Annotated in this window: 66 protein-coding genes (2 of these 66 running past the window's edge); 45 read left to right on the top strand and 21 right to left on the bottom strand. The window is 43.3% G+C overall.

The window, feature by feature from the left end:
• From speA to ACGHEH_RS13520, 5 genes are all read left to right on the top strand, one after another.
• Positions 1–1,400, top strand: partial view of a biosynthetic arginine decarboxylase gene (speA, locus tag ACGHEH_RS13540; RefSeq protein ID WP_390446206.1) — the 3' portion only. The gene continues 481 nt to the left of window position 1, outside the view; the window shows 1,400 of its 1,881 coding nt (coding positions 482–1,881); its start codon lies off the left edge, out of view; its stop codon occupies positions 1,398–1,400.
• Between the two features lie 112 nt (positions 1,401–1,512).
• A complete protein-coding gene (locus tag ACGHEH_RS13535) occupies positions 1,513–2,379 on the top strand; it encodes an acyltransferase (RefSeq protein ID WP_390446204.1) in 867 nt (288 codons plus the stop codon).
• A gap of 30 nt (positions 2,380–2,409) precedes the next feature.
• Entirely contained in the window at positions 2,410–3,309 is a 900-nt protein-coding gene (locus ACGHEH_RS13530) for an acyltransferase (protein WP_390446511.1), read from the top strand.
• Entirely contained in the window at positions 3,306–4,481 is a 1,176-nt protein-coding gene (locus ACGHEH_RS13525; RefSeq protein ID WP_390446202.1) for a mechanosensitive ion channel family protein, read from the top strand. The genes ACGHEH_RS13530 and ACGHEH_RS13525 overlap by 4 nt, the downstream gene beginning before the upstream one ends.
• Before the next feature lie 207 nt (positions 4,482–4,688).
• Complete coding sequence (locus tag ACGHEH_RS13520) at positions 4,689–5,468, top strand: substrate-binding periplasmic protein (protein WP_390446200.1); 780 nt, start codon at positions 4,689–4,691, stop codon at positions 5,466–5,468.
• Positions 5,469–5,471: 3 nt separating this feature from the next.
• Here ACGHEH_RS13520 and ACGHEH_RS13515 read toward each other — a convergent pair whose 3' ends face one another.
• The 6 genes from ACGHEH_RS13515 to ACGHEH_RS13490 form a co-directional block, all read right to left on the bottom strand.
• On the bottom strand, positions 5,472–5,837 hold the full coding sequence (locus tag ACGHEH_RS13515) for a nuclear transport factor 2 family protein (protein WP_390446198.1): 366 nt from the start codon (positions 5,835–5,837) through the stop codon (positions 5,472–5,474).
• Positions 5,838–5,869: 32 nt separating this feature from the next.
• On the bottom strand, positions 5,870–6,034 hold the full coding sequence (locus ACGHEH_RS13510; protein WP_390446196.1) for a hypothetical protein: 165 nt from the start codon (positions 6,032–6,034) through the stop codon (positions 5,870–5,872).
• A gap of 33 nt (positions 6,035–6,067) precedes the next feature.
• Complete coding sequence (locus ACGHEH_RS13505) at positions 6,068–6,388, bottom strand: helix-turn-helix domain-containing protein (RefSeq protein WP_390446194.1); 321 nt, start codon at positions 6,386–6,388, stop codon at positions 6,068–6,070.
• A 9-nt stretch (positions 6,389–6,397) separates the two neighbouring features.
• Complete coding sequence (locus tag ACGHEH_RS13500; protein ID WP_349284839.1) at positions 6,398–6,811, bottom strand: hypothetical protein; 414 nt, start codon at positions 6,809–6,811, stop codon at positions 6,398–6,400.
• A gap of 227 nt (positions 6,812–7,038) precedes the next feature.
• A complete protein-coding gene (locus ACGHEH_RS13495; protein ID WP_390446192.1) occupies positions 7,039–7,383 on the bottom strand; it encodes a rhodanese-like domain-containing protein in 345 nt (114 codons plus the stop codon).
• Between the two features lie 4 nt (positions 7,384–7,387).
• Complete coding sequence (locus ACGHEH_RS13490) at positions 7,388–7,537, bottom strand: YgaP-like transmembrane domain (protein WP_390446510.1); 150 nt, start codon at positions 7,535–7,537, stop codon at positions 7,388–7,390.
• A gap of 332 nt (positions 7,538–7,869) precedes the next feature.
• Between ACGHEH_RS13490 and ACGHEH_RS13485 the strand changes: the two genes are divergently transcribed.
• The 3 genes from ACGHEH_RS13485 to ACGHEH_RS13475 are packed head-to-tail and all read left to right on the top strand — an operon-like array spanning position 7,870 to position 12,504.
• Positions 7,870–8,172, top strand: coding sequence for an ArsR/SmtB family transcription factor (locus tag ACGHEH_RS13485; RefSeq protein WP_390446190.1), 303 nt, complete (start codon positions 7,870–7,872; stop codon positions 8,170–8,172).
• Positions 8,172–11,462 carry an efflux RND transporter permease subunit gene (locus ACGHEH_RS13480; RefSeq protein WP_390446188.1) on the top strand — a complete coding sequence of 1,097 codons (3,291 nt, stop codon included), beginning with the start codon at positions 8,172–8,174 and terminating at the stop codon, positions 11,460–11,462. Before ACGHEH_RS13485 ends, ACGHEH_RS13480 begins: the two co-directional genes overlap by 1 nt.
• Complete coding sequence (locus tag ACGHEH_RS13475; RefSeq protein WP_390446186.1) at positions 11,446–12,504, top strand: efflux RND transporter periplasmic adaptor subunit; 1,059 nt, start codon at positions 11,446–11,448, stop codon at positions 12,502–12,504. Before ACGHEH_RS13480 ends, ACGHEH_RS13475 begins: the two co-directional genes overlap by 17 nt.
• A gap of 68 nt (positions 12,505–12,572) precedes the next feature.
• Here the strand turns inward: ACGHEH_RS13475 and ACGHEH_RS13470 are convergent, their stop codons facing one another.
• Complete coding sequence (locus tag ACGHEH_RS13470) at positions 12,573–13,250, bottom strand: nitroreductase family protein (RefSeq protein WP_390446184.1); 678 nt, start codon at positions 13,248–13,250, stop codon at positions 12,573–12,575.
• 143 nt (positions 13,251–13,393) lie between these two features.
• On the opposite strand from ACGHEH_RS13470, the gene ACGHEH_RS13465 reads away from it, so the two are divergent.
• The 3 genes from ACGHEH_RS13465 to ACGHEH_RS13455 all read left to right on the top strand — a co-directional run bounded on the left by ACGHEH_RS13465 (position 13,394) and on the right by ACGHEH_RS13455 (position 18,942).
• On the top strand, positions 13,394–14,275 hold the full coding sequence (locus tag ACGHEH_RS13465) for an ABC transporter ATP-binding protein (RefSeq protein WP_390446182.1): 882 nt from the start codon (positions 13,394–13,396) through the stop codon (positions 14,273–14,275).
• A gap of 11 nt (positions 14,276–14,286) precedes the next feature.
• A complete protein-coding gene (locus ACGHEH_RS13460) occupies positions 14,287–17,856 on the top strand; it encodes an ABC transporter permease/M1 family aminopeptidase (RefSeq protein WP_390446180.1) in 3,570 nt (1,189 codons plus the stop codon).
• A gap of 426 nt (positions 17,857–18,282) precedes the next feature.
• Entirely contained in the window at positions 18,283–18,942 is a 660-nt protein-coding gene (locus tag ACGHEH_RS13455) for a fumarylacetoacetate hydrolase family protein (RefSeq protein WP_390446178.1), read from the top strand.
• A 95-nt stretch (positions 18,943–19,037) separates the two neighbouring features.
• Here the strand turns inward: ACGHEH_RS13455 and ACGHEH_RS13450 are convergent, their stop codons facing one another.
• The 6 genes from ACGHEH_RS13450 to ACGHEH_RS13425 all read right to left on the bottom strand — a co-directional run bounded on the left by ACGHEH_RS13450 (position 19,038) and on the right by ACGHEH_RS13425 (position 23,194).
• Positions 19,038–19,736 carry a hypothetical protein gene (locus tag ACGHEH_RS13450; RefSeq protein ID WP_390446176.1) on the bottom strand — a complete coding sequence of 233 codons (699 nt, stop codon included), beginning with the start codon at positions 19,734–19,736 and terminating at the stop codon, positions 19,038–19,040.
• 379 nt (positions 19,737–20,115) lie between these two features.
• Positions 20,116–20,781 (bottom strand): TorF family putative porin, encoded by a 666-nt coding sequence (locus tag ACGHEH_RS13445; RefSeq protein WP_390446174.1) that lies wholly within the window; start codon positions 20,779–20,781, stop codon positions 20,116–20,118.
• A gap of 242 nt (positions 20,782–21,023) precedes the next feature.
• Positions 21,024–22,190: a hypothetical protein gene (locus ACGHEH_RS13440; RefSeq protein ID WP_390446172.1), complete on the bottom strand. Its 1,167-nt coding sequence runs from the start codon at positions 22,188–22,190 to the stop codon at positions 21,024–21,026.
• Positions 22,191–22,413: 223 nt separating this feature from the next.
• Positions 22,414–22,545 (bottom strand): hypothetical protein, encoded by a 132-nt coding sequence (locus ACGHEH_RS13435; protein ID WP_390446170.1) that lies wholly within the window; start codon positions 22,543–22,545, stop codon positions 22,414–22,416.
• Positions 22,546–22,565: 20 nt separating this feature from the next.
• Positions 22,566–22,766 (bottom strand): helix-turn-helix transcriptional regulator, encoded by a 201-nt coding sequence (locus ACGHEH_RS13430; protein WP_390446168.1) that lies wholly within the window; start codon positions 22,764–22,766, stop codon positions 22,566–22,568.
• A gap of 5 nt (positions 22,767–22,771) precedes the next feature.
• Positions 22,772–23,194 carry a hypothetical protein gene (locus tag ACGHEH_RS13425; protein WP_390446166.1) on the bottom strand — a complete coding sequence of 141 codons (423 nt, stop codon included), beginning with the start codon at positions 23,192–23,194 and terminating at the stop codon, positions 22,772–22,774.
• Positions 23,195–23,371: 177 nt separating this feature from the next.
• Here ACGHEH_RS13425 and ACGHEH_RS13420 point away from each other — a divergent pair, with 177 nt between their 5' ends.
• From ACGHEH_RS13420 to rplQ, 18 genes are all read left to right on the top strand, one after another.
• A complete protein-coding gene (locus tag ACGHEH_RS13420) occupies positions 23,372–25,330 on the top strand; it encodes an AsmA family protein (protein WP_390446164.1) in 1,959 nt (652 codons plus the stop codon).
• Between the two features lie 528 nt (positions 25,331–25,858).
• Positions 25,859–26,227, top strand: coding sequence for a 50S ribosomal protein L14 (gene rplN / locus ACGHEH_RS13415; protein WP_058031680.1), 369 nt, complete (start codon positions 25,859–25,861; stop codon positions 26,225–26,227).
• Positions 26,228–26,237: 10 nt separating this feature from the next.
• On the top strand, positions 26,238–26,552 hold the full coding sequence (gene rplX / locus ACGHEH_RS13410) for a 50S ribosomal protein L24 (RefSeq protein WP_058031301.1): 315 nt from the start codon (positions 26,238–26,240) through the stop codon (positions 26,550–26,552).
• Between the two features lie 16 nt (positions 26,553–26,568).
• Positions 26,569–27,108 carry a 50S ribosomal protein L5 gene (gene rplE, locus ACGHEH_RS13405; protein WP_058031300.1) on the top strand — a complete coding sequence of 180 codons (540 nt, stop codon included), beginning with the start codon at positions 26,569–26,571 and terminating at the stop codon, positions 27,106–27,108.
• Between the two features lie 10 nt (positions 27,109–27,118).
• The gene (rpsN, locus tag ACGHEH_RS13400) at positions 27,119–27,424 is read left to right on the top strand and encodes a 30S ribosomal protein S14 (RefSeq protein ID WP_058031299.1); all 306 of its coding nucleotides are present in this window, start codon (positions 27,119–27,121) and stop codon (positions 27,422–27,424) included.
• A gap of 20 nt (positions 27,425–27,444) precedes the next feature.
• Positions 27,445–27,837, top strand: a complete 393-nt coding sequence (gene rpsH / locus ACGHEH_RS13395) for a 30S ribosomal protein S8 (protein ID WP_058031298.1) — start codon at positions 27,445–27,447, stop codon at positions 27,835–27,837.
• 13 nt (positions 27,838–27,850) lie between these two features.
• The gene (gene rplF, locus ACGHEH_RS13390) at positions 27,851–28,381 is read left to right on the top strand and encodes a 50S ribosomal protein L6 (protein ID WP_130256638.1); all 531 of its coding nucleotides are present in this window, start codon (positions 27,851–27,853) and stop codon (positions 28,379–28,381) included.
• 9 nt (positions 28,382–28,390) lie between these two features.
• Complete coding sequence (gene rplR / locus ACGHEH_RS13385; protein WP_058031296.1) at positions 28,391–28,741, top strand: 50S ribosomal protein L18; 351 nt, start codon at positions 28,391–28,393, stop codon at positions 28,739–28,741.
• 9 nt (positions 28,742–28,750) lie between these two features.
• Positions 28,751–29,257: a 30S ribosomal protein S5 gene (gene rpsE, locus ACGHEH_RS13380; protein ID WP_058031295.1), complete on the top strand. Its 507-nt coding sequence runs from the start codon at positions 28,751–28,753 to the stop codon at positions 29,255–29,257.
• 6 nt (positions 29,258–29,263) lie between these two features.
• Positions 29,264–29,443: a 50S ribosomal protein L30 gene (rpmD, locus tag ACGHEH_RS13375; protein ID WP_058031294.1), complete on the top strand. Its 180-nt coding sequence runs from the start codon at positions 29,264–29,266 to the stop codon at positions 29,441–29,443.
• 4 nt (positions 29,444–29,447) lie between these two features.
• Positions 29,448–29,882 (top strand): 50S ribosomal protein L15, encoded by a 435-nt coding sequence (gene rplO / locus ACGHEH_RS13370; protein ID WP_058031293.1) that lies wholly within the window; start codon positions 29,448–29,450, stop codon positions 29,880–29,882.
• A gap of 11 nt (positions 29,883–29,893) precedes the next feature.
• Entirely contained in the window at positions 29,894–31,222 is a 1,329-nt protein-coding gene (gene secY, locus ACGHEH_RS13365; RefSeq protein WP_390446159.1) for a preprotein translocase subunit SecY, read from the top strand.
• A 22-nt stretch (positions 31,223–31,244) separates the two neighbouring features.
• A complete protein-coding gene (gene rpmJ / locus ACGHEH_RS13360) occupies positions 31,245–31,358 on the top strand; it encodes a 50S ribosomal protein L36 (protein ID WP_002959476.1) in 114 nt (37 codons plus the stop codon).
• 127 nt (positions 31,359–31,485) lie between these two features.
• Positions 31,486–31,842 (top strand): 30S ribosomal protein S13, encoded by a 357-nt coding sequence (gene rpsM, locus ACGHEH_RS13355; protein WP_058031679.1) that lies wholly within the window; start codon positions 31,486–31,488, stop codon positions 31,840–31,842.
• Positions 31,843–31,855: 13 nt separating this feature from the next.
• A complete protein-coding gene (gene rpsK / locus ACGHEH_RS13350; protein WP_010562279.1) occupies positions 31,856–32,242 on the top strand; it encodes a 30S ribosomal protein S11 in 387 nt (128 codons plus the stop codon).
• A 21-nt stretch (positions 32,243–32,263) separates the two neighbouring features.
• Complete coding sequence (rpsD, locus tag ACGHEH_RS13345) at positions 32,264–32,884, top strand: 30S ribosomal protein S4 (RefSeq protein WP_058031291.1); 621 nt, start codon at positions 32,264–32,266, stop codon at positions 32,882–32,884.
• 24 nt (positions 32,885–32,908) lie between these two features.
• Positions 32,909–33,895 carry a DNA-directed RNA polymerase subunit alpha gene (locus ACGHEH_RS13340; RefSeq protein ID WP_058031290.1) on the top strand — a complete coding sequence of 329 codons (987 nt, stop codon included), beginning with the start codon at positions 32,909–32,911 and terminating at the stop codon, positions 33,893–33,895.
• A 38-nt stretch (positions 33,896–33,933) separates the two neighbouring features.
• A complete protein-coding gene (rplQ, locus tag ACGHEH_RS13335) occupies positions 33,934–34,332 on the top strand; it encodes a 50S ribosomal protein L17 (RefSeq protein ID WP_058031289.1) in 399 nt (132 codons plus the stop codon).
• Between the two features lie 337 nt (positions 34,333–34,669).
• Here the strand turns inward: rplQ and plsB are convergent, their stop codons facing one another.
• A complete protein-coding gene (gene plsB / locus ACGHEH_RS13330) occupies positions 34,670–37,096 on the bottom strand; it encodes a glycerol-3-phosphate 1-O-acyltransferase PlsB (protein ID WP_390446150.1) in 2,427 nt (808 codons plus the stop codon).
• A gap of 383 nt (positions 37,097–37,479) precedes the next feature.
• On the opposite strand from plsB, the gene rpsJ reads away from it, so the two are divergent.
• The 12 genes from rpsJ (at position 37,480) to ACGHEH_RS13270 (ending at position 44,847) form a co-directional block, all read left to right on the top strand.
• Positions 37,480–37,791, top strand: coding sequence for a 30S ribosomal protein S10 (gene rpsJ / locus ACGHEH_RS13325; RefSeq protein WP_005495349.1), 312 nt, complete (start codon positions 37,480–37,482; stop codon positions 37,789–37,791).
• A gap of 27 nt (positions 37,792–37,818) precedes the next feature.
• The gene (gene rplC / locus ACGHEH_RS13320) at positions 37,819–38,454 is read left to right on the top strand and encodes a 50S ribosomal protein L3 (protein ID WP_138630389.1); all 636 of its coding nucleotides are present in this window, start codon (positions 37,819–37,821) and stop codon (positions 38,452–38,454) included.
• A gap of 17 nt (positions 38,455–38,471) precedes the next feature.
• Positions 38,472–39,074, top strand: a complete 603-nt coding sequence (rplD, locus tag ACGHEH_RS13315; RefSeq protein ID WP_058031286.1) for a 50S ribosomal protein L4 — start codon at positions 38,472–38,474, stop codon at positions 39,072–39,074.
• Positions 39,071–39,373, top strand: coding sequence for a 50S ribosomal protein L23 (rplW, locus tag ACGHEH_RS13310; protein WP_058031285.1), 303 nt, complete (start codon positions 39,071–39,073; stop codon positions 39,371–39,373). The genes rplD and rplW overlap by 4 nt, the downstream gene beginning before the upstream one ends.
• Positions 39,374–39,390: 17 nt before the next feature.
• Complete coding sequence (gene rplB, locus ACGHEH_RS13305) at positions 39,391–40,215, top strand: 50S ribosomal protein L2 (protein ID WP_058031284.1); 825 nt, start codon at positions 39,391–39,393, stop codon at positions 40,213–40,215.
• A 16-nt stretch (positions 40,216–40,231) separates the two neighbouring features.
• Positions 40,232–40,510 carry a 30S ribosomal protein S19 gene (rpsS, locus tag ACGHEH_RS13300; protein ID WP_010367084.1) on the top strand — a complete coding sequence of 93 codons (279 nt, stop codon included), beginning with the start codon at positions 40,232–40,234 and terminating at the stop codon, positions 40,508–40,510.
• A gap of 12 nt (positions 40,511–40,522) precedes the next feature.
• Complete coding sequence (gene rplV, locus ACGHEH_RS13295; protein WP_058031283.1) at positions 40,523–40,855, top strand: 50S ribosomal protein L22; 333 nt, start codon at positions 40,523–40,525, stop codon at positions 40,853–40,855.
• 12 nt (positions 40,856–40,867) lie between these two features.
• Complete coding sequence (gene rpsC / locus ACGHEH_RS13290) at positions 40,868–41,569, top strand: 30S ribosomal protein S3 (RefSeq protein WP_058031282.1); 702 nt, start codon at positions 40,868–40,870, stop codon at positions 41,567–41,569.
• A gap of 13 nt (positions 41,570–41,582) precedes the next feature.
• Positions 41,583–41,996, top strand: coding sequence for a 50S ribosomal protein L16 (rplP, locus tag ACGHEH_RS13285; RefSeq protein WP_058031281.1), 414 nt, complete (start codon positions 41,583–41,585; stop codon positions 41,994–41,996).
• The gene (gene rpmC, locus ACGHEH_RS13280; RefSeq protein WP_058031280.1) at positions 41,996–42,187 is read left to right on the top strand and encodes a 50S ribosomal protein L29; all 192 of its coding nucleotides are present in this window, start codon (positions 41,996–41,998) and stop codon (positions 42,185–42,187) included. Before rplP ends, rpmC begins: the two co-directional genes overlap by 1 nt.
• A complete protein-coding gene (rpsQ, locus tag ACGHEH_RS13275; protein ID WP_058031279.1) occupies positions 42,187–42,444 on the top strand; it encodes a 30S ribosomal protein S17 in 258 nt (85 codons plus the stop codon). Before rpmC ends, rpsQ begins: the two co-directional genes overlap by 1 nt.
• A gap of 378 nt (positions 42,445–42,822) precedes the next feature.
• Complete coding sequence (locus ACGHEH_RS13270; RefSeq protein ID WP_390446144.1) at positions 42,823–44,847, top strand: prolyl oligopeptidase family serine peptidase; 2,025 nt, start codon at positions 42,823–42,825, stop codon at positions 44,845–44,847.
• 736 nt (positions 44,848–45,583) lie between these two features.
• Here ACGHEH_RS13270 and ACGHEH_RS13265 read toward each other — a convergent pair.
• Positions 45,584–46,234 (bottom strand): DUF2959 domain-containing protein, encoded by a 651-nt coding sequence (locus ACGHEH_RS13265; protein WP_390446142.1) that lies wholly within the window; start codon positions 46,232–46,234, stop codon positions 45,584–45,586.
• A gap of 87 nt (positions 46,235–46,321) precedes the next feature.
• Between ACGHEH_RS13265 and ACGHEH_RS13260 the strand changes: the two genes are divergently transcribed.
• The 3 genes from ACGHEH_RS13260 (at position 46,322) to dtd (ending at position 48,734) form a co-directional block, all read left to right on the top strand.
• Positions 46,322–47,221: a virulence factor BrkB family protein gene (locus ACGHEH_RS13260; RefSeq protein ID WP_390446508.1), complete on the top strand. Its 900-nt coding sequence runs from the start codon at positions 46,322–46,324 to the stop codon at positions 47,219–47,221.
• A gap of 25 nt (positions 47,222–47,246) precedes the next feature.
• Positions 47,247–48,185 carry an alpha/beta fold hydrolase gene (locus ACGHEH_RS13255; protein WP_390446140.1) on the top strand — a complete coding sequence of 313 codons (939 nt, stop codon included), beginning with the start codon at positions 47,247–47,249 and terminating at the stop codon, positions 48,183–48,185.
• A gap of 111 nt (positions 48,186–48,296) precedes the next feature.
• Complete coding sequence (gene dtd / locus ACGHEH_RS13250) at positions 48,297–48,734, top strand: D-aminoacyl-tRNA deacylase (RefSeq protein ID WP_390446138.1); 438 nt, start codon at positions 48,297–48,299, stop codon at positions 48,732–48,734.
• Here the strand turns inward: dtd and ACGHEH_RS13245 are convergent.
• A complete protein-coding gene (locus ACGHEH_RS13245) occupies positions 48,731–49,420 on the bottom strand; it encodes a spermidine synthase (RefSeq protein ID WP_390446136.1) in 690 nt (229 codons plus the stop codon). The two genes, dtd and ACGHEH_RS13245, sit on opposite strands and share 4 nt — an antisense overlap.
• Positions 49,421–49,616: 196 nt before the next feature.
• Here ACGHEH_RS13245 and ACGHEH_RS13240 point away from each other — a divergent pair, with 196 nt between their 5' ends.
• Positions 49,617–50,510 carry a bifunctional GNAT family N-acetyltransferase/hotdog fold thioesterase gene (locus tag ACGHEH_RS13240; RefSeq protein ID WP_138477788.1) on the top strand — a complete coding sequence of 298 codons (894 nt, stop codon included), beginning with the start codon at positions 49,617–49,619 and terminating at the stop codon, positions 50,508–50,510.
• 272 nt (positions 50,511–50,782) lie between these two features.
• Here the strand turns inward: ACGHEH_RS13240 and ACGHEH_RS13235 are convergent, their stop codons facing one another.
• From ACGHEH_RS13235 to dapA, 5 genes are all read right to left on the bottom strand, one after another.
• Positions 50,783–51,796, bottom strand: a complete 1,014-nt coding sequence (locus ACGHEH_RS13235; RefSeq protein ID WP_390446134.1) for a phospholipase A — start codon at positions 51,794–51,796, stop codon at positions 50,783–50,785.
• Positions 51,797–51,944: 148 nt separating this feature from the next.
• Complete coding sequence (locus ACGHEH_RS13230; RefSeq protein WP_390446132.1) at positions 51,945–53,057, bottom strand: succinylglutamate desuccinylase/aspartoacylase family protein; 1,113 nt, start codon at positions 53,055–53,057, stop codon at positions 51,945–51,947.
• An 8-nt stretch (positions 53,058–53,065) separates the two neighbouring features.
• On the bottom strand, positions 53,066–54,271 hold the full coding sequence (locus ACGHEH_RS13225; RefSeq protein ID WP_390446130.1) for a PLP-dependent decarboxylase: 1,206 nt from the start codon (positions 54,269–54,271) through the stop codon (positions 53,066–53,068).
• Positions 54,271–55,011, bottom strand: a complete 741-nt coding sequence (locus tag ACGHEH_RS13220) for a 2,3,4,5-tetrahydropyridine-2,6-dicarboxylate N-succinyltransferase (protein ID WP_138477796.1) — start codon at positions 55,009–55,011, stop codon at positions 54,271–54,273. Before ACGHEH_RS13220 ends, ACGHEH_RS13225 begins: the two co-directional genes overlap by 1 nt.
• Positions 55,012–55,022: 11 nt before the next feature.
• Positions 55,023–55,266: the 3' portion of a 4-hydroxy-tetrahydrodipicolinate synthase gene (gene dapA / locus ACGHEH_RS13215; protein WP_390446128.1), read on the bottom strand. The gene runs 641 nt beyond the window's last position; the window shows 244 of its 885 coding nt (coding positions 642–885); its start codon lies beyond the right edge, outside the window; the stop codon is at positions 55,023–55,025.

Below are 55,266 nucleotides of genomic sequence, written 5' to 3'. Positions count from 1 at the left end.
CGTTGGGTCATCACGTTAATATCGTAGTCGAAAAGCTCTCAGAGTTAATCACTTTACTGAAAGAAATTGATGACTTAGGCATTGAACCTGCGATTGGTATTCGCATTCGCCTCAACTCAGTTGGTAAAGGCAAGTGGCAAAATACCGGTGGTGAAAAAGGTAAGTTCGGTCTTACTGCAGGTCAAGTACTTGAAGCAGTTGAGATGCTCAAAGCTGCGGGCAAATTACACTTAATGCAGTTAGTGCATTTTCATATCGGCTCGCAAATCGCCAATATCCGCGACATTCAACGTGCGTTGATTGAATGTGCTCGTCATTTTGCAGAGCTTTCTAAAATAGGCGTACCACTTTGCACCGTTGATGTAGGCGGAGGTTTAGGTGTTGACTATGAGGGGTCGGGTTCGCGCAGTGCTTGCTCGATGAACTACACAGTTGAAGAGTATGCGAAAAACGTGGTGTCGGCGTTTGCGGATGTATGTGAGCTGCATGGTTTAACGCAGCCTGCAATTATTACGGAATCAGGCCGCGCACTGACGGCGCATCACGCTGTATTGATCACTGATGTAATTGATGTTGAAACAGCCCCTAATCAAGTCGAAGTGAGTCAACCTGAACCCGATGCGCACGCAATTCTGCAAGAGCTATATGGTGTCTATCAGCAAGTATCGCCGCGTATGGCACTTGAAAGCTACCATGATGCAATGCATTTATTCAGCGAAGCCCATGGTCAGTATGTACACGGCTTAGTAAGCATGTTGCAGTGGGCGCAAATTGAGCAGCTCTACTTTACGATTCTGCATAAAGTGCGTAGCGCGCTAGATAGTAAATCGCGCGCACACCGCGAAGTGCTAGACGACTTAAATGAAAAGCTGGCAGATAAATTATTTGTTAACTTCTCTTTATTCCAGTCGCTGCCAGATGTGTGGGGTATTCAACAGCTATTCCCTGTGATGCCAATTGAAAACTTACATACACCATTGGCTCAACGCGCGATCATTCAAGATATTACCTGTGATTCTGATGGTCAGATCAGAGAATATGTTGAAGGGACCGGCATCGAAGCGAGTTTACCAATTCCGCAATACAATACCGGCGACCAATATCATATTGCGATGTTTATGGTCGGCGCATATCAAGAAATCTTAGGTGACTTGCATAACTTATTTGGTGATACCGACTCTGTGCATGTTGAAATGACTGAAAACGGTTACCAGTTAACCAATGCGATTAAAGGTGATAGCGTCACTGATGTATTGAAGTTTGTGCATTATGAGCCGAGCTCGCTTGCAGATAACTTCCAGCAATTAGTGTCTGCGTTAACTATTCCTGAGTCGCAAAAACAGCAATATTTAGCTGAGTTGCAAGCGGGTCTAGAAGGTTATACCTACTTCGAGGATTAGTGCGAGTTTTAGCCTCCACTTTTGTGTTTGCTCAAAAAACGGTATTATCCACACGCTATATGGCGATATAAGGTGTATCGCCGTACTTATGTTGTGGTAAAGGAAGTCATTCATGTCGTTTTTTCGCAGTATCTTTAGTCTTATTTTTTATTGTTTAAACACATTATTTTGGTTTGTTCCTATCTTCATATTCGGATTGATAAAACTCATTCCTTTCAAACCACTACAAACTTTATTTGGTGTATTAGCTAAAAGCTGTGCCAGTAATTGGGTGGCGACCAACAGCTTAATTCAAAATATTTTTTCACCATATAAGATTGAATTAATCGGGTTAGATGCTTTAAAGCGCAAGGATTGGTACTTAGTTATTGCGAATCACCAAAGTTGGGTAGATATTTTAGTATTGCAACGTGTGCTGCATAACCGAATTCCTTTTTTGAACTTCTTTTTAAAAAAGGAACTCCTCTATGTGCCTTTCTTAGGTTTAGCTTGGTGGGCGCTGGATTTTCCGTTTATGAAGCGTAGCAGTAAAAGTCAGTTAAAGAAAAACCCTAAGCTTAAAGGCAAAGACATCGAAACTACCCGTAAAGCCTGTGAAAAGTTTAAAACTATGCCAGTGAGCATAGTGAACTTTGTTGAAGGTACGCGCTTTACATCTGATAAACACATTCGTCAGAAAAGCCCGTTTAAGCACTTACTTAAGCCGAAGGCAGGCGGTATCGCGTTTGTTATGCAAGCAATGGGTGAGCAAATCAATCAAATCGTGAATGTGACTATTCATTATCCAGATGGCATTCCGACCTTTATGGATTTTGCTTCAGGTAAAATGAAGCGTGTACAAGTCCATGTTAAAACACAAGGCGTCGATGACAAACTGATTGGTGATTACAGCGGTGATAATCAGTTTAGAGTGCAGTTTCAAGCGGAACTTAATACGCTTTGGGAGCAAAAAGACGCTCAACTTGAAAAACTGAAATAGGCTTTGGAGATGCATGTGCTAACAGGTTTAATGCAATTAATCAGAGGGGCAGTTGCGACAGCTGTTTTAGTGCTTAATACGGCATTGTGGGGCACGTTGATCTTTTTACTGGGGCTGGTGAAGTTACTGGTGCCCTTTGCGCTGGTATCTCATGCGCTTCATGGCTTTTATAAATGCTGGTGTCGTGGAAACTATTTTGCTCTTAAGCTCAGTGGTGTTCAGTTTTCAACAGATATTGCGCCACAGGTTAATGCACAGGGCTGGTATTTATTAGTTGCAAATCACATTAGTTGGTTAGATATCATTGTTCTTACAGCAATAGATGCCTTGCCTGCGCCTAAGTTCTTTCTAAAAGATGAATTAAAATACGTACCGCTGATTGGTTCTGGCGCATGGGCGTTAGGTATGCCATTTATGAAGCGAGCGAGTAAAGCGCAAATAGCTAAAAACCCCAAGCTAAAGGGTATGGATGTAGCGCGCACACAAAAAAGCTGTAAGAACTTTAAACATCACCCAACGACGGTGATTAACTTTGCTGAAGGTACCCGCTTTACTGAACACAAACAGCAAAAACAAAATTCTCCTTTTAAACATCTGCTTAAACCTAAAGCTGGAGGAACGGCTTTTGCGCTGCAAGTACTTGTCGAACAACTTGATGGTTTAATTAATGCTACACTCATTTACCATGGCGGCAATAAAAAGATTTTTCAAAGTTTTATGCTTGGTAAGTTAGCAGGTATAGATGTTAAATTAGACTATGTTCCTTTGGCACAAGTACCGCAAGGGGACTATCAATTAGATAAAACCTATAGAGTAACGTTTCAACAATATCTAAATACTCAATGGTACAGTAAAGATAGTTTAATTGATTCACTTGCAACTCAACAAAGCAGTAGTAGCGCGATAGCAAAGGAAGTGTCGCAACTATGACAGAAATACACTTAACTCAATTAATCGAGCCTTGGTTACAGCAATCAATAACGGCTACTTGGCTGACAAGTTCCGTTGCTAACGTGATCGGTATAACAGGTATTTGCTTATTGTATTTGGTGATCCGTCGTTTAGTGTTACCTAGCTTGCAAAATGCCATAACACGCTTTTCACCGAGTCGCATAACTCCGCTGAGTTCACAGCTAAACAAACTATCAGGCCGTTTGTCAGCCTTGCTCTGCTGTGTATTATTTTTGGGTTTTTATCAAAGAGTATTTGTTGCACCTGACTGGCTATTCTCTGTTGCTAAAGTAGCAGGGCAAATCTTGTTAGTGATATTCTCAGGTTTGATGCTGAGTGCTTTTGCAAATTTAGGTCATGGTATTTATTTACAGCTAAAATTTGCTAAAGATGTGCCTATTCAAGGTCTTGTACAAGTCGCAAAGCTGATCACATTTATCGTTTGCGCAATACTAGTTATTAGCATTTTGATAAACAAGTCTCCGACTTATATCCTCTCTGGTTTTGGTGCCATTGCTGCAGTTACTTTATTGGTATTCAAAGACACTATTTTAGGATTGGTAGCGAGTATTCAGATAGCGGCAAATCGACTTGTTAGTATTGGAGATTGGATCCAAGTTGATGCCTTTGGTGCGGATGGTGAAGTGCTTGATTTGGGCTTGAATACGGTACGAGTGCGAAATTGGGATAACACCATTACGACTATTCCTACTTATTTACTTATCACGGATTCATTTAAAAACTGGCGCGCTATGCAGCAGTCGGCAGGAAGACGTATTAAACGGCCGATCTATGTCGATATGAATAGCCTACAGACTTGGCCTGTAGATAAGGCGATACAGGTAGCCGAGAGCATAGGGTTTGAGCTCGAAATAGATCAACCCTTGAGTAATGTTTCAGTTTATCGCCTATTCGCTGAGCATTATTTAAGAAATCACCCTAAAATTAATCAAGATTGTGTATTGATGGTAAGATCATTGGCACCGAGTGAAAAAGGGTTGGGGTTAGAAGTCTATTGCTTTAGTCGTAATACTCAGTGGGTTCCTTATGAACAGTTGCAGGCTGAGGTGATTGAGTATCTAATTGCTTCGCTTGAAGAGTTTGATCTCAAGCCTTTCCAAGCCGTAACTGGGCACTTGAAACTTAACTAGTTTGAAACGCCAATAATACTTTAGATGAGTAACTTTAATTCATTTGCGTTATATCTAGTAAAAAAATTGTCATAATTTACTCATTAATTGACAACTGGCTATGATAATATAGTCAGGTTCTGACGATAACGTCAGTTTGTTTTTGTGGCACTTGATACGGAGTTAGAAATCACGCAAAGCAATAAGGAAGTGAATAGAGGTAATTTGATGAAATATACTGCTATCACATTTTTTCTTTTGTTGTTTGCTCGATTTTCTTGGGCCGACCACACTATTCATATTGCCGTAGATCATGCTCCCCCCTATAGCTATATCGACCAACAAGGTGAAAGCCAAGGCTTGATCATCGATATCGTCTCAGAGTTACTGAAAGAATTTCATCAAAATTACAAAATTAAACCTGTACCTTGCCCGTTTTCTCGCTGTGTACGTATGCTCGCCCAAGGGCAGGTTGATGTTATGGGTGGCCTGATAAAAACCAACCGCCGTGAACAAACCATGGCATTTGTGCAACCGCCCTACATGGTCTTGTCGTCTTCTTTTGTTTTTTATGCCAATAAAAACAGCGATATCGAAGTAAACAACTTCGATGAGTTACATGGCAAACGTATCGCGGTAATGCGCGGAGGCGCCTATTACAAAGAGTTTGATGAAGACAAAACACTCAATCGAGTGCAAGTGAACTCTGAGCATGTGGCGTTTGATTTGCTACTGAAAGGGCGGGTTGATTTAGTGTTGTCGGTTGAAGAAACCGCAGAAGTGGCGATGAGAACATTGAACCAGCCATTTGAGCAATTAAAGAAAGTGAATTATCGCCATACCAACAACATCTATGGTCATATGGCGTTTAGCCAGCGCTTTGCAAAAACCAAGCTGGCGATAAAGCTGCAAAGAAAAATGATAAAGCTGGCTAAATCAGGACAACTCAATAAATTGGTTGCCCCATATCAGTTACCGGCTATTCCATCAGCTTTAATCACAGAGTAACAATCAGCGTCCCATAAACGTCACGCGCTTAATAAGGCCGTCAATCACCTCATAAGCGGCTATCACGGTTACGCTGTTATCTATTATATTTGCATCTTCACTGGCTGATTCAGCCAGCTCGTGATCCACCAAAATATTGCCCTCTACCATGCGTTTTAGTGAGCTAGCATTAAGATATTTCAAAGAGGCGAACTTCTGACTATATCGTTCAATCAGCTTATCTTTACCCTGATATTGTAAGCCACCAGGGAAGGCATGAATTTCAACATCATCATGATATGTCGCAGCAAAGGCGTCGATATCACGGTTGTTATAGGCGTCGAGTTGTTTATCAACGATGGCAATGGTAGTCAGTTCAATGTCTGTCATGAGATCCTCAGAATTAAGGTGTCAGGTTTAGGCTAAATGTCTTTTCTCGTTTTTAGTTTACCAGTTACGGCAAACAATAAAGCGGCACACAAAATAATGATGTCAGCATAAAAAGGTGGTGTTTGTGTCGACAGAGTTGTGCCAATGACGATAAGAAACAAGCTACTTTTATAATATTTATTCATTGATTTTTTCATTGTCTTTTCCTTGAAATATAAAACTTATGCTATTTATCCGATTAATAAATACAGAATACCTGCACCAACAAGTCCACCAAATAGTGCTGCAGCACCTAACATCATTAAATGTAGTTTCATATTCACCGTAGTTTGGTTGCCATTGGTTTCTTCAATATCATCGAGATTGATCAGGTATGACTGCTTTACTTCAAAAACGGCACACAAGCTCATCATGGTTTCGCGGCTGGCAACCCCTTCTTTTTCAACACGTTGAATGGTGCGAAGGCTCAAACCACACGCATCTGCCAGTGATTGCTGAGTCCAATTCTTGTCATCTCTTAGTTGCTTTATGGTTTTTGGGTTTAATCGCATGGCAGTCTCCTACAGTGTGCTGCCGTACCAGCGGCCTAAATAATAAGCTGCTGTCATAACCGTAGCGCCAAAAATAACCCCGTATATAAAGAATTTAAATAGTGCTTTCCAAGAAAATGGGTCGAGAGTTTTTCGACCAATAATCTTTTTATTTTTAATGACAACACACTCTGTTTTACAGGTTATTAGGTTCACTACATCGAATGTGACTTGCCACGGGTTACTTTCAAATTCGAATTCATGTACCGTTTTAAAACCAATATTTCTTTTTTCGGAAACTAACTCATCATTGATGTAAACATATTCTTTGCCGTTATAAAAATTGGCTTTACAGGCGATTTGGTTATCCCCATCTTGAAAATACAATTCAAAAGGAAGTTTCTTAGGTAGTGCTTTTTCTTCGTTGTTGATGCTAGGAGTCATGGTGCATATTCCCTTAGTTGTTTTGATTAAGTTGGGATAAGCATATTCGGTACGTCAGTATAAAGCGCCGACAGCAATATGTCAGTGCCTTTTTTGTCATAAGACAGTGGGTGTCATATATTGTAACTTGTTAATTTATATGGCAATAAAAATATTTTTAAGGAGTGATATGACAGTATGGTGGCAGAGTGAAAGAGCGCTTTGCACAGGGAGCAAAGCGCAAAAAGTTAGAAAATATTGCAAATATCGTCAGCTTTACAGGTGATCACCGTCACATTTTGATAGCCAATACGAGTCAGTTGTTCTGCGGCAAATACTGCACGGCCGCCTGCAGCGCAATGCACATAAATGGGTTTTGCGGCATCTTTCACGATTTCAGGTAATTTAAATTCTAGTAAACCGCGTGGCACATTGATGGCACCATTTGCTGCTTTTTGCGCATGCTCTTGAGGCTCGCGTACATCAACAAGTACACCTTCATTGTCTTGAATTTCTTGCTTTGCTTGTTCTGCGCTAATGCAGCGCTGATTAGGACGAACTGTTTTTAATACATCTTGAACAGGAGTCAACATTGAACTATTCCTTAATACCGCATCGTTTTAAAAAAGTGATCATCGGACACCAAAGCGTGAAAGATGACTGAATTAAATTTATAGCAATAAATACCGTAAACCACACAAAGTTTTCGTGTACGAAATAGGTTAACAGTAAAGAAATTAACACCATAGTGCCGGTAATTAAGGCAGTATTGGATGCATAGTCATAGCTCACCTCTAAATTAAGAATAAAAGACATCAAAATACCAACCCTCAATAATACTTAATCATTTTGAGGGATTAAAACTGACGCTAGCTACGTTGAAAATTTCTTATTTAGAACAACTAAATAGCAAAATATTCGCCTTGCTATCGACAAGTTTTTCTCGCCTAAAAATAGCTCACTAAATTAAGAGGATTGGTATAATTAGTTTATTAGTAAAATCTAAATTAGAAAATTCTAATATTAGACTTTTCTAATGTATGATTTATACTTGTTGAAAATCGACCGTGGGGACATGTATGCAAATTGAAGATATGGCGCATAACGCAGAACAAGCTGAGCAGTTATTAAAAATGATGGCGAATAAAAATCGCCTGATGATCTTATGTAGCTTGTTGCAAGGTGAAATGAGTGTGACGCAGTTAAATGAGTCAATATCTTTAGCGCAGTCGGCACTTTCTCAGCATCTTGCAGCGTTAAGAAAGGCCGAATGTGTTGCTACACGTCGAGATGCGCAAACGATTTACTACCGTCTTACCGATCCTAAGGTTGAGGCGATTTTGCAGCAGCTTTATCAACTCTTTTGCCAACCGGGTGAATAATGATGGGATTAGACAAAGCTATTTCGGCCAGTTTGCAAGGTCGTATTCCCATTGTGATCTTGTTCTTATCGCTGGTAATGGGGGCTATGGCTCTGCAGTTTACGCCGCGTGAAGAAGAGCCACAAATTGTGGTGCCAATGCTCGACATTCATGTGCAAGCGCCAAACATAGGCGCACCTGAAGTGGTGCGTTTAGTCACTGAGCCACTCGAAAAGTTATTGCGACAAATCCCTGGTGTTGAGCACGTTTACTCTACGACACAAACAGGGCAAGCGGTTGTGACGCTGCGCTTTCATGTTGGTGAAGACAGAGAAAATGCCATTCTCAATACCTACAGCAAGCTTTATGCACACCAAGAGCGGATGGCGCCGGTGATTAGTAATTGGCAGATCAAACCCATAGAAGTAGACGATGTGCCCATTTTAATGTTGGGCTTGTATTCACAAGATCCCCGTTTATATGGCGACTACGAACTCACGCGCTTTGCTCAAGAGCTATCCAATCACCTGCAACAAATTCCCAATACCAGTGCCATTGAAGTGCTCGCAGGTCGCACCCGTCAAGTGCAAGTCGATTTAGACATCAGTGCGCTATCTGCACACCAAACCACGCCTTTAGATGTATTACGCGCACTGCAAGTGTCGAATCAATTACAGCAAGTCGGTCATCTGGTGACGGGCAAACAGCAAATTCAACTTCAAGCGGGCGATGTGCTTCGCGATGTAATACAAGTGGCGAGCCTGCCAGTGAATGTCGTAAACGGTCAGCAAGTTTTATTAAAAGATGTTGCAACAGTCACCGATGGCCCTAGCGAGCCAAATCAATATCAGTGGTTGGCTATTGATGATACACAGCAAGATTTGCCTCTTGTCACCATCAGCGTTGCCAAGCAAAAAGGCAGTAATGCCGTGGCGGTAGCCGAGCAAACGCTGGCCAAAATGGTGCAGCTTAAAGCCGATTTATTGCCTGCTGAAGTGGATTTTAAAGTATTGCGAAACTATGGTGAAACGGCCAATGAGAAAGTAAATAATCTCACTGCGAGCTTGGCCTTTGCGGTCTTTACTGTGGTGGTCTTTGTTGGGGTCTTTCTAGGCTGGCGCCCAGCGATTGTGGTTGGCCTCGCTGTGCCTATTTGTTATGGCATTACACTGGCGCTAGATTTTGCCTTTGGTTATACCATTAACCGCGTCACCTTATTCGCACTGATCTTGTCTTTAGGTTTATTAGTTGATGATCCAATCACGGGCGTCGATAACATCAGTCGTTTCTTAAAACATGGTAAGAAATCAGACTCGTCAAGCAAGCGCATTCTTGGTGCGATGAGTGAAATTAAAGTTGCGTTGTTGATGTCGACGTTAACCATTGCGGTGGCATTTGTGCCGATGGCATTTATTACTGGCATGATGGGCCCTTACATGGCACCGATGGCGTTTAATGTGCCTGTGAGTGTGGTGGTTTCAACCGTTGTAGCCTTCTTTGTCACACCTTGGCTTGCCAAAAAACTGCTTAAAGGTCATGAAATTGAAGAGCCAGAAATCGGTGAGGGCAAGAGTCTTTATAGCAAGTTAGTGATGCCGCTATTAGACTCGAACAAGAAAGCAAAGTGGTTGCTGTGGTCGGTATTGGTGCTGTTTATGCTGAGTGCGAGTTTACCAGTCTTCAGAGCCGTGCCGCTTAAGTTACTGCCGTTTGATAACAAGAATGAAGTGCAAATATTGGTTGAGCTACCAGAGGGTAGTTCGCTGGAGCAAACCAGCTTAGTGGCACGACAAGTACAACAAGCTGCGTGGCAGCTTAACGAAATCACCGCGGTTGCCGCTTATGTCGGTCAACCTTCGAGCATGGACTTCAATGGTATGGTACGCGGTTATTATCGACGTCATGCTCCGCACCTTGCTGACTTGCGCGTATTACTGAACGATAAAACCGAGCGCGACCACCAATCTCATGGGGTGGTATTGCGTTTACGTCAGGCGCTGGCCGGGTTCAATCAAAATGGCATCAAGGTCAAAGTGGTCGAAGTGCCACCGGGTCCGCCAGTGCTAAACACCTTAGTGGCCGAAGTCACCGCCGATCCATTTGTTGATACGCAAGTGCATCATGAAGCGGCAAATGCGCTGGCTAAACGTTTAGCAAAAGAGCCTCATGTGGTTGAAGTCGATACCTCTATTGCTGAGCTTGCCCCCTTGGCGCGTTTTGTGACAAACAAAGAAAAAGCCGCGTTATCAGGCATTAGCACTCAAGATATCAGCCAAACTTTACAGATAGCCAGCCAAGGTATGCCAGCGGGTGTGCTATATACACCGCATGAAGCCATGCCCGTACCTGTGCAACTGCAAGTACCGTATGAAGTGCGTAATCAATGGCAGTCTTTGGCAGCCGTGCAGTTAACGGGTCAACAGGCTTTAAGTAAAGTCGCCAATGATTATGGCCTCGATAGTGCTGCACGACCTTTGGTTGCACTGTCTGAACTTGGTCAGTGGCAACAACATCATGTTGAACAGCCGATTATGCGCAAAGACCTTCAAACCGTGGTGTATGTTATGGCGGAGTTAAATGGTCGAACGCCTGCAGAAGTCATCGCCGATGTGGTTGCAGATGAAAATCGTACTGAAGAAGACTACCAACCTTGGCAATCGCGCACTTTCTTTAACTCAGGCGGCACACAAGGTTGGCAAATGCCTGCAGGTACCAGCTATAGCTTTGGTGGCGAAGGTGAGTGGCGCATTACTGTGGATGTGTTTAGAGATATGGGAATTGCCTTTGCTTTTGCCCTTACGGCGATATTTATCATATTGCGTATGCAAACGGGCTCGAACCGCTTAGCGCTGATAATTATGTCGGCCATTCCGTTAACCATGATTGGCATTATGCCAGGCTTTTGGTCGCTAAATCAGTTTGGCGAACGCGTGATTGCGGGCGCACCTGAGCCTATTTTATTCACCGCCACGGCTATGATAGGCATGATAGCACTGGCAGGCATCGTAATACGTAATTCACTTATTTTGGTTGAGTTTATCAATCAGGCTCGAGCTGAAGGCATGGCATTAAAAGCAGCTTTGGTGCGCGCAGGTGAAGTGCGTATGCGCCCAGTGCTACTCACCGCAGGCACGACTTTATTGGGTAATGCGGTGATCATCCTTGACCCCGTATTTAGCGGGCTGGCTTTGGCCATTATGTTTGGCATTATCGCTTCAACAATTTTCTCGTTGTTAGTGGTGCCAGTGGTGTATTTCTTAGTTTTCAAATCAACCGAGCAACAGGGGCAGCAAGATGCAACAAGTAACTAAAATTGCAGGGATCAGTGCGGCGATGGGCGTGTTAGCGATTGCGATTGCGGCCATGGCTGGGGTGTTTAACGAAAAAATGCCCGCGGGCACAAAAGCGCTCGCCGAAGAATATAATGGTCAAACTCATACCGTGAGTTTACACGCAGTCAAAAGCGCTGAAGTCGTCAGCGGTAGTGTCGATGCCAAGTTTAATACGCGCGTGTCGAGCCGTGTGCTGGCGCAGTTAAAAACCTTACATGTACGTGCGGGCGATACTGTATCGGCGGGGCAGTTAATCGCAACCCTTGAAGATGCTGACTTAAAAGCACAAGTACAGCAAGTTAAAGCTCAGCAAAGCGCCAATGACGCTCAGCTTGCACAAGCTAAGAAGCAATTAGAGCGCGTGGTTGCACTAAAAGCCCAAGGGCTTGTGGCACAAAATCAGGTTGATGAATGGCAAACCAAAGTGAATGAACTAGAAGCGCAGTCGGCGGCTTTGGTTCAGCAGTTTGAAGGCACACAAGTTGCCTTGGGATACACCAAAATTCATGCGCCAATTGATGGCAAAGTGGTAGAGCGCTTACAAGAGCCTGGCACTATGCTGAGCCCTGGCATGGCGATTGTTTCATTGTATAACCCAACTAAGTTACAAGTTCATACGCCGGTGCGTGAACAGCAAGCTGCTTTTTTACGAGTCGGCGATAAATTAAAAGTGTTTGTGCCTGCCGTTGGCTTAACCGAGTATGCGCAAATTAGCGAAATTGTACCGGTTGCTGATAAACAAGCGCGCCGTTTTGCCATCAAACTTGATATCGGTTTTGCCAAAGAAGTCAAACCGGGCATGTATGCACAAGTCTTTCTGCCGGGTGAAGAGCAAGTCACCATTGTGATCCCGCGTAAACTGGTGAAACGCTATGGGCAATTGACTATGGTTGAAGTGGTTGAGCAAGGACAATTGCAAAAGCGCTATGTTCGGTTAGGTGAAGCCGTAAATAACAGTGACGTGCAAGTGCTGGCTGGGTTAGAAGCAGGCGAGAAAATCGCATTGAAGCCTGCGATATAATTGACGGAACGGATACATAAGAAAAAGGCCACATATTTTAATGTGGCCTTTTTCTTAGAGCGCGTTCTTTATAAAAACGTCGCAATCTCTTCGATTGGTTTCTTCACTAAAGCGTGCTCTGGCACAGTCGCATCTTCACTTGGGTAACCTGCAATCAGCAACATATAAGGGCGTTCATTATCGCGGTCACGGCCACAAATATCGGTTAAGAAGCTCATCGGTTTTGGCGTGTGTGTCAGTGTTGCTAAGCCCGCATTATGTAATGCTTGAATCAAGAACCCAGTCGCTAAACCCACAGACTCATGCACGTAGTAGTTGGTGTTCTTATCTTCAGTGTGAATACCGCCTTTCTTCTGACTGAACACGGCAATTAACCAAGGTGCGTGCTCAAGATACGGTTTTTGTGCATCTGTACCTAATGGCTTTAGGGCATCTAGCCATTCTTCACCTGCTCGACCTTCATAAAAAGAGCGCTCTAGGTCTTCTGCCGCTTGGCGAATTTGCTTTTTTACATCGGCTGAGTGGATCGCGACAAAATGCCAAGGCTGGTGATTGGCACCACTTGGCGCCGTACCTGCGGTTTTAATACAGGCTTCGATGATCTCTTTGGGTACAGGACGGTCGCTAAAACTACGAATAGAGTGGCGACGCTTGCAATTGTCTAAAAAGCTTTTAGCACGGCTCAGCATCTCTTCTTGTGGGTATTCTATAAAATCACTTAATGGTCGGTTTGCATGGTCTTGCATATTTCATCCCCTTGATATTCTTATTTGTCGTTAGTGTTTCAGTGTTTACAAACTATTGCAATTGTTAGCAGAGTTTTAATTGTACCTATTATGTAAAGCTGCTATAACAGCGTTGCTTATTTGTTCAATAAAAGGGAATGTAAATGCTTAAAATAACTGGGCTTTCAAAAACATATGACAATGGCGTTCACGCGTTACGCGGGGTGAATTTAGATATTCCAAAAGGTATGTATGGATTACTGGGGCCAAATGGCGCAGGTAAGTCTTCACTTATGCGTACAATTGCGACATTACAATCCGCTGATTCAGGTAGTGTTGAGTTTGATGGGATTAACGTACTCGCACAGCCAAAGGCACTGCGTGAGCGTTTAGGGTATTTACCGCAAGACTTCGGTGTGTATCCACGCGTCAGTGCCTATGACTTACTTGAGCATATGGCAGTGCTAAAAGGCCTAAATAATAAAGCAGAACGTAAAGAAGCGGTTGAAGGCTTACTGGCCCAAACCAATTTATATGACCACCGTAAAAATGCTGTAAGTGGCTTCTCTGGTGGTATGCGCCAGCGTTTTGGTATTGCGCAGGCATTACTTGGTGACCCTGACTTACTGATTGTCGACGAGCCAACAGCTGGTCTGGACCCAGAAGAACGTAACCGATTCCACAATCTATTAGTGGGTTTAGGTGAAAGTAAGGTCATTATCTTATCGACGCACATAGTAGAAGATGTGTCTGAGCTGTGCCCAAATATGGCGGTATTGGCAAGTGGTCAAATCTTACTTGAAGGCAACCCGATTGATTTAACTGAGCAGCTACAAGGTAAGATCTGGCGTAAGTCTGTGAGCCTAGCTGAAGCAAAAGAGTTAGAAGAAGTCTTACCGGTTATTTCTAAACGCTTATTTGCGGGTAATACTTTGCTGAATGTATTTGCTGATGAAGCTCCAGAAGGCTTCAATGCAGTACCTGCAGATCTAGAAGATGTGTATTTCTCGACATTGCATCAACACCGCAATAGCCAAGCTGCATAAGGAGTAGGCGAATGCTATTTAAAATGATGCAATTTGAGCTGCGCTATTTTATGCGCCAGCCCTCTTTTTATGTCACGTCTTTGATTATATTTTTGCTTACCTTTTTTGCTTCGGTATCAGATTCATTTAGCATAGGTGGGAGCAGTAACGTCAACGTAAACTCTCCTTACTCTATTTTGCTAATTGTTGCCAATATGGCGATATTCTCAATTTTTTTGGTGGTGAATTTTGTCGGCAGTGCCGCCATTAGAGATGACCAAAGCAAGCTAAATGAACTGGTTTTGAGTAAGCCACTTAGTTTAGTGCAATATCGCCTAGGTCGCTTTTTAGGTGCTTATCTTGTCACCATGTTAGTGTTCTCAATGTGTTTATTGGGCATTTGGATTGGTTCAGGGTTTGGTAGCCTAATGGGTTGGCTAGATGCTGAAATGCTGGGCCCGAATAAACTCGAGTACTATTTATCACCGTTGTTTTATATTGCAGTACCTTCTCTTTTCTTTGTCGCTAGCTTGTTTACATTGGTCGCGCAAAAGTTCAGAAGTATGGTGGCCATGTACTTAGTCGCAGTTGCGCTTGTGGTAGGTTACATGGTTGCAAACAGCATTTTCTCTGAGATTGAATACCGTGCCATCGCAGCTTATTTAGATATGTTTGGATTATCTGCTATTTCTGTTCAAGCCGAATATTGGACCATTGCAGATAGAAACACTTTGACCATAGGTTTACATGAAGAACTGTTATATAACCGTTTGATCTGGCTTGGTGTAGCTGTACTGAGTTTAGCGATGCTGGTACTTAATAATTCACACTTTTTACCACAAAAGCAAAAAGTGAAAAGCAAAGCCAAAGGTGAAGGCCAGCAAACTGATGCACTGGCTCATCGCATAAATTATAAATCTAGCGCGGGTAGTGCTTGGTCCCATTTCTTAATGCGTACCGTTTTTGAAGTGAAGCAAGTAGTACGCAGCTACTCATTCCTCGTTTTACTTATTTTATCTGTGTCTATGCTAGTGCCGGGCCTGGTTGGCTCATTTGGCATGTATGGTACAGATACTTGGCCTGTAACTTTTAGAATGGTCGAGCTAATACAAGGTAGTTTTAGCCTGCTGATGATCATCGTATTGGTTTACTACTGTGCCGAACTTGTTTGGCATGATCGCGATGCAAAAGTGAGCGAAATTGTGGACTCTTATCCGGTGGCGAACTGGGTGTTTTGGGGCTCTAAATATATTGCGCTTGTCTCAGTGTTGGTGTTGCTGTGTGTATTTGGGTCTGTACTGACTATTCTATATCAACTGATATCAGGCATGGCCACTATTGAGTTGTCACAATATGTTATTCGTTTAGGTTACTTATTTGTACTTGGCTTTGCCCTGCAAGGCACCTTGGCTTTCTTATTACAAGTTGTCAGCCCTAGTAAATATGTCGGTATGGGACTATTTTTACTCTACTACATAGGCTCACTCGTGATGGCGAGCTTTGGCTTTGAACATAATATGTGGCGATTTGGTGATACGCCAAGTGCACCTTATTCTGACATCAATGGTTATGGCCACTTCTTAACTGCAATCCATTGGTACAACTTATATTGGTTAGGCTTAAGCGTGATCTTCGCTGCATTGAGTTTTGCGCTTTGGCCGCGTGGTGCAGGACAAACACTAAAAGCACGATTTGCTCAGTTGAACTATCAGTTAGGCAATGTAGGTAAGGTTGCGATAGCTGCGGGTGCACTATTATTTGTGGGCAGTGGTAGCCATATTTATTACAACACACAAGTGCTTAACTCATTTGTTACGCAAGATGCGCGCGAAGATCTTTCAGAGCAATATGAGCGTGAGTTTGTGCAATTCAAAGATGCGCCTGTACCAACGACACTTGATGTAAAGCTCGATGCGGAGATTTTCCCAAAGATGCGCCGTATTGAAGCAACCGTGACGTTAGAAGTCGAAAACAAGAGTAAGCAAATTATTGAACGCTTCTTGGTCAACAAGCCTTCGCACACGCTAGAGTGGTCGGTTGAAATGCCTGGCGCAACACTGGGTGAATTTGACGAAGACTATTATCACGCATGGATGAATTTATCTGAGCCTATGTTGCCTGGTGAGCGTCGCGTGATCACTATGTCTGTAGTACGTCAAACGCTAGGTTTTGTTGATAGAGGCAGTGATACTACTTTGGTTCACAATGGTACCTTTATTAACAATGGTGAGCTATTCCCAACTTTTGGTTATGCTCAAAGTAAGCAAATTTTTGATAAAAATGAGCGCCGAAAACGTGGTCTTGAGCCGGTAAAGCGTGGCAATAAAATCGAAGAAGCGCAGTACCATAACCAACCTTTGTTTGCTGAAAACTTTGTCACCTTCGCAGCCCGTGTCACGACCGATGAGTCGCAGGTTGCTATGGTGCCGGGTTACCTGCAGTCGAAAGAAACGAAAGATGGTCGCACAACTTATGTGTATGAGATGGATGCACCTATGTTGCACTTCTACACCATGCTGTCGATGGAGTTAGAAGTGAAACGTGAAGAGTATAAAGGCATTGCCCTTGAGGTTTACTATCACAAAGATCATGCGTGGAATGTGGATACCATGCTTGAATCAACAAAAGATTCAATCGACTATTTCTCAAGAGAGTTTGGTCCTTATCAGCATAATCAAATGCGGATCATTGAGTTTCCTCGTTACCGTTCGTTCGCGCAGAGCTTTGCCAATACTGTACCTTACTCAGAAGAGATGGGTTTCTTAACCGATACCCGTAATCCTGAGAATATTAATTTACCTTACTATGTTACAGCTCATGAACTGGCTCACCAATGGTGGGCGCATCAGGTGATTGGGGCAAACGTTGAGGGCTCGAATATTCTGTCTGAAATGTTGTCTCAGTATGCGGCCATTATGGTGATGAAAGAGAAGTACGGCGAGCACAACCTACGTAAGTTTTTGAAGTATGAGCTTGATATATATTTGCGTGGTCGTACAACAGAAGCCCATGAAGAGCGAACGCTTGCTAGAACAGTGGGGCAGCAGCATATTCATTACAATAAAGGATCAGTCGTAATGTTGGCATTGCATGACCTACTGGGTGAAGCGCGTCTGAATAAAGCATTGCGTAACTTCATTGATGACTATCGCTTCAGAAGTGATGTTTTCCCGACCACACTCGATTTCATTGCTTACTTGAAGTCAGATGCAACGACGCAAGAGCAAGCCTTCATCGAAGACCAATTTAACTCGATTACTTTATATGAGTTAAAACTGGCTGACGTTGAAATCGAAGAGGCAACATCAGAGGGGGAACTTCATACGATTACACTTACCGTAAAAGCGGCGAAGAAGCATGCCGATGGGGAAGGTAACGAAGAAGATGTACCTCTTGAGCAAATGATAGATATTGCCCTGTTCAAAGCTGATCCTGATGACATAAATGAAGGTGAGAATGTGATGTATCTGCAAAAGCACAGCATCACAACGGGCGATAATGTGATCAAACTTAAAGTGAAGGATTTACCTAAGTTTGCTGGTATCGACCCATTTGTAAAACTGATTGATAAAGAAAGCGGCGATAATATTAAGTCGCTGTAATTTGTATGAGCTATATTCATTGATAGCTCAGCTCAATCATTAAGGCCTCTCTTGTAGAGGCCTTTCGTTTTTCTGAAGGTAAATTACCTGAGCTCTGGATAATAAATTTATCTCCAGCGGTTACTTTCAACGCTAACTGCGTTGAATTTACTTGCAATAGGCCTGCTATTGACGCGTAAATTCGCCTGGTTATCGCTAAAAGTCTCCGGCTGCAGACTTAAAAATGCACTTATCAATTCAATATCAATACTTTAGTAAATCTCTTAACCAAAGCTCAGGTTAAATTGATCAAATAGACCTAAAATATTTTTGGTGAATATCCAAGGTTCAAAAAATAAAGCTTGAGAATAACTCCGTTATGTTAATCTCTGTTCGCAAATAACCTGAGCTTTGGTTAAATGAAAAGGTATCAAATAAGGAGCATGTATGTATCAACATCAATGGCACACAGGCGAGGCAATTAATCTACCGACGGGTAAGATAGTATGTATTGGACGCAACTATGCCGCGCATGCACAAGAGTTGAATAACCCCATTCCGAGCCGCCCAATTTTGTTCATTAAACCCAGTACATGTTTACAGTCTTTCAAAGAGATTACGCTCGCTAAACGCTTGGGTGAACATCACTACGAAGCTGAATTTGCCCTGTTAATTGGCGAAACGATTTCATACGGCGATCAAGGTGTGATAACAAAAATTGCTGGAGTCGGGCTTGCGCTTGATTTAACTTTACGTAATGTGCAGAGCGAACTAAAAAGCAAAGGTCATCCATGGGAGCGCGCCAAAGCCTATGATGGCAGCTGTCCAGTCACGCCATTTTACCCGTTGAAATCACCGAATGAGCTTGCGAGCACTGAGTACAAATACTGGCAAAACGGTGGGCTAAAACAGCATGGTAAAACTGAACTCATGCTATTTAACATCGAGCGCTTACTCACAGAGATCAGCGAAAGCTTTACGCTGATGCCAGGCGACATTGTGTTGACGGGAACACCTGAGGGGGTAGGGGTGTTGAATGATGGTGATGAGCTGCAATTGCAGTATCAGCTTTATACGCCAATGTACGCGAAAGTCAGCATTAAATAGCTCGAACTTTAACGACTATTTTGTGAGAGAGATTACTCTCTCACAGTGTTACTTTGTTTTTTGATAGCGCAAAATTATGCTGTTACCAAGCGCGATTAAATACTTGGTGGTGTATTAATCATGCTTAACTTACTTGCGTCTTTTGTTTCAATGAAGAGCGCTTTGTAAGTGGTTGTGCCGGCGTCATCTATGGTTTTATTTTCGAAGCTATAATTGACGTCAAATTCATAAAACGTGTTCAGTGCACCATTAGTGTCTTCATTTGAAAATTTAATATCTACAAGACATACCCGGCCTGCACATTCAAATTTCTCTTCGAAAATATTTAGATCGCTTAACTTATTTTGAATATAGTCGGCAATCTTATTTTTTCTTTGTTGTGCTAGATCTGAGTATTCGACTAATTGCATATCAGCTATAACCTCATCAGTCGGTGTCTTAAACACTTTTTTAAGGCTAGCTTGATATAAACCTTCACCTTCATCATCTATCGACAGAAACTGTTGGTTAAATAGTTCAACCGACGTGACTTTTGTTTCATGCTCAAGGTGTCCTTGTGAATCTATTGCTGAACTTTGGCCTGTATCAACTTGATATGCGTCATTCGTTGAACTGTTTATAGCATCTGGAGGCGTGTGTAATTTTAAGGTAGTTGAGCTAAGACGTTGGTTTTCTTGAATGGTTGTTTGCTTTTCATTATCGTAAGCGCTGTTATTGCTTGAATTGAAAAACACCGCCAACACCACCGATGTGATGGCGACGCTAGCCGTTGCAATGAGTATTTTTTTATTCATGAAATATCCTTTTTGTGGTGCTTTTAATAAAAGCAGCTATCACTATATTTATTATTGACCTTCGATCACATCCATTCTCTACTGTAGTTATCCTGTTGAGCAGTTCATTGACACCACACCATTTTTTACAGTCATAGTTACTTTACCTAATGAGCATGTATATGAATAAGCAAAAAGAATCTTCAGTAAAGCTGAAAGTGATAATGCAAACAGCAGGTAGAGTGCGTTTAAGAGTAATTTAAAAAACCTCTTAAAGCGCTTTGTTAATACATGTTACTTTTTTGGGGGGGGGGAGGTGTAAATATGTTTAGTGCCTTTTTTGGGGATGATTTGATTGACATAACTGAAGAGACAGTTTCCTGTCTCTTATTAATTGAAATTATAAAGAAAAATCAATTGCATAGCTGACATATGCTTTCATATCGTCATCCGCGTCTAAATCAGTTTTGATCACGCCAAAAGTGAAGCCACTTTTGCTTAGGCTAAAACCATAATCCATATAGTTATCTTCTGAGTACCACTCAGTCACGGTGTCACCGCTAGAGCGACCTATATGTAAGCCAAGCTCAGTGTCATTGAATACGCTAAATGCGGCGTTCAGCTCAATATACAACATGTCTTCTTCTGCAGTTGAACCGCTTTGCGCATTACTTAAATAGCTGATCTTCGCACTTAATACGTCGTAGCTGACTTCGCCATAAAGTTCGCCAAAGTCGATGCTGCCTTCGGCATCTGGGTAAGCGTAATAGACATAGCCCACATCGTAGCCAATATCACCAGCAGAGCCACTGAAGCCCGCATAAAAATCCATCTCGTAGCTTTCTTTACCACCAAAGTCGATATTTGATACCCAAGTGCCAGCGTAAAAACCAGAATCATTGCCATAATCAATGCCACCCGATACGGCTGCACCATCAGCGGATTGCGTAATACCACGCCAGAAGTAGTTTGAGCTTGCTGCAATGTTTGCGGTGACTTCAGCATAACTTGCAGTAGAAGTTGCGAGTAATAGTGAGCTAAGTAAGAGAGAGGTTGTCTTTTTCATCTTCATTCCTATGTGGGCTAATTTTTCCTAATTTTAAAAGCAATGCGTGCACCACTTTTCGTATGTCTATATTAATATAGTTTACTATCTGATTATTAATGTTTTTTTATAAATGATATTTTTTGATTAGAAAATTTATGCACAGTTTTAGTGCGAAAGGAATAATGTATTGCACGATATTTGCGCATATCGTGCAACGGAGAATATTTATTTCTTTGTGCTTAACCTTGTATATCTAAAGGTTAGCCAAAGATAGCGCGCATCAAGCCGATGGTTTCGTCCACGCTGCGGCCTTTTTCAACTTCTGCGATGATTGAGTCACGCTTATCGCGAATATGATCAGGAATGCTTTCATCAGCAAGTGCGCGATCAACCAATACCTCTGCTGACTCTTTACCGCGACGAACTGTTTTAGTGCCACCGCTGCGGCTACCACGCACAGGCTTATTTAATAACTTAATATAGTTAGAGTTATCAGCCGTGTCTTTGTCAGCATAATAGAAGAAGCAGGGCAGTAGTGCTTTAATGCTGGCTAGCTGCTCTTCTAATTCACCATTTTCAGTCGTCATTGCAAACCAAGGCATAGTGCGGATGCTCACCACAACATCAGACCAATAGCGTTCGAAGTCTCGGTTATTTAAACGACTAATACCCAATGCTTGGCAAAGTGCATCTAATCGGTTGTTGCTAATAGGCGTGAACACATCTGGGCGACGCATCGCTAATAGGCGCGAAGCAGGCGCAAGGGTTGGTTTTTCATCTGTGCCCGCAAACGCACTTAAATAACCAATCATAAATGCTTGATAGTCTTGCTCGCTTACGTCACCTTCAGCAGGAATGTTCGCAAGGGCGTCATCAAATGCGTCAGGTAAGTCTGTTAATAGCTGGTGAAACCCTTTGGCGCTCTTCGTTGACGCAAACCACTCAACGTCGAAGTTGTACACGCTGGTATCTAAACTTGCAGCATGTTTACCAGTAAACGCTAAACGGTCTTCGGCGATCATCTCTTTTAATGGCGTGCTGCGCATCGGTGCTAAGTAGCTGGTTAGCTTTAACTGTTCTTCGAGGGCCAATACGTCTTTATGTTGCTCTATAAAACCACAGATCACAGGCCAAGGGGCAATACGCAGCGTTTTAAGTTGTAAAAAGCTGATGGCAGAAATTAACAAATCTTGTAGCTTCTTAACTGTCGGAAGCTGGTGGTCGTCGAGCAAGTCGAAGTTGATGCGATTCTTTGCTACATCTAATAACTCATAGCACCAACCCAAGAAGTCTTCTGGGTGGTTTTCTACTTTGACTGCCATCAGATTCAAACTTATCTCGGTAGATTGCTTAAGAATGTTTTGGTAAATCTGACTTTCTTGTTCACCCAATGCCATTTTTGACGGGGAAATGAGCAGCTTTTTCATAGGGGTTGGTGTCTCCACGGGTTAAGTTATTAGGGGTTAATTAACCTGAGCTCAGGTTAAATAGCTAACCAAATAAGTGTAGCAGAACTTGTGCTACACAAATGAGGGCGTGGATCATACCTAAGTGAGACGTGGATGCAATCGAAGAAACGCTTATTTATTACAAGAAGTAAGAAAACTCAGCATCTGCAGGAGCTAACAAGCTGAGTTTTTGAAGGGGAAATTAAAAGGCTAAAATCAAAGCTGTGCCAAGAATTGACCCTAACGCTGGTAACACAATGGCAAGGTGTGTTTCTATTTCATACTGTGTGTATTTGGGCAAGGTCACCCAGTACTCAGTTATTTGTTTTTTCATAGTAAGTGTCCTTTTTTGCGTTAATCACTTGTCTCTAACTTAAAGAGTGACTCAACAGGTTGCTCAAAGTGGCGCGCAATCTTTAATGCAATCACCACAGAGGGAGTAAATCGGCCCGTTTCTATGGTACTAATTGTTTTGCGAGAGACACCAATTAAATCGGCCAACTCTTGTTGAGATAAATTGTTGAGCTTTCTTAATTCAGCAACCTTAACTTGCATAGTTGTTAGTCTCTATTTTGCCAAATTACCGAAGCGCCATAACTTAAGCTGGCAGTGGCCAAGTACACAAGTGACATTGTTTCATGAGTAAATGGAATGGAAATGGCATCTCCAATTACCCAAACCGCAAAAATGACACCGACAGTACAATAAAAAGCATGGCGGTAAGCGTTATGGTTCATTTGTTTTATAAATTCGTCCTGATAGCCGCCAGTGTATTTTTTTGAATTAAAGAACGCTTTAATTTTGTAAAAAACAGCTATGCCAACAAATAGCACCACAAAGCCTGTATTGAAGAATTGTTTATTTTCACTGTCACTGAATACGTCAGAGATCACCATGAATATCAACATTGTGCCAAGTGCCAGCAAAAACCAACCACTTAATGCAATGTGCTTTTCTTCATTTTTAACTTCTAGCTTTGTCATGCCATGTTTTCCTTCGTAATGTAACCTATGGGTATCAATGTAACCTTTAGGTATCATGAGGTCAACATTTTTTTGTAACCCCTAGGTATCATATTAATTTCATTGGTTTTGTGTGCAGATTTTTTTCGTCTCAGCCGTTATGATTAGTAACATCAATTGCAAATGTAAGGAAAAGCAATGAATCGCTTTGTGAAAGTTATCGGTGGTGTGGTTGTTGTAGCCGTTGGTGCTGTGGTTGCGGCGCCATTTTTGATCCCAACCGACTCCATTATTCAGCAGGTTTCAGAACAAGTCGAAAATACCACAGGTCGTAAACTCACCATTGACGGCGAAAGTCAGCTAACGGTGTTTCCAAGCCTGAGTATAGAACTGAACGACGTTGCTTTTGCCAATATGGCCTCGGGTAGTGCTGAAAATATGGTAAGTATGGAACAGCTTGCCGTGCATATTCCTTGGTTGTCATTATTAAGTGGTGAAGCCAAGTTAGAGCGTTTTGTGATCCGCAATCCAAACATCTTGCTAGAAACAGACAAACAAGGCAAAGCGAACTGGCAGATCATGCCAACAACCTCCGCTGCGCCAACAGCTCAAGCTAATGAGGCAGCCGCTGGCCCAGTAAAATTACCTCAAGGGTTTGATGTCAGCTTAGGTGAAGTGGCGATTTACGGGGGTCAACTGACTTATCTTGATGGCGTGACTGGCGCAAAACAGCAGGTGAGCGACTTTGAATTAATCGTAGCGCTGCCTTCTTTATTCAAGCCGCTTGATGTGAAAGGGGGGTTAACCTACCAACAACAGCGTTTTGAATTAAATACCCAAGTCGACACACCAGCAAAAGCCATTGAAGGGCAAACCTTTAATGTCACGCAAACTTTAGCGTCGGCGTTATTAGATCTTGAATTCAACGGTGCCATTGCTCAGCAAGGTAAAGACATTAAAGGTAGCTTGAAACTGGCAGGTGACTCAGTAAAAGCCATTACTCAGTGGCAGGGCATTGACCTCAAAGCCAAAGACAACGCCTTTAACCAGTTTAGTGTCAGTGGTGAGGTGCACCTAGCCGGAGAGACTTTTAAGCTGAGTGCATTCGAAGCCAAGCTCGATGCACTGGCAATTAAAGGGCAAAGCCAAATTGATTTAGGCGCGCGTTTAGATGTCATGGCTGACATTGATCTCGGTATGTTAGACCTCAACCCATATCTACCTGAGAGCCCAGAAAAACCAGCCGAACCTGCACAGCCTGCAGAACCGGGTGAGCCACAGCCGATTGTATGGGACGACACTCCGATTGATTTATCGGGTCTTAATGCCTTAGACGCCGACATTAAAGTGCGCTCAACGGGCCTCATTGCCAAAGAGATCAAACTGGGTGAAAACCAATTCTCAGTTAATCTAAAAGACGGCAAAGCGCGCCTAGGCTTAGATAAATTCAACGCTTACGAAGGTAAAGGGCAGGGTAAAGTGGTGGTGAATGCCAAGCGTGCCCCTTATCAGATCAATACCGATTTTAGCTTAACCGACATCAACGCCGAACCACTACTGACTGACGCGGTCGGCTTTGACAAGGTATTAGGTAAAGGCAGCATCAGCTGGGCGCTGAACACTCAAGGTCAAAGTCAGAAGCAGTTTGTGTCGGCTTTAGCAGGTAATTTGGCGTTTAGCTTTGTAGATGGTGGCGTAAAAGGGGCCAATATCGCAGAGATGATGCGTAAAGGCAGCGAAATGCTCAAAGGTAACTTCTCATCTTTAAAAGAAGGCTTAAACGCCGACTTCGATCCAAATCAGAAAACCGATTTCTCGGCACTGACAGGCACCTTCACCTTTAAAAATGGTGTCGGCACCAATACCGACCTAAACCTTGCCAGTCCACTGTTACGTATTACGGGCAGCGGTGAAGTCGATTTACCAAAGACTTATGTGAATTACCGCTTAGTCACAGGCTTAGTTGATACCATTGAGGGTCAAGCAAGCAGTGATGACAGCACCGGCTTTAAAGTACCGCTGCGTATTAAAGGCCCATTCCACAAGGTTGATTACAAACTCGACTTTGGCAGTGCGGCAAAAGACAAAGCCAAAGAAGAAGCGAAAGACAAAGTAAAAGATAAGCTGAAAGACAAATTAAAAGGCTTCTTCGGTTAAAAGCTCTGTGTTTCGGATAGGCAAAAGCCAGTGCCGCAATGCACTGGCTTTTTTGTGCTGTAAATAAACTTACGCGCCAGCCCTAATTTCGGAAGCAGCGATTTTTATTTGCGTCTTTTATCTATTAGAGCTTTAGCTAGTATAAATTTTATTAGTTCTTGGTTTAGTGTATCGGTTCGACTTCAAGAGTTTGAACTATTTACAATAGGAAAAAATGAAATAGTGTAAAAAAACGACGATTTTATTTTATCACCGCTATTTTTACTTGTTTGTTATTTAATCAGTTGAAGTTGTTTTAGTTTTTGCGCTTGAAAAACTAACTGCTTGTCTCCATATCAGAAATGCAATCTAGAAAACTTGGTGGAATAGCACAATTAATTAAAAATTGAACTATCCATCCCTCATGTTTATTGCTACAATTGCCCGCCCTTGAAAGACGAACTCCACGTTTTTTGAGTGATTAATAATCTAACTGCTTCATATTTATACAGATTTGAAGCGAAGTTTAACTACACCGGAGCATCAAAAATGATCCAAATGCAAACTCAGCTGGACGTTGCTGATAACAGCGGCGCTCGCAAAGTGCAGTGTATTAAAGTCCTTGGTGGTTCGCACCGTCGCTACGCGGCAGTTGGTGACATCATTAAAGTTTCTGTTAAAGAAGCAATTCCTCGCGGTAAAGTGAAGAAAGGTGATGTTAAAAACGCAGTAGTTGTGCGTACTAAAAAAGGCGTTCGTCGTCCAGACGGCTCTTTAATCCGTTTCGATAGCAATGCGGCTGTTATCTTAAATGATAACCTACAGCCAATTGGTACTCGTATCTTCGGCCCTGTGACTCGTGAACTACGTAACGACAAGTTCATGAAGATCGTTTCACTAGCACCAGAAGTACTATAAGGAGTCGATCATGGCAGCAAAAATCCGTCGTGATGACGAAGTAATCGTACTAGCCGGTAAAGACAAAGGTAAGCGCGGTAAAGTGCTTTCAGTTGTTACTGAAACTGGTCGTGTTTTCGTTGAAGGTGTAAACCTTATCAAGAAGCACCAAAAACCAGTTCCTCAGCTTCAACAAGCTGGCGGTATCATTGAAAAAGAAGCATCAATCGACGCTTCTAACGTAGCGATCTTCAATGCCGAAACTGGCAAGGCTGATCGTGTAGGTTTTAGATTTGAAGACGGCAAAAAAGTTCGTTTCTTTAAGTCTAACGGAAAAGCTATTTAATTAGTTGGAGTAGACGATGGCGAAACTGCATGAAGTTTACAAAGACAAAGTAGTAAAAGAACTTTTTGAAAAGTTCGGTTACAGCTCTGTCATGCAAGTCCCTCAGATCGAAAAGATCACACTTAACATGGGTGTGGGCGAAGCCCTAGCTGACAAGAAGATCCTTGAGAACGCTGTACGCGACCTTGAGTCAATCTCTGGTCAGAAGCCTCTAGTGACTAAAGCTCGTAAATCAGTTGCTGGCTTTAAGATCCGTGAAGGTTACCCAATCGGCTGTAAAGTAACCCTACGCGGCGAGCGTATGTGGGATTTCCTAGAGCGTTTAGTCTCTATCGCGATGCCACGTATTCGTGACTTCCGCGGTGTTAGCGCAAAGTCTTTTGACGGTCGCGGTAACTACTCTATGGGCGTACGTGAGCAAATCATCTTCCCAGAAATTGATTATGATAAAGTAGACCGCGTTCGCGGTATGGATATCACGATCACTACTTCTGCGAAAACAGATGATGAAGGCCGTGCGTTATTAGAAGCGTTCAACTTCCCATTCAAAAAGTAAGGGTAGGGTTATGGCAAAGAATTCAATGAAAGCGCGCGAAGCAAAGCGCACTAAATTAGTTGCACAGTACGCTGAAAAGCGCGCTGCACTAAAAGCTATCATCAGCGATGTTAACGCATCTGAAGATGATCGTTGGGACGCGGTATTAAAGCTTCAGTCTTTACCGCGTGATTCAAGCCCTGCACGTCAACGTAATCGTTGTAACATCACGGGCCGCCCACATGGTTTCCTTCGCAAGTTCGGCATGAGCCGTATCAAAGTTCGCGAAGCTGCTATGCGCGGTGAAATTCCTGGCCTTAAAAAGGCTTCTTGGTAATAGAATCACGGGAGTAAGACATGAGCTTGCAAGATCCTATTGCGGATTTATTCACACGTATCCGTAACGGTCAGTCTGCGAAGAAGGTATCAGTTTCAATGCCAACTTCAAAGCTGAAAGTAGCAGTTGCTAAAGTACTAAAAGAAGAAGGTTATATCACTGACTTCGCAGTAGCTGGCGACGCAAAACCAGAATTGACTATCGAACTTAAGTACTTCGAAGGCAAAGCTGTAATCGAAAATATCCAGCGTGTTAGCCGCCCTGGTCTACGTATCTACAAGAAACGTGACGACTTACCAAAGGTAATGGGTGGTTTAGGTATCGCTATCGTATCAACTTCTAAAGGCTTAATGACTGACCGTGCTGCACGTAGTGCTGGTATTGGCGGTGAGATCATTGGCTTTGTAGCTTAATCGGAGGGGAACTATGTCTCGTATAGCGAAGGCTCCTATTGCAGTTCCTGCCGGTGTTGAAGTTACACTAGCTGGCCAGGAAATCAAAGTTAAAGGCAAAAACGGCGAATTAACTCGTGTAGTTAACGATGCTGTTGAAGTTGCTTTAAACGACAACGTTATCACTACTGCTCCACGTGACGTAGCAAATGCTTGGGCTCAAGCTGGTACTGCACGTGCACTGATCAACAACATGATCCAAGGTGTTAACGAAGGTTTCGAGAAAAAGCTTCAATTAGTAGGTGTTGGTTACCGTGCTGCAGTTAAGGGTAAAGTATTAGACTTAACTCTTGGCTTCTCACACCCAGTGAACTTCGAGATCCCTGCGGGCATCACAATCGAAGCTCCTAGCCAAACTGAACTAGTAGTTAAAGGCGCTGACAAACAATTAGTTGGTCAAACTGCTGCTAACATCCGCGCATACCGTGAGCCAGAGCCTTATAAAGGTAAAGGTGTACGTTACGCTGATGAGCACGTGCGTCGTAAAGAAGCTAAGAAGAAGTAAGGTAAGACGATGGATAAGAAAACAGCTCGTCTACGTCGTGCTAAGCGCACTCGTAGAAATTTTATTGAACAAGGCACAACGCGTCTTGTTATCCACCGCACGCCACGTCACATCTACGCTCAGCTAGTAAACGCTGAAGGTACTGTGCTGGCTGCTGCTTCTACTGTTGAGAAAGCAATTGCAGAAGCCCTAACAGGCACTAGCAACATCGCTGCAGCACAAGCTGTAGGTAAAGCAATTGCTGAGCGCGCTGCAGACAAAGGCATTGAAAAACTTGCTTTTGACCGTAGTGGCTTTAAATATCACGGCCGTGTGAAGGCGCTTGCTGATGCAGCGCGTGAAGCTGGCTTGCAATTCTAGGAGTAGACAATGGCTAACGTAGAAGCAAAAGCACAACAGCCAGAATTAGCTGAAAAGCTAATCGCGGTAAACCGTGTGTCTAAGGTAGTTAAAGGTGGTCGTATCTTTAGCTTCACTGCACTAACAGTAGTTGGTGATGGCGCAGGTAAAGTAGGTTTTGGTTACGGTAAAGCACGTGAAGTTCCAGCTGCGATTCAAAAAGCAATGGAAAAAGCGCGTCGTAACATGATCACTGTTGACCTAAATGGCAACACGCTACAGCACCCAATCAAGGGTCGTCACGCGGGTTCTAAAGTATACATGCAGCCAGCATCTGAAGGTACAGGTATCATCGCAGGTGGTGCGATGCGTGCAGTACTAGAAGTAACTGGTGTACAGAACGTACTTTCGAAAGCATACGGTTCAACTAACCCAATCAACATCGTTCGCGCTACAGTAGCTGCTCTTGAGAACATGAACTCTCCAGAGAAGATCGCTGCTAAGCGTGGTCTAACTGTTGACCAAATTCAGGGGTAATTAACCATGGCAAATACTGTAAAAGTTACTCAAGTAAAGAGCTCTATCGGTCGTTTACCGAAGCATAAAGCAACTTTACGTGGCCTTGGTTTACGTCGTATCAACCACACTGTTGAATTAGAAGATACAGCATGTGTACGTGGTATGATCAACCAAGTTTCTTACATGGTTAAGGTAGAGGGCTAATTCGATGCGTTTGAATACTCTTTCTCCTGCTGCAGGTTCTAAGTCTGCTGGTAAACGTGTTGGTCGTGGTATCGGTTCTGGTCTAGGTAAAACTGGCGGCCGTGGTCACAAAGGTCAAAAATCACGTTCTGGCGGTAAAGTTCGCGTTGGTTTCGAAGGCGGTCAAATGCCTATGCAACGTCGTCTACCGAAGTTCGGTTTCACTTCACGTAAATCTCTAGTATCTACTGAAGTTAACCTATACGAAATCGCTAAAGTTGAAGGCGATGTGGTAGATCTGAACGCGTTACAAGCAGCTGGTCTAGTTAAAAAGAACATCCAGTTCGTTAAAGTAGTTAAATCTGGCGAAGTTTCACGCGCTGTTACTGTTAAAGGCATGAAAGTGTCTAAAGGTGCACGCGAAGCTATTGAAGCTGCCGGAGGCAAGGTAGAAGACTAAGGAAGTACACAATGGCTAAACCAGGTCAAGATATGCAAAGTGCACAAAGTGGCTTAGCGGAATTAAAGCGCCGTTTACTATTTGTATTAGGTGCAATTATTATTTACCGTTTAGGTTCTTTCGTGCCGATCCCTGGGATTGACGCCGCTGTACTTGCCGAGTTCTTCGAGCAACAAAAGGGCACCATTGTTGAGATGTTCAACATGTTCAGTGGTGGTGCGCTTGAGCGTGCTTCGGTATTAGCGCTGGGTATTATGCCTTACATCTCAGCTTCGATTATTATGCAACTATTAACGCACATACATCCTGCGATGATAGAGCTTAAGAAAGAAGGTGAGCAAGGTCGTAAGAAAATCAGCCAGTATACTCGATACGGTACGCTCGTGCTTGCTACATTCCAGTCGATTGGTATCGCCACTGGCTTACCAAGCATGATGGACGGGTTAGTTGTTAACCCAGGTTTCGGTTTCTATTTCACCGCTGTGGTGAGCTTAGTAACAGGTACTATGTTCCTTATGTGGCTGGGTGAACAAATTACAGAGCGGGGTATCGGTAACGGTATCTCAGTTCTAATATTTGTTGGTATCGTAGCTAACCTGCCGTCTGCTGTTGGCTCGACAGCCGAAATGGCGCGCCAAGGCGATTTGAATGTTTTTGTACTGTTTATGATTGCGGTAATCGTATTCGCTGTAACTTATCTTGTTGTGTTCTTTGAGCGTGGTCAACGTCGTATCGTTGTTAACTATGCGAAGCGTCAACAAGGTCGTCAGGTATTTGCTGCTCAAAGCACGCACTTACCATTAAAAGTTAATATGGCGGGTGTTATTCCACCAATCTTTGCTAGCAGTATCATTTTGTTCCCTGGTACAATTGCAAGCTGGTTCGGCCAAGGTGAAGGTCCGGTCGCTGATGTGCTACAAGCTATCTCTGCAGTGTTGACTCCTGGTCAGCCTCTGTATGCGATGGTATTAGCTGCGGCTATTATCTTCTTCTGCTTCTTCTACACTGCGTTGGTATTCAACCCGCGTGAGACAGCAGATAACCTTAAAAAGTCTGGCGCTTTTATTCCAGGCATTCGTCCGGGTGAACAGACATCAAAATACATTGATAAAGTGATGACACGCTTAACCCTTGCGGGCGCGTTGTATATAACCTTTATCTGTCTAGTGCCCGAGTTTATGACTATGGCGTGGCAAACGCCATTCTACTTCGGCGGTACATCAATATTGATTATCGTTGTAGTAATCATGGACTTTATGGCACAAGTACAGACTCATATGATGTCTCATCAGTATGATTCTGTGCTGAAAAAAGCAAACCTTAAGGGCTACGGTCGTTAAGGCTAGTTTACGGAGTTGAGCAATGAAAGTACGTGCTTCCGTTAAGAAAATTTGCCGTAACTGTAAAGTAATCAAACGTGCAGGTGTTGTACGTGTGATTTGCAGTGAGCCAAAGCACAAGCAAAGGCAAGGCTAATAAAAGTCATGCAGGCTAAGTAATACTACTTAGCCTGTTTCATTGGTAAAACTTGAATATCGGCTGGGTATCCTATACGGGCTTTCCAGCAAGATGATGATCAAGTTTATTTATAGGAGATATGTTAGTGGCCCGTATCGCAGGCATTAACGTTCCTGATCATAAGCATGCTGTTATCGGTTTAACAAGCATCTATGGTGTAGGTAAAACTCGCGCTAAGGCGATCTTAGCAGCGACTGGTATCGCCGAAACTACAAAAATCGGTGATCTTTCTGACGAAACACTTGACGTACTTCGTGAAGAAGTAGGTAAGTACACTGTTGAAGGTGACCTTCGTCGTGAAGTTACACTAAACATCAAGCGCCTAATGGACCTTGGTTGTTTCCGTGGCTTACGTCATCGTCGTTCGCTACCACTACGTGGTCAGCGTACTAAGACTAACGCGCGTACTCGTAAGGGTCCACGCAAGCCTATCAAGAAATAAGGTGGGGTAAGTTATGGCTAAAGCACCAATTCGTCGTAAAAAGGTCAAAAAGCAAGTTGCTGATGGTATGGCACACGTTCATGCATCATTCAACAACACTATTGTGACCATCACTGACCGTCAAGGTAATGCTCTTTCTTGGGCGACTGCAGGTGGTTCTGGTTTCCGTGGTTCTCGTAAGTCTACTCCGTTCGCTGCACAGGTTGCTGCTGAGCGCGCAGGTACTGCTGCACAAGAGTACGGTCTTAAGAACCTAGAAGTATTCATCAAGGGCCCAGGTCCAGGTCGTGAATCTTCAGTTCGTGCATTAAATGCACTAGGTTACCGTATCACAAACATCACTGACGTGACGCCAATCCCTCATAATGGTTGTCGTCCACCGAAGAAACGTCGCGTATAACAATAGGTTAGGAGAAAGAACATGGCAAGATATTTGGGCCCTAAGCTCAAGCTAAGTCGTCGTGAAGGTACTGACCTGTTCCTTAAGAGCGGCGTTAGAGCAATCGACTCTAAGTGTAAGCTTGAAACAGCACCTGGTCAGCACGGTGCTCGTAAAGGTCGTCTATCTGATTACGGTCTACAATTACGTGAAAAGCAAAAAGTTCGTCGTATTTACGGTGTACTAGAAAAGCAATTCCGTAACTACTATAAAGAAGCTGCTCGCCTTAAAGGTAACACAGGTGAAAACCTATTACAGCTTCTAGAGCAACGTTTAGACAATGTTGTATATCGCATGGGTTTTGCAAGCACACGTGCTGAAGCACGTCAGCTAGTTAGCCACAAAGCGATTATGGTTAATGGTACTGTTGTTAATATCCCTTCTTTCGTTGTTACTCCTGAAGATGTAGTAGTAATTCGTGAGAAGTCTAAAAAGCAAGCGCGTATCATCGCTGCTCTAGAGTTGGCTGAGCAACGTGAAAAGCCAACTTGGATTGAAGTTGACGGTAAGAAAATGGAAGGTAGCTTCAAGCGCCTACCAGAGCGTTCTGATCTGTCTGCGGACATTAACGAACAACTAATCGTCGAACTTTACTCGAAGTAAAGTTAAGAGTTAAGAGAGGATAAAATGCAGGGTTCTGTAACCGAATTCCTAAAACCAAGGTTAGTCGATATCGACGCTATCAACCCATCACGTTCTAAAGTTGTTTTAGAACCACTTGAGCGTGGTTTTGGTCACACTTTGGGTAATGCTTTACGTCGTATTCTTCTGTCATCTATGCCTGGTTGTGCAGTGACTGAAGTTGAAATTGACGGTGTATTACACGAGTACAGCGCGAAAGAAGGCGTTCAAGAAGACATCATTGAAATTTTGTTAAACCTTAAAGGCTTAGCAGTATCTCTAGAAGGTAAAGATGAAGTTTTCCTTACCCTGACTAAATCTGGTGTAGGCCCTGTGACTGCGGCAGATATTCAACATGATGGCGATGTAACAATTGCTAATCCTGAGCACGTGATTTGTCACCTAACGGCTGACAATAGCGAGATCAGCATGCGTATTCGTGTTGAGCGTGGTCGTGGTTATGTACCGGCGTCAAGTCGTTTATCCTCTGATGACGATGAGCGTCCAATCGGTCGTTTGTTGCTTGATGCATCATTCAGCCCGGTTGAGCGTATTGCGTACTCGGTTGAGTCAGCACGTGTTGAACAACGTACAGATTTAGATAAACTAATCATCGATATGGAAACGAACGGCACACTAGATCCTGAAGAAGCGATCCGTCGTGCGTCGACTATCCTAGCTGAACAGCTTGAAGCATTCGTAGATTTACGTGATGTTTCTGAGCCAGAAGCGAAAGAAGAGAAGCCGGAGTTTGATCCGATTCTACTTCGTCCTGTTGATGATTTAGAGCTAACTGTACGTTCAGCGAACTGTCTGAAAGCCGAGCAAATTCAATATATCGGTGATCTGGTACAGCGTACTGAGGTTGAGCTTCTTAAGACGCCTAACCTTGGTAAGAAGTCTCTAACAGAGATCAAAGACGTGCTAGCTTCACGTGGTCTTTCTCTAGGCATGCGCCTAGAAAACTGGCCACCTGCAAGTCTAGCTGAATAATCAGATTACTATATTAGTTTAGTTAGAAGGATAGGGTCATGCGCCATCGTAAGAGTGGTCGTCAATTAAACCGTAACAGCAGCCATCGCAAAGCGATGTTCAGCAACATGGCTGGTTCTTTGGTGAAGCACGAAATCATCAAAACAACTTTGCCTAAAGCGAAAGAGTTGCGCCGTGTAATTGAACCTTTAATCACACTGGCTAAGACTGACAGCGTAGCAAACCGTCGTTTAGCGTTTGCTCGCACGCGTGATAAAGAAGTTGTTGGTAAGTTATTCAGCGAACTAGGTCCTCGTTTTTCAGAGCGTCCTGGTGGCTACACTCGTATTCTTAAGTGTGGTTTCCGTGCTGGTGATAACGCACCAATGGCTTACATTGAGCTTCTAGACCGTCCAGTTGCGGAAGAAACTCAAGAAGACGCGCAGTCTGCAGAGTAAGTCTTTATAAGACATGAAAAGGCCGAGCATTAGCTCGGCCTTTTTGTTTTTAAAGTACACATATTTCAATCTCGATTTCAGCCTAAGTATCAAAATAACCCCCTAAGCTAACATTATCATTTTTAGTCGCTTCAAATATCTATTAATTGAATCTGCCTTCAATTTCCAAATTGCTTGTTTACTTAAAAACTGAGTGTGATTACCTGATTAACAAATGTTGGTGCTTAAAGTAAATATGACGCTAAGAGCAGAGTTACTGGTAGGTTATATTCTATTAAATTGGTCGTGATATTAGAAAAGAAAAGCCGCATTTGAATACGGCTTTTAGGTCTGTATATCAACTACTGTGTTCATGTATGGACTGCCAAATACTTGCTGGCAATAATTCAGTAAGTTGAGACTGTAAATCAGAGATGGCTTTTTCGGCATGAATTGTGTTTTGCTCACAAATACTGATATAGTTTTGCTCTTTTAACCCAGATATCAAATTGGTAAGCACTTTTTTATCAAAGAACTCTGGGCTCTTTATACCATGTAAAGTACCTAAGCGTTTGGCTAATACTTCGCAATCTGCTTCAAGCTGCTGGCGCTTAATCGCATCTGAATTGATGATCTGTGTCGTCGTAATTGCATAACGTTCAAGGGTTAGATGCATCACGTTTCCAAGCATTTCTAATTGAGCTTGCGCTTGCTTGTCGGCAGTGATCTTGATGGTGCCATTATCCGTGCTGATCAACTTTTGTTGTTCAAAGCTTTTTAAGATATTCGCGATATAGTCTTCAGACAGTGTTGTTAAAAACCATTCTTTCGCAAACAGTGGATACAATGCATTCACGGTCTGATTTGCAGACTCAATAGAGACTTCCGTTTTTTGATAAATTAGCTGTGCAAGTATGCTCGGAACAGCAAAAAGATGAATAATGTTATTTCTATAGTAATTAAACAGTGTGCGCTCTTTCTCTATAATAGAGATGATTTCGCCCATCTCATCAGTTAACACATCAAACTTATTCAACTTTAATGCGTGCTCTAGTAGTGATTGCGCATCGTCTGAGGGAAGTGTCACTTGATCGTTATATTTTGCTCGCTGCTGTAGTGCTAAATAAAAATCCAGCTGCTTTAGTAACTTTGGTTTACTTAAAGCAAATTGATCGCGACTCAGTAAAATTGTGGCGAGTAAGTTAACAGCATTAAGTGCAGCGGCGCTATTTATATTGGTCATAATATCTTGCGCCACATTTGCAACCTGGGTATTAAGCCATTGCGGTTTCGCACTATCATCACCAATATGCGAACGCCAATCTGGTTGGTGCTCATTTAGATATTGCTGAAGAGCGATTGGTTCACCGAAGTTAAGATAACCGCGACCGTAGTTTTTGAGATTTTTAATCGCTTTAAAGACTGCGAAAACGGATTCGTTCTTTTTGTCATTACCCGCGAGCTCTTTCAGATACGTATTAATCTCCATTACATGCTCATAGCCGATATAAACAGGCACAATAGAGATTGGTCGCTCAATACCACGAAGCATAGTTTGCATGGTCATCGCTAACATACCTGTTTTAGGTGGTAATAGGCGACCAGTTCTACTACGGCCACCTTCAGTATAAAACTTAACTGAATAACCTTTCAAAAAGAGTTGGCTTAGGTACTCTTTGAAAATGGCAGAGTAAAGCTTATTACCAGCAAAAGAGCGGCGAATAAAGAAAGCACCAGAACGACGAAAAATCCCCCCTGCAGGGAAGAAATTCAAATTTACACCTGCAGCGATATGTGGAGGGACTAACCCTTGGTGGTAGATAACATAGGTCAGTAACAGGTAGTCCATGTGGCTGCGGTGGCAAGGCACATAAATAATTTCGTGGCCTTTATTGGTTAGCTCATGAACACGCTCTGCGTATTTCACTTCGATACCATTATAAAGCTTGTTCCACAACCAAGTTAATATACGGTCTCCTACGCGGATCATTGCGTCGGAGTAGTTGGCAGCGATCTCCTCAAGCAATTCTTTCGCTTTTAACTTGGCTTCTTCATGACTTAGCCCTTTCGCTTTAGCTTCGTCTGCAATCGCTTTCTTAATGCTTGGCGACGCTAGTAAGCCTGAGAAAAGAGCTTCTCTTGATGGTAATTTCGGACCTGTTGCAGCCAACTTTTGACGTTTGAAATGCACCCGTGCAACACGGAGTAATTTGTGTGGCAGTTCGTCAACATCAGATTTGTCTGTCATTAATTGATTGAGTTCAATAGGCTGACTAAAACGCACAAGATTATCTCTGCCGGAGAACAGCAAAACAAAAAACTTTCGTAACCAGCTTGGGGTCATTGAGTGAGAGAATAGTGTGCCGATACCTGGTTTTTCTTTACCTGGGTTTCTGCCCCAAAGAATAGTAACAGGCACAACCTGTGCGCGTTGCTCAGGAGAGAGGCTAAATGCATCGAAGATTTGTTTACCTAGTTCAAGTGCGTCACTGGGTTTTGCTTTCTCACCAAACAGAGGGGTTGGGTTAGAGAGTGGGATAAAACGGTCGATCTGTTTTCCTGAGAGGGTTTGTTGCTCTCTAGGATCAGGTAAGCCAAGCTGTTTACATACTGCTGCCAATGCAGCTAAATCTGCTTTTGAATTTAGACGCGTTACGTAAAACGTAGGCACAGATGGGTCGAGTTCAAATTGTGCAACAGGGGACTCCGGCAGCAGTTTTGTCCTAACCAAAATACGGTTTACGGCAGCCGCAATTACATTCGCGCTGCGAGTCAAAATATTCATATTATAACCAGCTAAAAAATTTGCTATAGAATACCAAGGAAATACTGGACTGACCATTTACAAAAAAGCATCAATCTCAGAAGCCACTCTTAAGTGTAGATGTTTTCAAAAAGAACTCGACTAATTAGCTGTAGCGCTAGATATGATATTTATTAAGATAAACTGTTGCATTTATCACCAGTCTCTATATAATACGCAAACTTTCTGCTCGTTAAGAGATAGAAAGTCAGCTATAGGACTTGGATTTCAAGTCATTAAACAGGAACTCCGATTTGGAGTTCAATGGTAGAAATAGAAGAACACCCGACCTCTTGTTGTTTTAAGATGGTTTCGGAGGTTTTTTTATGCTCTTTTTAAATGCTCTTTTTATTTGAGGTTTAAGAATGTCAAATCAACGCATTCGTATTCGCCTAAAAGCTTTTGACCACCGTTTGATTGACCAATCAACGGCGGAAATCGTGGAAACTGCGAAACGCACTGGTGCTCAAGTACGTGGTCCAATCCCACTACCTACGCGCTTTGAACGTTTTACTGTATTGATCTCTCCGCACGTAAACAAAGACGCGCGTGATCAGTATGAAATCCGCACCCACAAACGTCTGATCGACATCGTAGAACCAACAGACAAGACTGTAGACGCTCTAATGCGCCTAGACCTTGCTGCTGGTGTTGATGTTCAAATCAGCCTGGGTTAATCGGAAGATTAGAGAGGTTTTAGGAAAATGGCATTAGGTCTAGTCGGTCGTAAAGTGGGTATGACACGTATCTTCACTGAAGATGGTGTATCTATCCCTGTGACAGTTATCGAAGCGACGCCTAACCGTGTAACGCAGATCAAATCTGACGCTACAGACGGTTATAACGCGCTTCAAGTTACTGCAGGCGAGAAAAAAGCAAGCCGTGTAAACAAACCAGAAGCGGGTCACTTCGCTAAAGCTGGTGTTGAAGCGGGTCGTGGCCTGTGGGAATTCCGTCTTAACGGCGGAGAAGGTGAATTTGAAGTTGGTGCTGAACTTACAGTTGAGCTTTTCAATGACGTGAACAAAGTTGACGTTACTGGCACTTCAAAAGGTAAAGGTTTCCAAGGTGGTGTTAAGCGCTGGAATTTCAGCATGCAAGACGCTACACACGGTAACTCTATCTCTCACCGTGCTCCTGGTTCAATCGGTCAAAACCAATCACCTGGTAAGGTGTTTAAAGGTAAGAAAATGGCCGGTCACATGGGTGCTGAGCGTTCAACGACTCAGAATCTTGAACTAGTTCGTGTTGACGCTGAGCGTAACCTGCTTTTAGTTAAAGGTGCAGTACCTGGCGCTATCGGCGGTGACGTTATCGTTAAACCAGCTGTTAAAGCATAAGTCCTGGAGATTTAGTGATGGAATTAGCAATTAAAGGCGCTGGCGCGCTTGAAGTTTCCGAAGCTACTTTTGGACGTGAGTTTAACGAAGCATTAGTACACCAAGTAGTTGTTGCATACGCAGCAGGTGCTCGTCAAGGTACTCGTGCTCAGAAGACACGTTCTGAAGTGCGTGGTGGTGGTAAGAAACCATTCAGCCAAAAAGGTACTGGCCGTGCACGTGCTGGTACAATCCGCAGCCCAATCTGGCGCAGCGGTGGTGTGAGCTTTGCAGCTAAGCCGCAAGATCACAGCCAAAAAGTTAACCGTAAGATGTATCGCGGTGCGATCAAAAGCATCTTATCTGAGCTTGTACGCCAAGAGCGTTTAGTAGTTGTTGAAAACTTCGGTTTAGAAGCACCTAAGACTAAAGAGCTTGTTGGTAAGCTTAAAGAGCTTGAGCTTAAAGACGTGTTAATCGTGACTGAAGAAGTAGATGAGAATCTATTCCTTTCTGCACGTAACCTATACAAGGTTGATACACGTGACGTAGCTGGCATTGACCCAGTAAGCCTAATCGCTTTCGATAAGGTATTAATTACTGCAGGTGCTGTTAAGCAACTTGAGGAGGCGCTAGCATGATCCGTGAAGAACGTCTTTTAAAAGTAATCCTTGCTCCACACATCTCTGAAAAGAGCACTATTGCTGCAGAAGAAAACAACACAATCGTTTTCAAAGTAGCAACAGACGCAACTAAAGCTGAAGTTAAAGCAGCTGTTGAGAAGCTTTTTGAAGTAGAAGTAACTGGTGTTCGCACACTTAACGTTAAGGGTAAAACAAAGCGTACTGGCATGCGTTTCGGTCGTCGTTCAGACTGGAAAAAAGCCTACGTTACTCTTAAAGAAGGTAGCGAGCTAGACTTTGTCGGCGGCGCCGAGTAATAAGGGGAGTTAGAATTATGGCACTTCAAAAGTGTAAACCAACTTCTGCGGGTCGTCGTCACGTCGTTAAAGTGGTTAACCCTGATCTACACAAGGGTAAGCCATACGCTCCGCTACTAGAGAAAAACTCTAAGTCAGGTGGTCGTAACAACAACGGTCGTATCACGGTTCGTCACATCGGTGGTGGTCACAAGCAACACTACCGTGTAATCGATTTTAAACGTACTAAAGACGGTATTCCGGCTAAAGTTGAGCGTTTAGAATATGATCCAAACCGTAGCGCAAACATCGCTCTTGTATTATATGCAGACGGTGAGCGTCGTTACATCATCGCACCTAAAGGCTTAAAAGCTGGTGATACTATTCAGTCTGGTGTTGATGCACCAATCAAGGCTGGTAACACATTACCAATGCGCAACATGCCTGTAGGTTCTACTGTTCACAACGTTGAGCTTAAGCCTGGTAAAGGTGCTCAAATCGCTCGTTCAGCGGGTGCATACGTTCAGATCCTTGCTCGTGAAGGTCAGTACGTAACACTTCGTCTACGTTCAGGCGAGATGCGTAAAGTTGAAGCGGATTGTCGCGCAACTTTAGGTGAAGTAGGTAACGCAGAACACATGCTACGTTCACTAGGTAAAGCTGGTGCAAATCGTTGGCGTGGTATCCGTCCTACAGTTCGTGGTGTTGCCATGAACCCAGTAGACCACCCACACGGTGGTGGTGAAGGTCGTACCTCTGGTGGTCGTCATCCTGTATCTCCATGGGGTGTACCTACTAAAGGTAAGAAGACACGTAAAAACAAGCGTACTGATAAATTAATCGTACGTCGTCGTACTAAGTAATAGTTGAGGAATTGCCATGCCACGTTCTCTCAAGAAGGGTCCATTTATTGACCTACACTTGCTGAAGAAGGTAGAGAAGGCGTTGGAAAGCGGTGACAAGAAGCCTATCAAGACTTGGAGCCGTCGTTCAATGATCATCCCTAACATGATCGGATTGACCATCGCTGTCCATAATGGTCGTCAGCACGTACCTGTATTCGTTACAGACGAAATGATCGGTCACAAACTAGGTGAATTTGCACCTACACGTACTTACCGCGGTCACGCTGCGGATAAGAAAGCTAAAAAGCGTTAATCGGAGGGTATGATGGAAGCATTAGCTAAACACAAATTCGCCTCTGGTTCGGCGCAAAAGGCACGTCTAGTGGCTGATCAAATCCGTGGACTTCCGGTTGATCGCGCGCTAGAAATCCTAGCGTACAGCCCTAAGAAAGCGGCTGTATTGGTTAAGAAAGTACTTGAGTCTGCTATCGCGAACGCGGAGCATAACGAAGGTGCTGACATTGATGAGCTTCGCGTAGCTACGATCTTTGTGGACGATGGTCCTACAATGAAGCGTATTATGCCACGTGCTAAAGGACGCGCAGACCGCATCCTTAAGCGTACAAGCCACATCACTGTTGTGGTTTCGGATAGCTAGGAGATATAAGTAATGGGACAAAAAGTTCATCCTACTGGTATTCGCCTAGGTATCTCAAAGCCTTGGGTATCTACTTGGTACGCGAATACTAAAGATTTCTCTGAACAGCTTTTTGGCGATCACAAAGTACGTCAATACCTTACTAAGGAATTGAAGTCTGCTTCTGTGTCTAAAATCGTTATCGAGCGTCCAGCTAAATCAATCCGTGTAACAATTCACACAGCTCGTCCTGGTGTTGTTATCGGTAAAAAAGGTGAAGACGTTGAAAAGCTTCGCCAAGCTGTAACTAAGCTTGCTGGTGTACCTGCACAAATCAACATTGCAGAAGTACGTAAGCCAGAGCTAGATGCACAGTTAGTTGCTGACGGTATCTCTTCTCAGCTAGAGCGTCGTGTTATGTTCCGTCGTGCTATGAAGCGCGCAGTACAGAACGCAATGCGTCTAGGTGCTAAGGGTATCAAAGTTGAAGTTAGCGGTCGTCTAGGCGGTGCTGAAATCGCACGTTCTGAGTGGTATCGTGAAGGTCGTGTACCTCTACATACACTTCGTGCTGATATCGATTACGCAACTTCTGAAGCTTTAACCACTTACGGTATCATCGGTGTTAAAGTTTGGATCTTCAAAGGCGAAGTTATCGGTGGTCTTCCACTGAAACAAGAGCAAGAGAAGCCAGCTAAACGTGCTCCGAAGAAAGCCAAAAAAAGTGCTAAGTAAGAGGTAGCGATTAATGTTACAGCCAAAACGTACAAAATTCCGTAAGGTTCATAAAGGCCGCAACCGTGGTCTTGCGAACAACGGTAACAAAGTTAGCTTCGGTTCATTCGGCTTGAAAGCAACTGGTCGTGGTCGTATGACTGCTCGTCAAATCGAAGCAGCTCGTCGTGCTATGACTCGTCACATCAAGCGTCAAGGTAAAATCTGGATCCGTGTGTTCCCAGACAAGCCAATCACAAACAAGCCGCTTGAAGTTCGTATGGGTAAAGGTAAAGGTTCTGTTGAATACTGGGTTGCTGAAATTCAGCCTGGTAAAGTGCTTTACGAAATGGAAGGTGTTTCAGAAGAGCTTGCTCGTGAAGCATTCAACCTTGCTTCTCGTAAACTACCATTCAAGACAACTTTCGTAACTCGGACGGTAATGTAATGAAAGCTAGCGAATTAAAAGACAAAAGCGTAGAAGAGCTAAATGCTGAACTTCTAGAGCTACTTCGTGAGCAGTTTAACCTGCGCATGCAAGCGAGCACTGGTCAGCTAGCTCAAACTCACGAACTGAGAAAAGTACGTCGCAACATTGCGCGTGTTAAAACGGTTATTAACCAGAAGGCAGGTGCATAATGAGCGATAAGATCCGTACTCTTCAAGGTCGTGTAGTAAGCGATAAAATGGACAAATCAATTGTTGTTGCTATCGAGCGTCAGGTTAAGCACCCGATCTACGGTAAATTCATCAAGCGTACTACTAAATTGTCAGTACACGATGAGAGCAACACTGCTAAAGCAGGTGACGTAGTTACTATTCGTGAGTGCGCGCCAATTTCTAAGAATAAGTCTTGGACTTTAGTAGAAGTTGTTTCTAGTCCTAAGCAAGCTTAATTTTAGTTTTAGACTAATTTTATAATTGCTTAAAAGCCCCGGCGTTTGCTGGGGCTTTTGTCGTTTAGGGGTAAGTAAATTAGAGCTTGTCGTGTTTTCCAAATCTAGTTAAATCTTATCTAACTCAAACTGTAAATTCATCAAGCGTACTAGCGGTAACCGGGTATTAAACCTGTCTCAATTTATTAGAACACCACAGAAATGAAACGCCTTTTATATTTCAATAATATCCTTTTATCGATTTATTAAGATTGATACTGGCTGCTCACGTATTCTACAATTTGAAACTACTTTCGGGACATGCATTAACAATGACTCTCCTCATTGTGTTGATGGCAGTGTTTCTGATCTTTGACTTTGAGTTTTGGAATGAAGGATATGAATGAAAAGCGCCATTTGAGTGGCTTATTAACTTGGGCATTATTATTTTCCCTATTTACCACCACACATGCACACGCATCTGCAGTAAAGAAAGAGTCAAAAGGCTTGGTGCCTGAAGATTACTTTGATTTTGTCTTTTTAAATTCACCTCAGGTATCTCCTAATAACGAAGACATTTTATTTGTTAGACGAACAGTCAATGACGATGCCAGCGGAAGAAATAGTCAGATTTTCAAAATAGACAAAGCGGGTGTTGTTTCTGAGTTTACTCAAGGTACAGGCGACCGCGCGCCTCAATGGTCACCAGATGGCTCTCGTGTTGCCTTTATCCGTTCGGTTGATGGTAAATCTCAGGTATTTGTCATACCGGCCAATGGCGGTGAGGCAAAGCAAGTGACTTTTGTAGAGCAAAGTCTGTCGAGTTTTCAATGGTTGCCATCTGGCGAGCAGTTGCTGCTCACATTAACTGTAAATCCCGAGAAAGAAAATGAAGGATTAGATAGCGAATCTGAAAATAAGCGTGCTAAACCAGATATTGTGGTTGTCAAAAACGCGAGGTATATCGGAGATGGTGCAGGTTATTTAAGTGATAAGCGTCGCCATCTATTTACCTATGATTTAGAAAGCCAAGCATTGACTCAACTGACAAAAGGGTCTGATTGGAATGTGAATGGCCCAACGTTGTCTAAAGATGGCCAATATGTTTACTTTCATGCCAATAAAACAGGGCTTGAGTATGAGGGTAATGATAATAGCGATATCTATCGCTTAAATATTAAGACAAAGCAGCAAGTCGCATTGACTCAACATCAAGGCAGTCAATATAGCGTGAGCGTTTCGCATGACGGTAAGTCGATCGTGTACAGCCACCAAGAAGACACCTATGAGCAAGCAGATCTATTTGTACAGCGTGGAAATAATAAGCCAAAAAATTTAACTGCAGCATTCGACAGACGCGCTTCAGGGGCTTTATGGTCACCGACAAGTAAGTCGCTTTATTTTACAACCAGCGATCATGGTGCCCACCGTTTATTCGCAGTTGATACTGGGGCTGCCTCGGTCAAAAAACTATTAGACATAGACAAGTCGGTTAGAAATTTAGCGATTGCACCCAGTGGCAAGTTTCTAGTCTTTACCTTAGAAAGTTCAACAACACTCCCAGAACTATATCGATATGAAATTCAGTCGAAAAAGCTGCAAAAGCTCACACAATTTAATGATGCATTGATTTCGAGCAAAGCGCTTTCACCGGCAGAATCATTTTGGTTTGAGAATGAGCTGGGAATGAAAGTACAGGGTTTCGTTCATAAGCCAATTAATTTCGACAAGAATAAATCATATCCACTGGTATTGAACATTAAAGGCGGCCCTGGTGGTATGTGGGGGCACCAGTGGTTCCATGAAAACCAAATGTATGCTGCCAAAGGCTATGGTGTCGTTTATGTGAATTACCGTGGTAGTAGCGGCTATGGTATTGCACATAGTAAAGCTGTTAGAAAGGATTACGGTGGTGCAGATTACAGAGATAACATGCAGTTTTTAGATAAGGTTATTGCACAGAATAGCTGGATTAATAAAGATGCGCTGTATATCACAGGTGGCAGTCATGGTGGCTTTTTAACTAACTGGATCACTACCAAAACCGATCGCTTTAAAGCTGCTGTCACGCAACGTAGTGTCAGCTCATGGATCTCTGAGGCGGGCACGCAAGAGTATACGCCAGCGCAAATGACGAAAGAGTTTGGTGGTACACTTTGGACTAACTTTGCCGGATATTGGGATCGCTCACCATTGAAGTATGCTGATCAGGTTTCGACACCGACTCTGATCATCCACAGTGATCAAGATATGGTGACACCAATCGGGCAGGGTCAAGAGTGGTTTTATGCGCTAAAAGCGAATGATGTTCCTGTAGAAATGGTGATCTTTAAAGGTGAGACACATGGTCTGTCTCGCAATGGTACGCCAACAAATTTAGTTGAGCGTTTAGATCGTATTTTGGATTGGTTTTCACGTCATTAATTATGCTGAGAAGAGGGAATGAAAAATAGCTACCTAAGTAGCTATTTTTCATTTATTAAATCACATTTTTGTGTTTTAAAAAGTTAAACAGCCAATGAAGTGCTACCAGTGCAATCACTCCTGCGCCACATAAAATTGGTAGCATAACCAGTGCAATTGCTGATGTAGAACTTCCTGTAGTGACTCCGCCAATGTCAAAGTGCAATGAAATAGTGACTATTAACATAATCAAATGACAAGCGATCGAGGCGAATTGGTTTCTCCTACTAATTGGCTGTGTTTTGAACTTCAAAAAGCAATTCAAACCAAGTAGCAGCAAAGGCACTGAGACGATCCATAGTGAGAGTATGAAAGGTGATGAGCCGATCAGTGCGATATAGGTGGTTATCAAAAAGGCGTATAGCAGCTCATACTTATACTTATACTTGTTTAACATAGTTGTCACCGTAAAAATCTCCCCTGATTGTGACTTTCTTATTTTTAATTATTTGCAGCTGGTTTTTAAATATTGCTTCTCAGAATTGTACCTTTTTTTAGTCGCAACTTTACAGCGTTTGGAGTTTGCACATACAAAGAGCAAAAGAGTATGCGGCATTCAGGGTGAACCTAACTGGATAGGCGTAGAGAACACTTTAGGTATTTACAAAATGACGAGATTGACGCTTTTGTGGTGAGTGGCCTGCCATAAAAATGTTATATGGCAGGCGATTAATTTGAGTCGTAGGAGGTATAAAGACTAGTTCACTTTGCTCTGATTCATTTGCTCAATAAAGGCATTCGAATCGGCAATCGAACGATTCATATCATTGATTAGGTTTTGGATATCGACTTTCAATGAATCAAACTCACCTCGGATCGCCGCGACAGCTTGGGCATTTAGGTTATGCTTTAAATACAGCACATTGTCTTTCAATGAGTCTAAAACAGGCTGCATTTTAGCTTCACTGCGACGCATCGATTTAAGCAGCTTAGAGAACTGCCTTTGTGTTTGCTTTAATTTTTTCTCACTCTCACGTTTTAAGTTGGCATTTGAATATTGGCCAAGTTCATCCTGCCATTCATCAAATAATGCTTCGGCGACATCTTCTACTTTGTCGATGTTGTTAGAGACATCACTCGCAGCTGAAAGGCTAGATTCATAATCATCATTCAATTGCTCATAGGCAGTTTGCAATTCGCCACCATCAAAATTAACGAGTGTCGTTAATCTTTCGAGTGCTGATTGAAACTCCTGCTGTGAGTTTTGTTGTGACTCTTTTGTGGCTTCGACTCTATCTACTAATATCTCACGCTTGTGGACACCAACTTTTTCCATTGCAGAGTAGTAAACGGTTTGGCATGCGCTAAGGCCTAAGCACAGCACCGCTGCTAGGGCTAAATGTTTCATAATCAACCTATTTGATTAACTATCTTGGTGTAAATTATGGGGCGGATTGCTATGATGTGCAAAACGTTTCCTGTTTATTTTATTTCTATGCAACAGCACTACCAGCAATTACAGTCTAAGGCGAAAGAGTTTTTAGCTCGTCAGCCTAGTTGGTGGCAGCACTATTTTAAGCGCTGCTTAGAAGACCAAATCACGATTAACGCGGGGTACTTGGCTTATGTCACGCTTTTGTCTTTGGTGCCATTAATTGCGGTTGGTGTGGCAATATTTTCAGCCTTTCCTGGGTTTGAAGACACCCGAGTTGCCATAGAAAACTTTATTTTTACTAATTTTGTCCCGACTTCAACAGATTCTATTAAGTCTCATATCAGCGCTTTTACGGGTAATGCGAACCAAATGACCGCAGTGGGTATCAGCTTCTTAGCCGCTGTGGCGCTATTGCTGATTAGAAATGTAGATACTGCCTTAAATCGCATTTGGAGAGTAAAAGATAAGCGACCATTCATGATCTCTTTTGCGATTTATTGGATGGTATTAACACTGGGCCCAGTTCTACTTGGGGCAAGTATTGGTGTCACATCTTACATCGTTTCATTGGTATCGTTTGCCGATCAGGGTATCCCAGGGTTTAGTGGCTTTTTATTAAAACTTTTACCCTACGCAATTTCCATGGCCGGCTTCATTATGCTCTATACTTTAGTTCCGAATAAGAGAGTTGCTTTTCAAGCTGCGATCCCTGGTGCTTTGTTTGCGGCATTGCTGTTCGAGCTAACCAAGAAAGGCTTTGCTATGTATATCAGCCACTTTCCTTCTTATGAAGTGATTTATGGTGCATTAGCAACTGTACCGATCCTATTTGTTTGGGTCTACTTATCTTGGATTGTGGTGCTGTTAGGCGCTGAGTTTACTGTATGTTTAAGCGAAAGGCTTGAGCAACAACAAGCGCCTGAACAACATACTGAGGATAGCCAGCAAATAGCGCAGTGAGAAAAGCGATAACCTTGGAGGTCTTATGTCTCTTGGTTACGAGTTCAAAGCGGCGCGTCAAAGTTTTCACCTTGCGGTAGGGCAAGGTGCACAAATTCACGTAGAAGAATATGGGTGCGAGCAAGGTGTGCCTGTGGTCGTTTGCCATGGTGGCCCGGGAGTAGGTCTTGTGCCTGCGATGAGCTGCCTGTTTAATCCGCGAAAATACCGCATTATTTTATTTAGTCAGCGGGGCTGCGGTCTCTCTTCGCCTGATTCACTGGCGCATAATAGTCCAGCCCATTTGGTGGATGACATGCGTTTGCTGCTTAATCACCTTGGCATTGAAAAAAGTGTCATTGCAGGGGGATCTTGGGGTGCGACATTGGCGCTACTTTTTTATCAATCTCACCCTGAAAGGGTGTCAGGGTTAATACTTTGGGCAAGCTTCCTCGCTGAAACCACCGATCTCGCTTGGTTGTATGGGCCACATGGGGCTGGTGCGCAATTTTATCCTGAGTTGTATTCAGATTTTAGCCATGGCCTCAAGAGTGAACCTGAGATCTTACAGTATTATTATCAGTCTTTGACAGGCACAGATGAGCTGGAGCAACACAAAGCAGCGCAGTTATGGATGGCTTGGGAGTCAAAGTTGGCTTTAGGCACAAGAGCCAGACTTGCCAACATTGAACAAGCGCACTGTGCTGTTCAGCAAGCAAAAATCATGTGTCACTTTTTCCAAGAACAAAATTTTTCTCAGCTCTGTGATATCGCCCAATTTAAAGCGTCGCTTTGTCATCTGCCATGCTGGCTTATTCATAGTCGAGATGATTTATTGTGTCGCTATGCCCCCGTACAACGCTTTGCTCAAAATCATAAAGCGCAATTTTATGTCTTGGAGAATGCCGGGCACGCACAGCGAGAAGGTGACTATATGGATGCCATTATTCGTGCTTCTGACTTAATGCTGTGCCGTTTGCATTAATGCCTTTGTTATATCGGGACTTACACATTATTCAGCTGTAAAGACTTTCGTTTTAGAAAGTGGTTAAATTCGGTATATTTGGCACATTAAAAATAAAGTTTTGAGAATGATATGCAGGGATTAATTCAAAGAGTTACTCACGCAAAAGTAGACGTGTCGGGTGAGTGCGTGGGTGCGATAGGCAAAGGCATTTTATTGCTATTGGGCGTTGAAAAGCTTGATGATGAGTCTACAGCAGATAAGCTACTGCACAAGGTGAGTAATTATCGCATATTCACGGATGACGCTGGTAAAATGAACCTCAGCCTGAAAGACATTGAGGGTGAGCTTTTAGTGGTATCGCAGTTTACTTTGGCCGCGGATACTAAAAAAGGTATGCGTCCTAGCTTTTCGAGCGCAGGCACGCCAGCACAAGCCGAAGCGTTATACGACTACTTTGTGGCACAGGCAAAAGCCGCGGGTATTAGAGTTCAAACAGGACAGTTTGCCGCAGATATGCAAGTGAGCTTGTGTAACGACGGGCCGATCACCTTTAACCTGTCAATTTAGCGGCTTACTGCGATGATGTGATTCAAATAATCAGGTATGGCAACTTCATTGGGCTTTTTGCCAAAATTGGTGATCAGTCGGTGTTGAAGTTGCTCTAACTGTGAGGGGTGACTGGAGAGAAAGTTAATAAACAGCCAGCCGCCTTGATTTAAGTGATTGCGAATACTTTGATAAAACTTATGGTCGAACAAAAAATTCGGCGCATCTTCTTGGCTAAATAAATCTAGAATAATCCAATCATATAACGCACTTTTTTGCACAAATCGCTCGGCGTCATCACAGATCAATGCACTGAGTGCATCACCGTCGAAATACTTCTTATAACAGCGGATAACTTCAGGGTCTTTTTCAATTGAGGTGACATGCACGTCTGGGTATTGAGATTCTAAGTAGTTACGGATAGCCCCAGCACCCAGCCCTAACTCTAATACGGTTTTTGGCGCTGCTAATGGCTGCCAAAGTGTTGCAAGCTGCTGTAAATGTGGAAGTAATAGGCGCGAGGCATCGTCTCTATCAATCACAGATTGTAAAGTGTCGTTGATTAAGAGCCATCGATACTGTTTTTCTTGGCGCACTTGAATACTGATCTGGCCATGTTTCTGCCAATAAATTAGATGTCCAAAATCGTGGCAGTGAAAAACAAAGTCGGTGCTCAAAGTGTCAGAGCTTGTGAAAAATTTTTCCATAATTACATCATCATAGCTGAGCTTTTCTGTAATGCCAGTGTGTCCACCAAGTTTTACATTGTTTGTAGTTGAAGCAGCGCGAAACTATGTTTTATTTTGCGGTTTTCTAGTATGGTGAGTTTATAAAAACGACACCAAGTTGCCGTTGCTTTGTTAGTAAATCGACGGCCAGAGATGCATTTCAACAGGAGTAACTATGTTTCAGGTAACTGCGCCACAAAGTAGCGAAGACTGGCAAGCCTATTATCAATTACGTTGGCAAGTCTTACGCGCCCCGTGGGAACAGCCTCGCGGCTCTGAGCAAGACGATTTAGAGCAAGAAGCGGAGCATCGTTATATTAAGAATAACGACGGAGATGTATTAGCCGTTGCACGTTTGCACTTCAATAATCAGCAGCAAGCGCAAGTGCGTTATATGGCGGTAGATGAAAAGCACCGTGGTCAACATTTAGGTAGCCGCTTATTGCATGAACTTGAAAAGGTAGCTTGGCAGCAAAATGCTGATGAACTAGTACTATTTGCCCGTGAACGAGCGCTGTCTTTTTATGAGAAGCATGGTTATACCGTATTAGAAAAAGCCCACCTTGCATACGGTGACGTACAGCACTGGAAAATGGTCAAGCAAAAGCCTTGTGAGCCAGGTTGGTTCCGCCACCCTGACTGGACGCAGGTATTGCAAAACACATGGCGTGAGTCTATTCCAATCAGTGATGCGATGGGTATTAAAGTTGAAAGCTACACTGACTGGCAGTTTTCAACTAAAGCAGACTTAAAAGCGAACTTAAATTTACATAACTCAATGTTTGCAGGCTCGGTATACAGCATGGCGACCCTGACAGGGTGGGGCGCGACCTATTTGGCGCTTAAAGAGCTCAACCTTGAAGGTAACATTGTATTAGCTGATGCTGAAATCAAATACCTTAAGCCACTCACAACGGCACCAAGTGCGACTGTGACTATCGCAGATTGTTCGGGCAAATTGCTTGAGTTAGAAACTGAAGGTAAAGCGAAATACTATGTACCAGTGAATGTGTACGATGGCGATAAACTGGTTGCCAAGTTTGAAGGCTGCTTTGTTGTGCTTCGCTAAATAAAGCGTTAGATATTAAAAGCCAAGCTACTCGCTTGGCTTTTTTATTATTAGGTAGAAGTTATACCAATCCTCAATAATACTTAATCATTTTGAGGTACTAAAACTGACGCTAACTTCGTTGAAAATTTCTTATTTAGAATAACTAAATAGCAAAATTTCCGCCTTGCCTACATGGATGTAGGTACCTCGGCGATAGCAGGACGCGTGAGCGGCGTTATCGACTAGTTTTTCTTGTCTCAAAATAGACTGCTTAATTAAGAGGATTGGTATTACAAAATATCGGTGAGCAATATACCCACACCAAAACGTTGTATATCGGCATTGTAATCAATCATACTCTCACCATAGCCGTTAAAGTATTGCGCATATCCTCTGAGCCTACCCCACAGCGGGAATGACCAATCTAGCTGTAAAGCACCGCGATTATCGCTGTGAAGGTTATTTCTCACCATGAAACCAAATTCATGATCGCCCTGACGATACACGCCACTAAACTCAAAGTAGCCCATATATTTGTATATATCTGGGTTGTCGTCGCCTTCTGCCTCTAAAACATCTGGTTTGTCGTCTTCAGGCAATCGATACCAAGGCTTAAAACTAAAAACAAACCCTCGGTTTTCCCAAATGAAGTTGGCATAAATTCTATTCCAAGAGCGTGAGTTAGGCTGACTTCGGCCATTGGATTGGTGAGAAAGGCCCAGCACTAGGGCCATCTCATCTCCCCAAAGGACATTTTCATCATCTAAAAAGTTAACCCAAAATACTTCTGGCTCGTAATTGGTTTCACGGAAAGGTGAGGAGATGTCTTTATTATAAAATTGCCAATAAGATTTCAATGTAAAGGCGGTATAAATAGCCTGATCTGGGTCCGAAAATCCGGTATAAACCGGTACTTTTAATGATAACTGATATTTCACTTCAAAGTTATCAAGCGATTCGCCCTCTTGCTCGGTGATCGCCTTGAGGCCGTCGAAGGGGCGGTTATTTGGATTGCGCATGTAAGACACAGGTAAAATATAGTTGCGGTTATGCGGTGTCAGTACATTACGGTTTTTTTGCGTAACGCGCTCTCTTGCCATTCGTTTATCGAGAGAGCTAAAAGGCTTGTTTGCTAGCTGACTACACTTTTCGCGAACATCAGCGACTTTGGTGTCACCGTCGGCCGAAATTAACTCGTTGAGTACGCATTGCTTAACGAGATCGAGCTTGTCTTCTTGTTGAGCGTAGCTAGTCGGAGAAAATAAGAAACATAAACCAAAAGTGGCAAGAACATATTTGATCATAAGTGCAATTTGCTTGTGAGAGGGTGGCACAAATTATACACAATAATCACAATAAAAAAGTAGTAAAAAGGCGGGCGGCAAAAGCCGCCATACCTTAGTAAGCGACACTCAATAAAAGGTGCTTACTCTCACGCAATAAGGTGAAGCCTTACAGCTCGAAATAGTTTGTGAAGAACTTATAGAGTTCAGTGCCTTGATTCACGCTGGCCGAAGCAAAATGCAAAATAGTGATGGCATCTGTATCTAACGTGATTTCATGTAATGGCTTTTCTGATAAGTATTGTTCCATGCGTAAAATCTTCGCAATGGTGTCACCGGCTTTTATATGACTGCCTAGTTCGGCGTTGTACTCGACCATGCCACCCATAGGGGCATAAAACGCCAAATAGTCATCAAGCATACAGGCATAGCGGGTAATAGGCTTAGGCGTAAACTCAGCATCGATAAACGCTTGCTTGTGGTTTAGGTAACTTAAGATACTTTCGGCATCGAGTTTCGCCTCGGTTAGATCGATTTTCTCTTGTGAGCCAAGTTCAACGGTGAAAGCTTCAACCCATACAGGAATATTGCGACCTTGCGCTTTGTAGGCTTCGCTTAATTGCCACCAAGGGCAAAAAGTCGCTTCGTCCATCGCGCCATCAAATTCATTGGGGATCAACAGCACGTGTTTAATGTCAAAGTAGCTCGCACTGGCTTTCGCATATTCCGGACAGTACAAATGCTTTGCTGAGATCGGACCGGTATGAAGATCTAACACTATGTCAGCTTCATGCGCTAAACGCTGCAAGGTCACAGCGATCCGTTTGCCGGTATTCACGCGATAAGCGGGTTGATCTAGAAATGCTTGGGTCTGATCAACAAGCAGAGCGCGGAACTTTGCTTTGATCTCATCTTCTGGCGCATCTAAATGTTCGCTTACAAATGACTCGATCAACTTGCTGTGATCGTGATACATGCGGTTCCAGTTGGTGCCGGTGATCGGATCAAAACGACCTAAAGTAAACTCCCCCGACTTTTGATTACAACCGATCGGATTCGCATAAGGCACTAAGGTGATGTCTGAAGCCAGTGTTTGTGTTTTTAGCTGCTCAAGCAATTGGTAAATAACCGCATTACCTTGCACTTCTGCGCCATGCATATTGGCTTGAATATACACTTTAGGGCCGCTGCCATTGCCTTGTAAACGATACACAGGAATGGTTAAAGGTAAGCCATTGGCGATTTCACCAACTTGAATATGTTCTTGAGTAATTGTATTCATGGGAGCACCTACACTAAATAACTTGCGGCGTTTTGGCTTTCACGCACGCAGACAACTTGGCCTTGCTCAATCACGTATTCAGCAGGCAATTCATGACATAAAAAGAACGGCATACTTTCGGTATACCCATAAGCACCACATTGACTGAATACCACCCAGTCGTGCTCGTTAATATCTTCAGGTAGTGAGTGCTTACCCAAGCTGTCGAGTGCGGTACACAATGGACCATGTACTAGGAAGTCTTGTGATGGTGCGCTAGATTGGCGTAATAATTCACCCGGAAAAGCTTGGTTTGTCACAGCAGGGCGTAATACGTGATTAATACCACCTGCGACGATAAGCTGGTGCTCACCATAGTTAAGCTTTTGCTCAACCACAGGGTTTACATAATGGCCGATTTCACCTACCGCATAACGGCCTAGCTCCATCCACAGTTCTTCAACCCCAGCCGCGGCTTTAATGGTTGCCAGTGCATCGACTAATTTAGGCCAAGCGAGGCGATCAGCATCGGTAGTGTAAGGAATACCTAAACCGCCACCTAAATCTAAAATTTGGCATGTAAATCCGAGTTGCGCTGCCAAATCGGTCAGTGGCGCGACCATTTGCGACCACAGCTCTGCCAGTTTTTCGGTGCTAAGCATATTGCCCCATTGGAAAATATGCAGGCCAACAAAGTTAAGTGCAGGATAGTCTTGAATACTCAGCTGTTGCCACTCTTCAAGCCCTAAACCAAATGGTGTTAAGCTGTCACCACCAAGTGGGTTCTTTTCGCCATCGGGCCAGCGCAATTGCACACGCAGTAGAATGCGCAACTGCACCTGATGTTCTGTCGCAGCTTGGTTTAACCAAGCTACTTGATTTAAGCTTTCTGCCACAAAAGTGCGTACACCTTGTGACAAAAAGTGTTGGATCTGCTTTTTAGATTTAGCAGGTCCGGTGTTGAGCACACGGTTAGCAGCCACGCCTTGACGCAATACTTGGTCAAGTTCGCCACTGCTTGCTACGTCAAAGTCGAAGCCCGCTTTATCTAAAGTTTGGATCACCTTAGAAAGTGGATTGGCTTTAACTGCATACCATAACTTCACCACAGATTGCTCTGTCAGTGGTTTCAAATGCGCGTATAACGCATCTAGGTCATAGACAAAAAACGGTGTGTCGTTCTGCTCACTGATCGCAGTGATATGCTGACGTAGCTGTGTGCTCAAAAAGCTCATTAGCGTAATACCTCTTCAAGGATTAAAGACGCATCGCTTTGCTCATCGCGGTATTTAACAATTAAAGCACATGACATGCTTAAGCCCTGCTCGCGGCCCCATGCACTTGAAGACGGACGAGAGCCCGGAATAACAATCGCATTCTCAGGAATTGGCTCGCCTTTTTCTAAGACGCGCTCGTTCACACAGTCGTAAACAGGAATGGTTGCAGATAAACGGACACCTGGTGCAAGTACAGCCCCTTTCTTAACAACCACACCTTCAACGATCACACAACCAGCGCCGATGAACGCATCATCTTCGATCACAACTGGGCTAGCGCCAACAGGCTCTAATACACCACCTAGTTGCACAGCTGCACTTAGGTGAACGTTTTTACCTACTTGTGCACATGAGCCAACTAGCGCATGGCTGTCTACCATAGTACCTTCATCGATGAATGCACCTATGTTTACATACGCTGGTGGCATAATGATGGTGCCTGAGGCCACATAGGCGCCGCGACGTACACTTGAGCCACCTGGTACCATACGTACGTTTTGTTCTGCATTGAAACCTTGTGGTGCTAAGTTGTCTTTATCTACAAAGCCACCTGGGAACTCAACGTTCGTGCCGTTTCTGAATGCTTCTAAAATGCCTTGTTTTACTTCCACGTTGGCGTGCCAGTTGCCTTGCTCGTCTTGAGTTGCCGCACGTACGCTACCGTTTTCTAAATTGTTTAATAGTTCTAACCAGCTCATGTTTTACTGCCTTAATTCCAAGATAAAATTGTGTCGTTTGCACGCTCAATCGCTGCATTACATTGCAGTTCTAGGTGCGTAAGAGGAGGACGAAGATTCGGTGTTGCCAGAGTTCCCTGTTGGTGCATGAGCACTTTCACAGGAATTGGGTTGGCGACACTAAACAAGCTATTTACAGCTTGCGTCCAGGTGGTGAATAAGTTCGGATAAGTACCTGCTAAAGCGCGACGCACAAACTCAGCGGTTTGCTCTGGC

Origin of the sequence: Pseudoalteromonas sp. MTN2-4 (assembly GCF_042848605.1) — a bacterium.
GTDB lineage: Bacteria > Pseudomonadota > Gammaproteobacteria > Enterobacterales > Alteromonadaceae > Pseudoalteromonas.
The sequence above is the reverse complement of the archived record's forward strand: the minus strand, read 5'-3'. Positions and strand labels throughout refer to the sequence as shown.

Coding starts and splice junctions, on each gene's coding strand:
- rpsN (WP_058031299.1), top strand. CDS start 27,119: ATGGCAAAGAATTCAATGAAAGCGCGCGAAGCAAAGCGCACTAAATTA.
- ACGHEH_RS13235 (WP_390446134.1), bottom strand. CDS start 51,796: ATGATCAAATATGTTCTTGCCACTTTTGGTTTATGTTTCTTATTTTCT.
- ACGHEH_RS13245 (WP_390446136.1), bottom strand. CDS start 49,420: ATGGAAAAATTTTTCACAAGCTCTGACACTTTGAGCACCGACTTTGTT.
- rplF (WP_130256638.1), top strand. CDS start 27,851: ATGTCTCGTATAGCGAAGGCTCCTATTGCAGTTCCTGCCGGTGTTGAA.
- rpsH (WP_058031298.1), top strand. CDS start 27,445: ATGAGCTTGCAAGATCCTATTGCGGATTTATTCACACGTATCCGTAAC.
- ACGHEH_RS13520 (WP_390446200.1), top strand. CDS start 4,689: ATGAAATATACTGCTATCACATTTTTTCTTTTGTTGTTTGCTCGATTT.
- ACGHEH_RS13440 (WP_390446172.1), bottom strand. CDS start 22,190: ATGAAAAAGCTGCTCATTTCCCCGTCAAAAATGGCATTGGGTGAACAA.
- ACGHEH_RS13425 (WP_390446166.1), bottom strand. CDS start 23,194: ATGACAAAGCTAGAAGTTAAAAATGAAGAAAAGCACATTGCATTAAGT.
- ACGHEH_RS13255 (WP_390446140.1), top strand. CDS start 47,247: ATGTCTCTTGGTTACGAGTTCAAAGCGGCGCGTCAAAGTTTTCACCTT.
- rpsJ (WP_005495349.1), top strand. CDS start 37,480: ATGTCAAATCAACGCATTCGTATTCGCCTAAAAGCTTTTGACCACCGT.
- ACGHEH_RS13535 (WP_390446204.1), top strand. CDS start 1,513: ATGTCGTTTTTTCGCAGTATCTTTAGTCTTATTTTTTATTGTTTAAAC.
- rplP (WP_058031281.1), top strand. CDS start 41,583: ATGTTACAGCCAAAACGTACAAAATTCCGTAAGGTTCATAAAGGCCGC.
- ACGHEH_RS13505 (WP_390446194.1), bottom strand. CDS start 6,388: ATGCGATTAAACCCAAAAACCATAAAGCAACTAAGAGATGACAAGAAT.
- rpmJ (WP_002959476.1), top strand. CDS start 31,245: ATGAAAGTACGTGCTTCCGTTAAGAAAATTTGCCGTAACTGTAAAGTA.
- ACGHEH_RS13465 (WP_390446182.1), top strand. CDS start 13,394: ATGCTTAAAATAACTGGGCTTTCAAAAACATATGACAATGGCGTTCAC.
- rplC (WP_138630389.1), top strand. CDS start 37,819: ATGGCATTAGGTCTAGTCGGTCGTAAAGTGGGTATGACACGTATCTTC.
- rplE (WP_058031300.1), top strand. CDS start 26,569: ATGGCGAAACTGCATGAAGTTTACAAAGACAAAGTAGTAAAAGAACTT.
- ACGHEH_RS13510 (WP_390446196.1), bottom strand. CDS start 6,034: ATGAAAAAATCAATGAATAAATATTATAAAAGTAGCTTGTTTCTTATC.
- rplN (WP_058031680.1), top strand. CDS start 25,859: ATGATCCAAATGCAAACTCAGCTGGACGTTGCTGATAACAGCGGCGCT.
- ACGHEH_RS13515 (WP_390446198.1), bottom strand. CDS start 5,837: ATGACAGACATTGAACTGACTACCATTGCCATCGTTGATAAACAACTC.
- rpsS (WP_010367084.1), top strand. CDS start 40,232: ATGCCACGTTCTCTCAAGAAGGGTCCATTTATTGACCTACACTTGCTG.
- ACGHEH_RS13340 (WP_058031290.1), top strand. CDS start 32,909: ATGCAGGGTTCTGTAACCGAATTCCTAAAACCAAGGTTAGTCGATATC.
- ACGHEH_RS13480 (WP_390446188.1), top strand. CDS start 8,172: ATGATGGGATTAGACAAAGCTATTTCGGCCAGTTTGCAAGGTCGTATT.
- ACGHEH_RS13260 (WP_390446508.1), top strand. CDS start 46,322: ATGCAACAGCACTACCAGCAATTACAGTCTAAGGCGAAAGAGTTTTTA.
- rplX (WP_058031301.1), top strand. CDS start 26,238: ATGGCAGCAAAAATCCGTCGTGATGACGAAGTAATCGTACTAGCCGGT.
- ACGHEH_RS13220 (WP_138477796.1), bottom strand. CDS start 55,011: ATGAGCTGGTTAGAACTATTAAACAATTTAGAAAACGGTAGCGTACGT.
- rplO (WP_058031293.1), top strand. CDS start 29,448: ATGCGTTTGAATACTCTTTCTCCTGCTGCAGGTTCTAAGTCTGCTGGT.
- rpmD (WP_058031294.1), top strand. CDS start 29,264: ATGGCAAATACTGTAAAAGTTACTCAAGTAAAGAGCTCTATCGGTCGT.
- ACGHEH_RS13485 (WP_390446190.1), top strand. CDS start 7,870: ATGCAAATTGAAGATATGGCGCATAACGCAGAACAAGCTGAGCAGTTA.
- rplR (WP_058031296.1), top strand. CDS start 28,391: ATGGATAAGAAAACAGCTCGTCTACGTCGTGCTAAGCGCACTCGTAGA.
- ACGHEH_RS13460 (WP_390446180.1), top strand. CDS start 14,287: ATGCTATTTAAAATGATGCAATTTGAGCTGCGCTATTTTATGCGCCAG.
- ACGHEH_RS13225 (WP_390446130.1), bottom strand. CDS start 54,271: ATGAGCTTTTTGAGCACACAGCTACGTCAGCATATCACTGCGATCAGT.
- rplW (WP_058031285.1), top strand. CDS start 39,071: ATGATCCGTGAAGAACGTCTTTTAAAAGTAATCCTTGCTCCACACATC.
- rpsC (WP_058031282.1), top strand. CDS start 40,868: ATGGGACAAAAAGTTCATCCTACTGGTATTCGCCTAGGTATCTCAAAG.
- ACGHEH_RS13240 (WP_138477788.1), top strand. CDS start 49,617: ATGTTTCAGGTAACTGCGCCACAAAGTAGCGAAGACTGGCAAGCCTAT.
- ACGHEH_RS13495 (WP_390446192.1), bottom strand. CDS start 7,383: ATGTTGACTCCTGTTCAAGATGTATTAAAAACAGTTCGTCCTAATCAG.
- ACGHEH_RS13470 (WP_390446184.1), bottom strand. CDS start 13,250: ATGCAAGACCATGCAAACCGACCATTAAGTGATTTTATAGAATACCCA.
- rpsE (WP_058031295.1), top strand. CDS start 28,751: ATGGCTAACGTAGAAGCAAAAGCACAACAGCCAGAATTAGCTGAAAAG.
- rpsQ (WP_058031279.1), top strand. CDS start 42,187: ATGAGCGATAAGATCCGTACTCTTCAAGGTCGTGTAGTAAGCGATAAA.
- ACGHEH_RS13445 (WP_390446174.1), bottom strand. CDS start 20,781: ATGAAAAAGACAACCTCTCTCTTACTTAGCTCACTATTACTCGCAACT.
- rplQ (WP_058031289.1), top strand. CDS start 33,934: ATGCGCCATCGTAAGAGTGGTCGTCAATTAAACCGTAACAGCAGCCAT.
- ACGHEH_RS13500 (WP_349284839.1), bottom strand. CDS start 6,811: ATGACTCCTAGCATCAACAACGAAGAAAAAGCACTACCTAAGAAACTT.
- ACGHEH_RS13430 (WP_390446168.1), bottom strand. CDS start 22,766: ATGCAAGTTAAGGTTGCTGAATTAAGAAAGCTCAACAATTTATCTCAA.
- ACGHEH_RS13230 (WP_390446132.1), bottom strand. CDS start 53,057: ATGAATACAATTACTCAAGAACATATTCAAGTTGGTGAAATCGCCAAT.
- ACGHEH_RS13455 (WP_390446178.1), top strand. CDS start 18,283: ATGTATCAACATCAATGGCACACAGGCGAGGCAATTAATCTACCGACG.
- rplB (WP_058031284.1), top strand. CDS start 39,391: ATGGCACTTCAAAAGTGTAAACCAACTTCTGCGGGTCGTCGTCACGTC.
- rpmC (WP_058031280.1), top strand. CDS start 41,996: ATGAAAGCTAGCGAATTAAAAGACAAAAGCGTAGAAGAGCTAAATGCT.
- ACGHEH_RS13450 (WP_390446176.1), bottom strand. CDS start 19,736: ATGAATAAAAAAATACTCATTGCAACGGCTAGCGTCGCCATCACATCG.
- ACGHEH_RS13525 (WP_390446202.1), top strand. CDS start 3,306: ATGACAGAAATACACTTAACTCAATTAATCGAGCCTTGGTTACAGCAA.
- ACGHEH_RS13265 (WP_390446142.1), bottom strand. CDS start 46,234: ATGAAACATTTAGCCCTAGCAGCGGTGCTGTGCTTAGGCCTTAGCGCA.
- rpsD (WP_058031291.1), top strand. CDS start 32,264: ATGGCAAGATATTTGGGCCCTAAGCTCAAGCTAAGTCGTCGTGAAGGT.
- ACGHEH_RS13530 (WP_390446511.1), top strand. CDS start 2,410: ATGCAATTAATCAGAGGGGCAGTTGCGACAGCTGTTTTAGTGCTTAAT.
- rplV (WP_058031283.1), top strand. CDS start 40,523: ATGGAAGCATTAGCTAAACACAAATTCGCCTCTGGTTCGGCGCAAAAG.
- ACGHEH_RS13475 (WP_390446186.1), top strand. CDS start 11,446: ATGCAACAAGTAACTAAAATTGCAGGGATCAGTGCGGCGATGGGCGTG.
- ACGHEH_RS13435 (WP_390446170.1), bottom strand. CDS start 22,545: ATGAAAAAACAAATAACTGAGTACTGGGTGACCTTGCCCAAATACACA.
- dtd (WP_390446138.1), top strand. CDS start 48,297: ATGCAGGGATTAATTCAAAGAGTTACTCACGCAAAAGTAGACGTGTCG.
- ACGHEH_RS13270 (WP_390446144.1), top strand. CDS start 42,823: ATGAATGAAAAGCGCCATTTGAGTGGCTTATTAACTTGGGCATTATTA.
- ACGHEH_RS13490 (WP_390446510.1), bottom strand. CDS start 7,537: ATGGTGTTAATTTCTTTACTGTTAACCTATTTCGTACACGAAAACTTT.
- secY (WP_390446159.1), top strand. CDS start 29,894: ATGGCTAAACCAGGTCAAGATATGCAAAGTGCACAAAGTGGCTTAGCG.
- rplD (WP_058031286.1), top strand. CDS start 38,472: ATGGAATTAGCAATTAAAGGCGCTGGCGCGCTTGAAGTTTCCGAAGCT.
- plsB (WP_390446150.1), bottom strand. CDS start 37,096: ATGAATATTTTGACTCGCAGCGCGAATGTAATTGCGGCTGCCGTAAAC.
- ACGHEH_RS13420 (WP_390446164.1), top strand. CDS start 23,372: ATGAATCGCTTTGTGAAAGTTATCGGTGGTGTGGTTGTTGTAGCCGTT.
- rpsK (WP_010562279.1), top strand. CDS start 31,856: ATGGCTAAAGCACCAATTCGTCGTAAAAAGGTCAAAAAGCAAGTTGCT.